At 65.0% G+C, this 54310-nt stretch carries 59 protein-coding genes (2 of these 59 only partly in view); 26 read left to right on the forward strand and 33 right to left on the reverse strand.

The genetic code is table 11. From position 1 onward, the window contains the following. From JQ627_RS10800 to JQ627_RS10825, 6 genes are all read left to right on the forward strand, one after another. On the forward strand, positions 1-256 hold the final stretch of the coding sequence (locus tag JQ627_RS10800) for a 3'(2'),5'-bisphosphate nucleotidase CysQ (RefSeq protein ID WP_212484208.1). The gene continues 563 nt to the left of window position 1, outside the view; the window shows 256 of its 819 coding nt (coding positions 564-819); its start codon lies beyond the left edge, outside the window; the stop codon is at positions 254-256. A gap of 60 nt (positions 257-316) precedes the next feature. Beyond that, a complete protein-coding gene (locus tag JQ627_RS10805; protein WP_014491932.1) occupies positions 317-559 on the forward strand; it encodes a DUF4170 domain-containing protein in 243 nt (80 codons plus the stop codon). Further along, complete coding sequence (locus tag JQ627_RS10810) at positions 556-1269, forward strand: lysophospholipid acyltransferase family protein (protein WP_212484209.1); 714 nt, start codon at positions 556-558, stop codon at positions 1267-1269. The genes JQ627_RS10805 and JQ627_RS10810 overlap by 4 nt, the downstream gene beginning before the upstream one ends. After that, positions 1232-2566, forward strand: coding sequence for a 3-deoxy-D-manno-octulosonic acid transferase (locus JQ627_RS10815; protein ID WP_212484210.1), 1335 nt, complete (start codon positions 1232-1234; stop codon positions 2564-2566). Before JQ627_RS10810 ends, JQ627_RS10815 begins: the two co-directional genes overlap by 38 nt. After that, positions 2559-3575 (forward strand): tetraacyldisaccharide 4'-kinase, encoded by a 1017-nt coding sequence (lpxK, locus tag JQ627_RS10820; RefSeq protein ID WP_212484211.1) that lies wholly within the window; start codon positions 2559-2561, stop codon positions 3573-3575. Before JQ627_RS10815 ends, lpxK begins: the two co-directional genes overlap by 8 nt. Before the next feature lie 287 nt (positions 3576-3862). Next, positions 3863-4198 carry a GYD domain-containing protein gene (locus JQ627_RS10825; protein ID WP_011090245.1) on the forward strand — a complete coding sequence of 112 codons (336 nt, stop codon included), beginning with the start codon at positions 3863-3865 and terminating at the stop codon, positions 4196-4198. A 347-nt stretch (positions 4199-4545) separates the two neighbouring features. Here JQ627_RS10825 and JQ627_RS10830 read toward each other — a convergent pair whose 3' ends face one another. After that, a complete protein-coding gene (locus JQ627_RS10830) occupies positions 4546-4773 on the reverse strand; it encodes a hypothetical protein (RefSeq protein ID WP_312015755.1) in 228 nt (75 codons plus the stop codon). A 476-nt stretch (positions 4774-5249) separates the two neighbouring features. Between JQ627_RS10830 and JQ627_RS10835 the strand changes: the two genes are divergently transcribed. Beyond that, the gene (locus JQ627_RS10835) at positions 5250-5564 is read left to right on the forward strand and encodes a hypothetical protein (RefSeq protein WP_212484212.1); all 315 of its coding nucleotides are present in this window, start codon (positions 5250-5252) and stop codon (positions 5562-5564) included. A gap of 16 nt (positions 5565-5580) precedes the next feature. On the opposite strand, the gene JQ627_RS10840 is transcribed toward JQ627_RS10835, so the two are convergent. Next, complete coding sequence (locus JQ627_RS10840) at positions 5581-5808, reverse strand: DUF2093 domain-containing protein (protein WP_014491939.1); 228 nt, start codon at positions 5806-5808, stop codon at positions 5581-5583. A 176-nt stretch (positions 5809-5984) separates the two neighbouring features. Between JQ627_RS10840 and JQ627_RS10845 the strand changes: the two genes are divergently transcribed. Together JQ627_RS10845 and JQ627_RS10850 are read left to right on the forward strand one after the other, a co-directional pair. Beyond that, a complete protein-coding gene (locus JQ627_RS10845; protein ID WP_212484213.1) occupies positions 5985-6809 on the forward strand; it encodes a dienelactone hydrolase family protein in 825 nt (274 codons plus the stop codon). Positions 6810-7032: 223 nt separating this feature from the next. Next, on the forward strand, positions 7033-7182 hold the full coding sequence (locus tag JQ627_RS10850; protein WP_212484214.1) for a hypothetical protein: 150 nt from the start codon (positions 7033-7035) through the stop codon (positions 7180-7182). Between the two features lie 148 nt (positions 7183-7330). Here the strand turns inward: JQ627_RS10850 and xseA are convergent, their stop codons facing one another. Then, positions 7331-8953: an exodeoxyribonuclease VII large subunit gene (gene xseA, locus JQ627_RS10855; protein ID WP_212484215.1), complete on the reverse strand. Its 1623-nt coding sequence runs from the start codon at positions 8951-8953 to the stop codon at positions 7331-7333. Between the two features lie 138 nt (positions 8954-9091). On the opposite strand from xseA, the gene JQ627_RS10860 reads away from it, so the two are divergent. The 5 genes from JQ627_RS10860 to JQ627_RS10880 all read left to right on the forward strand — a co-directional run bounded on the left by JQ627_RS10860 (position 9092) and on the right by JQ627_RS10880 (position 13592). Then, on the forward strand, positions 9092-10102 hold the full coding sequence (locus JQ627_RS10860) for an alpha/beta hydrolase (protein WP_212484216.1): 1011 nt from the start codon (positions 9092-9094) through the stop codon (positions 10100-10102). Further along, the gene (locus JQ627_RS10865; protein WP_212484217.1) at positions 10099-10650 is read left to right on the forward strand and encodes a hypothetical protein; all 552 of its coding nucleotides are present in this window, start codon (positions 10099-10101) and stop codon (positions 10648-10650) included. Before JQ627_RS10860 ends, JQ627_RS10865 begins: the two co-directional genes overlap by 4 nt. Before the next feature lie 2 nt (positions 10651-10652). Beyond that, a complete protein-coding gene (locus tag JQ627_RS10870; protein ID WP_212484218.1) occupies positions 10653-10952 on the forward strand; it encodes a transcriptional regulator in 300 nt (99 codons plus the stop codon). A gap of 283 nt (positions 10953-11235) precedes the next feature. Further along, positions 11236-12519, forward strand: a complete 1284-nt coding sequence (purD, locus tag JQ627_RS10875; protein WP_212484219.1) for a phosphoribosylamine--glycine ligase — start codon at positions 11236-11238, stop codon at positions 12517-12519. 167 nt (positions 12520-12686) lie between these two features. Then, positions 12687-13592, forward strand: a complete 906-nt coding sequence (locus JQ627_RS10880) for an alpha/beta fold hydrolase (protein WP_212484220.1) — start codon at positions 12687-12689, stop codon at positions 13590-13592. Here JQ627_RS10880 and JQ627_RS10885 read toward each other — a convergent pair. Next, positions 13589-14047, reverse strand: a complete 459-nt coding sequence (locus JQ627_RS10885; RefSeq protein WP_212484469.1) for a nucleoside deaminase — start codon at positions 14045-14047, stop codon at positions 13589-13591. The two genes, JQ627_RS10880 and JQ627_RS10885, sit on opposite strands and share 4 nt — an antisense overlap. A gap of 118 nt (positions 14048-14165) precedes the next feature. Here JQ627_RS10885 and JQ627_RS10890 point away from each other — a divergent pair, with 118 nt between their 5' ends. Both JQ627_RS10890 and rsmD read left to right on the forward strand, forming a co-directional pair. Continuing rightward, a complete protein-coding gene (locus tag JQ627_RS10890) occupies positions 14166-16232 on the forward strand; it encodes a pseudouridine synthase (protein ID WP_212484221.1) in 2067 nt (688 codons plus the stop codon). Positions 16233-16372: 140 nt separating this feature from the next. After that, the gene (gene rsmD, locus JQ627_RS10895; protein WP_212484222.1) at positions 16373-16927 is read left to right on the forward strand and encodes a 16S rRNA (guanine(966)-N(2))-methyltransferase RsmD; all 555 of its coding nucleotides are present in this window, start codon (positions 16373-16375) and stop codon (positions 16925-16927) included. Between the two features lie 103 nt (positions 16928-17030). On the opposite strand, the gene mutL is transcribed toward rsmD, so the two are convergent. Further along, complete coding sequence (gene mutL / locus JQ627_RS10900) at positions 17031-18842, reverse strand: DNA mismatch repair endonuclease MutL (RefSeq protein WP_212484223.1); 1812 nt, start codon at positions 18840-18842, stop codon at positions 17031-17033. 241 nt (positions 18843-19083) lie between these two features. Here mutL and JQ627_RS10905 point away from each other — a divergent pair, with 241 nt between their 5' ends. Next, on the forward strand, positions 19084-19401 hold the full coding sequence (locus JQ627_RS10905; protein ID WP_212484224.1) for a ribbon-helix-helix domain-containing protein: 318 nt from the start codon (positions 19084-19086) through the stop codon (positions 19399-19401). Positions 19402-19637: 236 nt separating this feature from the next. On the opposite strand, the gene JQ627_RS10910 is transcribed toward JQ627_RS10905, so the two are convergent. The 4 genes from JQ627_RS10910 to JQ627_RS10925 are packed head-to-tail and all read right to left on the reverse strand — an operon-like array spanning position 19638 to position 22613. Further along, positions 19638-21206 carry a GMC family oxidoreductase gene (locus JQ627_RS10910; protein WP_212484225.1) on the reverse strand — a complete coding sequence of 523 codons (1569 nt, stop codon included), beginning with the start codon at positions 21204-21206 and terminating at the stop codon, positions 19638-19640. A 30-nt stretch (positions 21207-21236) separates the two neighbouring features. After that, positions 21237-21785, reverse strand: a complete 549-nt coding sequence (locus JQ627_RS10915; protein ID WP_212484226.1) for a gluconate 2-dehydrogenase subunit 3 family protein — start codon at positions 21783-21785, stop codon at positions 21237-21239. 45 nt (positions 21786-21830) lie between these two features. Then, positions 21831-22226 carry a VOC family protein gene (locus JQ627_RS10920; RefSeq protein WP_212484227.1) on the reverse strand — a complete coding sequence of 132 codons (396 nt, stop codon included), beginning with the start codon at positions 22224-22226 and terminating at the stop codon, positions 21831-21833. Continuing rightward, the gene (locus tag JQ627_RS10925; protein ID WP_212484228.1) at positions 22227-22613 is read right to left on the reverse strand and encodes a cytochrome c family protein; all 387 of its coding nucleotides are present in this window, start codon (positions 22611-22613) and stop codon (positions 22227-22229) included. A 303-nt stretch (positions 22614-22916) separates the two neighbouring features. On the opposite strand from JQ627_RS10925, the gene JQ627_RS10930 reads away from it, so the two are divergent. Then, positions 22917-23222 carry a hypothetical protein gene (locus JQ627_RS10930; RefSeq protein WP_212484229.1) on the forward strand — a complete coding sequence of 102 codons (306 nt, stop codon included), beginning with the start codon at positions 22917-22919 and terminating at the stop codon, positions 23220-23222. 63 nt (positions 23223-23285) lie between these two features. On the opposite strand, the gene arfB is transcribed toward JQ627_RS10930, so the two are convergent. From arfB to JQ627_RS10965, 7 genes are all read right to left on the reverse strand, one after another. Further along, complete coding sequence (arfB, locus tag JQ627_RS10935; RefSeq protein WP_212484230.1) at positions 23286-23705, reverse strand: alternative ribosome rescue aminoacyl-tRNA hydrolase ArfB; 420 nt, start codon at positions 23703-23705, stop codon at positions 23286-23288. A 127-nt stretch (positions 23706-23832) separates the two neighbouring features. Continuing rightward, entirely contained in the window at positions 23833-25200 is a 1368-nt protein-coding gene (locus JQ627_RS10940) for a pitrilysin family protein (RefSeq protein WP_212484231.1), read from the reverse strand. Beyond that, positions 25197-26591, reverse strand: coding sequence for a M16 family metallopeptidase (locus JQ627_RS10945; protein WP_409363805.1), 1395 nt, complete (start codon positions 26589-26591; stop codon positions 25197-25199). Before JQ627_RS10945 ends, JQ627_RS10940 begins: the two co-directional genes overlap by 4 nt. A 205-nt stretch (positions 26592-26796) precedes the next feature. Then, entirely contained in the window at positions 26797-27519 is a 723-nt protein-coding gene (locus JQ627_RS10950; RefSeq protein WP_212484470.1) for a hypothetical protein, read from the reverse strand. A 105-nt stretch (positions 27520-27624) separates the two neighbouring features. Further along, positions 27625-28119, reverse strand: a complete 495-nt coding sequence (lspA, locus tag JQ627_RS10955; protein WP_212484233.1) for a signal peptidase II — start codon at positions 28117-28119, stop codon at positions 27625-27627. A 9-nt stretch (positions 28120-28128) separates the two neighbouring features. Then, positions 28129-31128 (reverse strand): isoleucine--tRNA ligase, encoded by a 3000-nt coding sequence (gene ileS / locus JQ627_RS10960; RefSeq protein ID WP_212484234.1) that lies wholly within the window; start codon positions 31126-31128, stop codon positions 28129-28131. Between the two features lie 203 nt (positions 31129-31331). Beyond that, positions 31332-32303 (reverse strand): bifunctional riboflavin kinase/FAD synthetase, encoded by a 972-nt coding sequence (locus tag JQ627_RS10965; protein WP_212484235.1) that lies wholly within the window; start codon positions 32301-32303, stop codon positions 31332-31334. 229 nt (positions 32304-32532) lie between these two features. On the opposite strand from JQ627_RS10965, the gene JQ627_RS10970 reads away from it, so the two are divergent. Further along, positions 32533-32928, forward strand: coding sequence for a response regulator (locus JQ627_RS10970; protein ID WP_007596883.1), 396 nt, complete (start codon positions 32533-32535; stop codon positions 32926-32928). Between the two features lie 215 nt (positions 32929-33143). Here the strand turns inward: JQ627_RS10970 and JQ627_RS10975 are convergent, their stop codons facing one another. The 3 genes from JQ627_RS10975 to JQ627_RS10985 form a co-directional block, all read right to left on the reverse strand. After that, the gene (locus JQ627_RS10975) at positions 33144-33998 is read right to left on the reverse strand and encodes a TIGR01459 family HAD-type hydrolase (RefSeq protein ID WP_212484236.1); all 855 of its coding nucleotides are present in this window, start codon (positions 33996-33998) and stop codon (positions 33144-33146) included. A 15-nt stretch (positions 33999-34013) separates the two neighbouring features. Further along, positions 34014-35489 (reverse strand): EAL domain-containing protein, encoded by a 1476-nt coding sequence (locus JQ627_RS10980; RefSeq protein ID WP_212484237.1) that lies wholly within the window; start codon positions 35487-35489, stop codon positions 34014-34016. A 142-nt stretch (positions 35490-35631) separates the two neighbouring features. After that, positions 35632-37194 carry a winged helix-turn-helix domain-containing protein gene (locus JQ627_RS10985; protein ID WP_212484238.1) on the reverse strand — a complete coding sequence of 521 codons (1563 nt, stop codon included), beginning with the start codon at positions 37192-37194 and terminating at the stop codon, positions 35632-35634. A gap of 123 nt (positions 37195-37317) precedes the next feature. Here JQ627_RS10985 and JQ627_RS10990 point away from each other — a divergent pair, with 123 nt between their 5' ends. Next, positions 37318-38151 carry a class I SAM-dependent methyltransferase gene (locus JQ627_RS10990; protein WP_212484239.1) on the forward strand — a complete coding sequence of 278 codons (834 nt, stop codon included), beginning with the start codon at positions 37318-37320 and terminating at the stop codon, positions 38149-38151. Between the two features lie 45 nt (positions 38152-38196). Here the strand turns inward: JQ627_RS10990 and JQ627_RS10995 are convergent, their stop codons facing one another. From JQ627_RS10995 to uvrC, 7 genes are all read right to left on the reverse strand, one after another. Continuing rightward, entirely contained in the window at positions 38197-39327 is a 1131-nt protein-coding gene (locus JQ627_RS10995; protein WP_212484240.1) for a YihY/virulence factor BrkB family protein, read from the reverse strand. Between the two features lies 1 nt (position 39328). Next, positions 39329-39916 carry a phage holin family protein gene (locus tag JQ627_RS11000; protein ID WP_212484241.1) on the reverse strand — a complete coding sequence of 196 codons (588 nt, stop codon included), beginning with the start codon at positions 39914-39916 and terminating at the stop codon, positions 39329-39331. Between the two features lie 90 nt (positions 39917-40006). Then, positions 40007-40987, reverse strand: a complete 981-nt coding sequence (prmB, locus tag JQ627_RS11005) for a 50S ribosomal protein L3 N(5)-glutamine methyltransferase (protein WP_212484242.1) — start codon at positions 40985-40987, stop codon at positions 40007-40009. Continuing rightward, positions 40987-41469 carry a molybdenum cofactor biosynthesis protein MoaE gene (locus JQ627_RS11010; protein WP_212484243.1) on the reverse strand — a complete coding sequence of 161 codons (483 nt, stop codon included), beginning with the start codon at positions 41467-41469 and terminating at the stop codon, positions 40987-40989. Before JQ627_RS11010 ends, prmB begins: the two co-directional genes overlap by 1 nt. Positions 41470-41472: 3 nt before the next feature. Next, positions 41473-41724: a molybdopterin converting factor subunit 1 gene (gene moaD / locus JQ627_RS11015; protein WP_212484244.1), complete on the reverse strand. Its 252-nt coding sequence runs from the start codon at positions 41722-41724 to the stop codon at positions 41473-41475. After that, complete coding sequence (gene pgsA, locus JQ627_RS11020) at positions 41721-42338, reverse strand: CDP-diacylglycerol--glycerol-3-phosphate 3-phosphatidyltransferase (protein WP_212484245.1); 618 nt, start codon at positions 42336-42338, stop codon at positions 41721-41723. Before pgsA ends, moaD begins: the two co-directional genes overlap by 4 nt. Before the next feature lie 96 nt (positions 42339-42434). Beyond that, entirely contained in the window at positions 42435-44498 is a 2064-nt protein-coding gene (gene uvrC, locus JQ627_RS11025) for an excinuclease ABC subunit UvrC (RefSeq protein WP_212484246.1), read from the reverse strand. Positions 44499-44747: 249 nt separating this feature from the next. Between uvrC and JQ627_RS11030 the strand changes: the two genes are divergently transcribed. Next, complete coding sequence (locus JQ627_RS11030; protein ID WP_014491976.1) at positions 44748-45371, forward strand: outer membrane protein; 624 nt, start codon at positions 44748-44750, stop codon at positions 45369-45371. 85 nt (positions 45372-45456) lie between these two features. On the opposite strand, the gene JQ627_RS11035 is transcribed toward JQ627_RS11030, so the two are convergent. From JQ627_RS11035 to JQ627_RS11050, 4 genes are all read right to left on the reverse strand, one after another. Continuing rightward, positions 45457-45672 (reverse strand): cold-shock protein, encoded by a 216-nt coding sequence (locus JQ627_RS11035; protein WP_008544396.1) that lies wholly within the window; start codon positions 45670-45672, stop codon positions 45457-45459. A gap of 250 nt (positions 45673-45922) precedes the next feature. Beyond that, complete coding sequence (locus tag JQ627_RS11040) at positions 45923-46783, reverse strand: 23S rRNA (adenine(2030)-N(6))-methyltransferase RlmJ (RefSeq protein WP_212484247.1); 861 nt, start codon at positions 46781-46783, stop codon at positions 45923-45925. Positions 46784-46871: 88 nt separating this feature from the next. Next, complete coding sequence (locus tag JQ627_RS11045; protein WP_212484248.1) at positions 46872-47585, reverse strand: ribonuclease T2 family protein; 714 nt, start codon at positions 47583-47585, stop codon at positions 46872-46874. A gap of 131 nt (positions 47586-47716) precedes the next feature. Next, positions 47717-48178: a hypothetical protein gene (locus JQ627_RS11050; RefSeq protein WP_212484249.1), complete on the reverse strand. Its 462-nt coding sequence runs from the start codon at positions 48176-48178 to the stop codon at positions 47717-47719. Between the two features lie 182 nt (positions 48179-48360). Here JQ627_RS11050 and JQ627_RS11055 point away from each other — a divergent pair, with 182 nt between their 5' ends. After that, positions 48361-48666 carry a hypothetical protein gene (locus JQ627_RS11055; protein ID WP_212484250.1) on the forward strand — a complete coding sequence of 102 codons (306 nt, stop codon included), beginning with the start codon at positions 48361-48363 and terminating at the stop codon, positions 48664-48666. 43 nt (positions 48667-48709) lie between these two features. Beyond that, positions 48710-49240: a DUF3617 family protein gene (locus tag JQ627_RS11060; protein ID WP_212484251.1), complete on the forward strand. Its 531-nt coding sequence runs from the start codon at positions 48710-48712 to the stop codon at positions 49238-49240. 61 nt (positions 49241-49301) lie between these two features. Here JQ627_RS11060 and JQ627_RS11065 read toward each other — a convergent pair whose 3' ends face one another. From JQ627_RS11065 to JQ627_RS11075, 3 genes are read right to left on the reverse strand one after another with little or no spacing between them, the layout of a single operon-like run. Further along, the gene (locus JQ627_RS11065) at positions 49302-50690 is read right to left on the reverse strand and encodes an ATP-binding protein (protein ID WP_212484252.1); all 1389 of its coding nucleotides are present in this window, start codon (positions 50688-50690) and stop codon (positions 49302-49304) included. A gap of 18 nt (positions 50691-50708) precedes the next feature. Next, positions 50709-51440 carry a response regulator gene (locus JQ627_RS11070; RefSeq protein ID WP_212484253.1) on the reverse strand — a complete coding sequence of 244 codons (732 nt, stop codon included), beginning with the start codon at positions 51438-51440 and terminating at the stop codon, positions 50709-50711. Next, complete coding sequence (locus tag JQ627_RS11075) at positions 51437-51979, reverse strand: MarR family winged helix-turn-helix transcriptional regulator (RefSeq protein ID WP_212484254.1); 543 nt, start codon at positions 51977-51979, stop codon at positions 51437-51439. The genes JQ627_RS11070 and JQ627_RS11075 overlap by 4 nt, the downstream gene beginning before the upstream one ends. A gap of 337 nt (positions 51980-52316) precedes the next feature. Here JQ627_RS11075 and JQ627_RS11080 point away from each other — a divergent pair, with 337 nt between their 5' ends. The 3 genes from JQ627_RS11080 to hisS all read left to right on the forward strand — a co-directional run. Continuing rightward, positions 52317-53399, forward strand: a complete 1083-nt coding sequence (locus JQ627_RS11080) for a branched-chain amino acid aminotransferase (protein ID WP_212484255.1) — start codon at positions 52317-52319, stop codon at positions 53397-53399. A gap of 139 nt (positions 53400-53538) precedes the next feature. Continuing rightward, positions 53539-54063, forward strand: a complete 525-nt coding sequence (locus JQ627_RS11085) for a YegJ family protein (RefSeq protein WP_212484256.1) — start codon at positions 53539-53541, stop codon at positions 54061-54063. 97 nt (positions 54064-54160) lie between these two features. Further along, positions 54161-54310, forward strand: partial view of a histidine--tRNA ligase gene (gene hisS, locus JQ627_RS11090; RefSeq protein WP_212484257.1) — the beginning only. Its footprint extends 1371 nt past the window's final position; the window shows 150 of its 1521 coding nt (coding positions 1-150); the start codon lies at positions 54161-54163; its stop codon lies beyond the right edge, outside the window.

Below are 54310 nucleotides of genomic sequence, written 5' to 3' on the forward strand. Positions count from 1 at the left end.
CGGTTCGCTCGCGCTGCGCCTGTGCCGGGTCGCCGATGGCATGCTGGATGCGGCTTTTGCGGGGGGCAACAGCCATGATTGGGACCTTGCCGCGGCCGATTTGATCGTGCAGGAAGCGGATGGTAGGATGAGCGACCTCTCCGGAGATCCCATCCTCTATAACCGCCGGGAAGTCACGCACGGGGTGCTGGTGGCAGCGGGTCGCGATCGTCATGCGGGCATCGTCGCGCATTTTCGAAATCGTCCCTTGCCCTGAGTGCGTCCGCCGTGCTTCTCGAACACTGCTTTGCCGGGCAGCCCGTTAGGAACAGAACCCATGCCAGATAGTGCCCCGCAACAATTGCTGCATCTCGTCATCGGCGGCGAACTGCTCGATCTCGAGCACAACACCTTCAAGAACCTCGACGACGTCGAGATCGTCGGCCTCTACCCGAACTATGCGTCCGCTCACGTCGCCTGGCGCGCCAAGGCGCAGAGCACGGTCGACAACGCGCAGATGCGCTATTTCATCGTCCATCTCCATCGGCTGCTCGACCCGAATCAAGAACCGGCGCGTTGAAAAAACTGCTTCGCAATACGCTGCGAAGCAGCTGGCTTCAGCGTGCCGTCGGGGTTCTGGCGGCCGAATATCTGCGTCTGGTCTGGCGGACCAACAAATTCACGTTTGATCCGCCAGATGTCTATGAGATCGTCGAGCCGCAGATTCCCGCGATCTTCGCCTTCTGGCACGGCCAGCATTTTCTCACGCCCTTCATCAAGAAAAAGGAGTCCTACCGGGCTAAGGTCCTGATCTCGCGGCATCGCGACGGCGAGTTCAACGCAATCGCCGTCGAGCGGCTCGGCATCGGCCTGATCCGTGGTTCCGGGGACCACGGCGGTGCCTTCCACCGCAAGGGCGGGGTGGGGGCGTTCAGGGAAATGGTGCACACGCTCCAGGACGGTTGTAATGTCGCGCTGACCGCCGATGTCCCCAAGCGCTCGCGCGTGGCCGGGCTCGGCATCATCATGCTGGCACGGGAATCGGGGCGGCCGATCATGCCTTTCGCGATGGCGACCAGCCGCTTCATCCGGCTCAAGAACTGGGATCGCACCACCATCAACCTGCCGTTTGGGCGGGGCGCATTGGTCGGCATCAAGGAAATCCACGTGCCGCCGGATGCCGACGCCGCCACCATGGAAGCGCTGCGGCTGGAGCTGGAAGAGACCTTGAACGAGGCGACCCGCCGCGCCTATGCGCAACTCGGCCGTCCGGGGCCCCAAGATGGCTAATTCGCTGCCGATAACGCTGCGGATGTACCGGCGCCTGGCGTCGGGCCTGGTGCCGCTTGCGCCGGCGCTGATCAAGCGGCGGCTGAAGCAGGGCAAGGAGGATCCCGCCCGCGTCGGCGAGCGGCGGGGCCTGTCCCGGGACGTGCGTCCGCACGGCCCCCTGGTCTGGATTCATGGCGCCAGCGTCGGCGAGGTGCTCGCCGCAGCGGCGCTGATCGAGCGCCTGCGCGACCTCAATCTGCGCATCCTGCTCACCTCCGGCACCGTCACCTCCGCCGCCGTCGTCGCAAAGCGCTTTCCGCCCGACGTCATCCATCAATACGTGCCGTATGATTCCCCGCGCTATGTCGCGCGCTTCCTCGATCACTGGAAGCCGTCGCTGGCGCTGTTCATCGAATCCGATTTGTGGCCGAACCTGATCCTGGCGGGCGCAACGCGCCGGGTGCCGATGGTCCTGATCAACGGGCGGATGTCGCCGCGCTCCTTCCCGCGCTGGCGGCGGATGTACGGCACCATCTCGGCGCTGCTGTCGCGGTTCGACATCTGCCTTGCGCAATCGAAGACCGATGCCGAGCGCTTCTCCGCGCTCGGCGGCCGCGACGTCGTCACGACAGGCAATCTCAAGCTCGACGTGTTGGCGCCGCCGGCCGATCCCGCCAAACTCGAACGGCTGATGGCGATGACGCGCGGCCGCCCGATCATCGTCGCGGCCTCGACCCATCCGGGCGAGGACGAGATGCTGGTCGCGGCGCATCGCAGCCTCGTCGGTTTCTTTCCGCAGCTTCTGACGGTGATCGTGCCGCGGCATCCGGATCGCGGCGCCTCGATCGCGGGCTTGATCACGGCGTCGGGCCTGAAGTCGGCGTTGCGCTCGCACGGGGAATTGCCGACGGCCGCGACCGACGTCTATGTCGCCGACACCATGGGCGAGCTCGGCCTGTTCTACCGCCTCTCGCCGGTCGTGTTCATGGGCGGATCGCTGATCCGCCATGGCGGCCAGAATCCGATCGAGGCGATCAAGCTCGGTGCCGCGATCGTCCATGGTCCGCACGTCTTCAATTTCGCCGACGTCTACGAGGCGCTCGACAGCAGCGGCGGTGCGCGCCAGACCGACACGCAGGAGGCTCTGGTCAAGCAGCTCGGCCAGTTGCTGGCCGATCCCACGTTGCGCGACAAGATGCAGCGCGCAGGTTCTGGCGTGGTCGAGGATCTCGGCGGTGCGCTCAATCGTACCATGACCGCGCTCGAGCCCTATTTGTTGCAGCTGCGGATCGAGATGGGGGCCGCCAATGCGTGAGCCGGCCTTCTGGTACCGGCCGCGTTCCTTCAAGTCTCATGCGTTACGGCCGTTGGGCTTGCTCTATGGCGCGATCACCGAACGGCGCATGCTGCGCAAGGGCTTTGACGCCGGCATCCCCGTGATCTGCGTCGGCAACTACCATGTCGGCGGCGCCGGCAAGACGCCGACCGTGCTCGCGTTGACGAAGCTGTTGCGCGAGCTCGGCGAGACGCCGGTGGTGCTCAGCCGCGGCTATGGCGGACGCCTCAAGGGGCCGGTGATGGTCGACCGCGAGCGCCACACCGCTTCCGACATCGGCGACGAGCCGCTGATGATGGTGCGCGACGTTCCTGTTACGGTCGCGCACGATCGCCTCGAAGGCGTCGCGCTCGCGAAGTCGCAGGGCGCGACCGTGATCCTGATGGACGACGGCTTTCAGAACCCGCGCCTGCTGAAGGACGCCTCCCTGATCGTGATCGACAGCGAGCGCGGCCTCGGCAACGGCAAGGTGTTTCCGGCCGGTCCCTTGCGCGCGCCGCTGAAGGCGCAGCTCGCGCGCACCGATGCGCTGGTGCTGATCGGCAATGGCCATGCCGCCGACGATGTCGCGGCGGAGCTTGCGAAGCGTAACAAGCCGGAGCTGCGCGCGCGCCTGAAGCCGGATGCGGCCTCGGTCGCGCAGCTCTTCGGCAAACGAGTCCTTGCGTTCGCCGGCATCGGCGATCCCGAGCGTTTCTTCCGCAGCTTGCGCGCCTGCGGTATCGAGGTCGCGCGCACGCGCCCCTTCGCCGATCACCACATGTTTTCGCAGGACGAGATCGCCGCGCTCGCAGCCGAGGCACAGCGCGAGCAACTCACGCTGGTGACGACGGAAAAGGATCTTGCGCGCCTGCGCGGCCGCGAGGGCGCGCCCGACGGCATTGTGCCGTTCGCGGTGCAGCTCGAATTCGATGATCCGGCAGCGCTCCGGCAATTGATCAGCGATCATCTCTACAAGGCGCGCGAGCGGCGGTTCAGCAGGCGATGATCTCGCTGGCTGGGCAAAGCGACTCCGCCGTAGCCGAACACCGCGCGCGATATGCGACAATAGATCGGGGCGACATGTCGCGGCGGATGAATTGTCTTCCGCACGTTCGGGAGTTGATGTAGCCTTGCATGAGAGCCGTCACCGGGACGTGCCGAACTCCCGGCAATCATCGGCGGCGTTTATGCCCACGGCGGGCAACGTACCTTCATCATTTCAGATGCGAGACCGTTACGATCAGTTCGGAACGGCAGGAGAGTTATTGCCAAAAGCTCAGAGGAGAACATGCCATGCATTTTTGCCTCACTGGACAATACACACCACGCGCTCTCAACGCCATTTTGGAAAATCCCACGACCAATCGCCAGGAGGCGGCGAGAAAACTGATCGAAGCGGCCGGGGGCAAGCTGATTTCGATGTACAGCGTTGCGGCCGACGGCCCAGGCGTTTTGGTGATTTTCGATGTGCCTGATCCGAGCGCGGCTCCGGCCATTTCCGGTCTGACCGTCACGGCGGGTACCCTGCAGAACGTGAAGCTGACCAGGTTGTTCACGCAGGACGAGATCAAGCAGGTCCGCCAGAACGCGGCGAAACTGCGTTCTTCGTATACCCCGCCCGGAGGCTGACATCCGGATCCGAAGCGAAGCCGCCGCAGTCGTATCAAGCGGCGGCAACGCTCACGTCACAGCAAGAATCAATTCTGCAAACCGACGTGAGGCCAAGGCCTTCCGGCGACCATTGATGGACGATGCGGTACGCCGCGTGCTGCGTCCGGCGCCATGGGGCCGACTGAACGATTCAGCGGTCAGTCCACTCACCAGGCTCCAACGGCCATCATTCCGATGATGGTCAGGCACGAGACGCAGGTCACCATGACAGTATAGCATTCAGGTGTATTCATCGCTTGCTCCCAAACTGCCGCCAATTGCTTGGTCACTGCTACGCGGGAGAGTCCGCCGGTCTCGGAGCCGCTTCAATGCGACAAGCCGTGACCGGTCTTGCGTTGTGCGTCCGTCCTCTCATCGTCACCCTGATCCGCAAGATGATGATGCGCTTCGGGAGCTTCAGAGCGTTGAGCTGTGATCAGAAGCTGTTTCCGCATTTCAGCGAGACGGGCGCGGCAATATTCACGATAGAGCATGTCTAGTATGGTGGGCATGATCACCCCCATCCTTTGACTTTCGATTTGCAAATATTCCACCGCGAATTTTCGAGGTGATCGTAGCCCGTCAGATGGCTCTTCGATATGAGCCCGTTCACAGACTGCGCCAATTCCAAAGCTCGATGGCCGTTTGGTTGACTTGATTGTCTGCGCGATAAAGGAGCAGGGCCAATTACCTAACATGCAGTTTAGCAGCCCTCTGTTTCACCAGAACTTCGTCGAACAACTTAAGGGCGCCGAATCGCAGCAAGGAATCCAACCACAGCGCGAAATGACTCACCAGGGAGTGCAAGCGCTATTCGATGCAACGCGGATCGGCACCACGGAGATCATTTCGGCTGTGAGACGCACAGTTCAGGTGCGCGCGAACATCGTCGCCATCCCCATGCCGCGCGAAAAGCTGTATCGCTCGTACTGCGTCGGCAGGCCCCGCTGTGCCCATCCTGCAGCAGCCTGCCATTCAGGCGACATTCATCGCAACGCGCCTATCGGTTCCAGTCGATCAGGAGAATCCGATGAAACTGCCATCCGCAGCCGTCGCTGCCAGCCTTGTGTGTCTGGTCATTGCGCCCGTGTTTGCGCAGCCGACGCCGCCGGCGGGGCCCGCTGCTCCAATCAGCACGGTGCCAGTTCCTGCGACCAAGCGCGTCACATGTCTTGCAACGACGCAAAGCCTGAAGGGCCAGGACAAGCGCGATCAGATGCAGCTGTGCATGGCGCAGGCGCGGGTGGATTGCCTGAAGCAGGCCATCGATCAGAAGGTTGTCGGCGAGCCCAGGAAGAGTTTTATCAGGACCTGTGTGGGCGGCGATGGCACGGAACAGCAATAGTCGCGTGCCGGTGGCCTCACGGCTGCGGCTTCAGCGCGCCAGGAAAATGCCGCTGCAACACGGCGGCAGGGGTGGCGTAGGCCTCTTGCAGGTCCACGCTCCAGTACTTCAACTCGTCGAGCGGGATGCGCGTGTCGGTGATCGCGCAGCGCACGAAGGTCCCCGGCGAGATCACGCGGAAGTCGCCATCGAGATATTGCACCTGCGCTTCGCCATGGCCCGAGGGGCCGAACTTGTTCAGCACGGTCGAAAGTCTCCGTGGAAGGCCTCTCCGTGGAAAACCCTGGAGGGCACGATGTGTTGGACCGGATGTAGCATAGATAGGGTGGCTTGTCCGCCCGGTAAACCCACCGGTTTGTGATGTTTTGGCGCCGTTTCCGCGTGATAGTGCTTGGACGAAGGATCCAACGGCAGAGTCCGATGCGCCTTCGACTGACTACCCTGTTCCTGATGCTCCTGATGTCGGCCGCGCACGCCGCGCCGGCGCCGCAGCAGATCGACATTCCGCTGTCGTCCGGAATCCTGCATGCGCAGCTCTACAAGCCCGAAGGCGAGGGGCCGTTTCCGACCGTGATCGCGCTGCACGGCTGCGGCGGCCTTGGCAATCATTCCGAACCGGTACTGCCGCGCTATCGCGACTGGGCGCTGCAATTGCTGAGATCAGGCAACGCCGTGTTGCTGCCGGACAGCTACGGCTCGCGCGAGCTCGGGCCGCAATGCCGCGTCAAGGAGAGCCACATCAAGGCGCGCCGCGAGCGCGTTGCCGACATCGCGGCATCGCGCGCCTGGCTGATGAAGCAGAGTTGGGTGGCGCGCGATCGTGTCAGCCTGATCGGCTGGGCAAACGGCGCCAGCGCGCTGCTCTGGGCCGTGCGCCCGCAGAGCGCAGCGCGCGATCTGGGCCCGGATTTTCGCGCCGCGATTGCGTTCTATCCGGACTGCCGGATCTCCGCCGGCCTCGGCTGGAGCGCGCGGGTGCCGACCCTGGTGTTGATCGGCGCCAATGACGACGTCTCGTCGCCGCCGGCCTGCCGCCAGATGGTCGACGGCGCCCGCGGCCGCAGCGCGCTTACGCGCATCGTGGTCTATCCCGACGCCTATCACGATTTCGACCGCGCCAATACGCCGCTGCACGCTGCTGCCGGTACCATCGACGCTGGCGCGCCCGAGCACGGCCATCTCGGCACAGACGCCGAGGCACGCGCGGAGTCGCAGCGGGAAGTCGCGGAGTGGCTGGCGCGGTAGCGATGGTCTCGTCGCCCGGCGGAGCGGACTTGTCCCGCCGTAGCTCGCTAGAGCGAAGGCGGAAGCGGGGCCGCCCGAGGAACAAATTTGGCGGACAGCCCCGCATCGACCACCGCCCTGCACGGATAATGGCCGACCGTGAATCTACGTATCGCGTGTCGCTGTGGTTTCAGCACGTGGCGGCGCCATCATTCGACCATGATGTCGATTAAACGCAGTCCTCATGCGCAACCGCTTCGTCCTCTTCTCATCCGCACTGATCGTCTTCACCGTCGCGATCTTCCTGTTCGAAGCCCACGCCGGCGCGCCGCAACGCGCGGCGGAACATTGCGGCTTCTGGACCACGATCGACGCGGGATTGTCCTGCCGATAGGCCGCCGCATACTCCGTCATTGCGAGCGCAGCGAAGCAATCCAGAATCCTTTCCGTTGAGGGACTCTGGATTGCTTCGTTCGCAAGAGCTCCTCGCAATGACGAGGATGAGAGTGCTCGCCATGGCGACTCCAAGCCGCCCTCGCGCCTCAGAACAGATTGCCCTGATCCACCGGCTTCGCCACGCGCTTCGCCGCGGGCTTTGCGTCCTGTGCGGCCGGCTTTGCTTGCGACGGCGCACGCTTTGGCGTCGGCGCCGCACGATCCGCATCCGCGGTCGCACCCACGCGTCCATCTGCAAACTCGATCTCGACGCGTGCGCCGGGGCCGATTGCGTCCGCCGAATGCAGGGGATGGCCGGCTTCATCCCGCACCAAGGCGAAGCCGCGCGCGAGCACGCCGCGATACGACAAAGCGGAGAGCAGCTTGCCGCTGTTCTCGACGCGGGCATCCAGCCGCTGCAACAGCGTGACAAGCGCGCGGCCCGCACGCTCGGCCAGACGATGCGTGCGCTCGCGCTGGCGGAGAATCGCGTTGCGCTGTGCCTGCGCGTTGGAGAGTTTTGAGGCGCGCAAGCGCACCTCGAGTCCGGCAAAGCGGTCGCGCCGTCGCCGCAGCAGCGAGCGCGCGGACAGGCCGAGCCGCTCGCCGCTTACGGTGAGGCGGTGATCGGCCTGCGATATCTGCCCGTGCAGCACCCGCAGCGTCAGCTTGGCGCTGGCGGCGGTAAACCTGCGGAAATGCGCGTGCGTGTTGGCCTTGAGGCAGCGGGGCAGTGACGCGCCCGCCGAATCCAGCCGCTGCCGCGGGATCGCGAGCAGGTCGCCGGCTGCCGGCAGCGCGCGCGTGGCGGCACGCAATTCGCTGCGGCGGCTCTCCTGGGCGCGCTGCCAATAGGCGCGGGTGCGGCGGCCGAGATCGGCGACCTCGACGAACAAGTCGCTGCGCACCGGCACCGCCATCTCGGCTGCCGCCGTCGGCGTCGGCGCGCGCTTGTCGGCGACGAAGTCGATCAGCGTGATGTCGGTCTCATGTCCCACCGCCGAGATCAGCGGGATCATGCTCTCGGCCGCAGCCCGCACCACGATCTCCTCGTTGAACGACCAGAGGTCCTCCAGCGAGCCGCCGCCGCGCGCGACGATCAGCACGTCGGGCCGCGGAATCTTGCCGCCCTCGGGTAGCGCGTTGAAGCCGCGGATCGCGGCCGCGACCTGCTCGGCCGAGCCTTCGCCCTGCACCTTGACCGGCCACACCAGCACGCGGCGGGGAAAGCGGTCTTCCAGCCGGTGCAGGATGTCGCGCATGACGGCGCCGGTTGGTGAGGTCACGACGCCGATCACCTCGGGCAGCCAGGGCAAGAGCTGCTTGCGGGCCTCGTCAAACAGGCCTTCGGCGGCGAGCTTCTTCTTGCGTTCCTCCATCAGCGCCATCAACGCGCCGATGCCGGCGGGCTCCAGCGCCTCGATCACGATCTGGTACTTGGATGAGCCCGGATAGGTCGTGAGCTTGCCCGTGGCGATGACCTCGAGCCCTTCCTGGGGCTTGAAGCGCATGCGCCCGTGCACGCCCTTCCAGATCACCGCCTCGATCTTGGCGCTCTCGTCCTTGAGCGCGAAATAGCAATGGCCGGAGGAGTGGGCGCCGCGGAAACCAGAGATCTCGCCGCGGACGCGGACATGGCCAAAGGCGTCCTCGACCGTCCGCTTCAGGGACTGTGAGAGCTCGGAGACGGTGAATTCGGGGGCGTTGAGCAGTGGTTCCGCAGGCGGCATAGGCAAACGATTCGGCATTTTGGGGTCGGACCCGACGTTAAGGATTTTCGCCGCGCGGCGCCAATCCGGGGATTGATCTAAAGAGTACTCTGCAATATAGAGTTCTCTATTGAAGGGCGATTTAACGGAGTTTGCGTCATGGCGGTGCGATTGCTGCGAGGTGCTCTGAACGTGCTGAAATGGGGGCTATGCGCGGTCGGCGCGGTCGCGCTGCTGCTCACCGCCCTGATCGCGACGCCGCTGGAGCGGCCTGCCGAGATGCGCTCTGTCTCGGACTCCGCCAAGGGGATCGACTGGTCCACCCTCCCGCCGCTGGAGCGCTTCCAGGCTCGCGACGGCACCTGGCTCGGCTTCCGCCACTACGCGCCGAAGGGAATGGCCACCGACCGCGGCGCCATCTTCATCCATGGCTCCTCGGCCTCCTCCGCCACGGTCAATCACGCGCTGACGGCGGCGCTGGCCACGCGCGGCGTCGAGACCTGGGCGCTGGACATGCGCGGGCACGGCGCCTCGGGCACGCGCGGCGACATCGGCTATGTCGGTCAGCTCGAGGATGATCTCGTCGACTTCGTCGCTCATGTCCGTAAGGCCGCGCCCGATTTGCCCTTGACCTTGATCGGCCATTCCGCCGGCGCCGGCTTCTCGCTGCGTATCGCCGCGACGCCCATCATTCAGGACCTGTTCGTCCGCACTGTCCTGATCGCGCCCTATCTCGGCTACGACGCGCCGACCAACAAGCCGCATTCCGGCGGCTGGGCCAATGCCGACCTGCCGCGCCTTTTCGCTCTCGCCGCGCTGCGCAAGCTCGGCATCGACTGCTGTTCGCAGCTCCCGGTGCTCGCCTTCGCGGTGCCGCCGAACTCCGAGCGGATCCTGGTGCCGACCTATTCCGATCGCCTCATGCGCAACTTTGCGACGCGCGGCTATCGCCTCGATCTGCCGGCCGTGACGCATCCGCTGACGATCTTCGGCGGCGCTGAGGACGAGATGATGATCTCGGGCAAATATGCCGAGGCCGTGCAGGCGACAAAACCGTCGGTCGACGTCAAGGTGCTCGACGGCATCAACCACATGGGCATGGTCACCAATCCGAAGGCGGTCTCGGCGATCGCCGAGGACGTGGCAACCCGCGGGAGCGGGCAGTCATGATCGACAGCAAGCAAGCCACGGACGCGCTGGCGGACATCAACGATACCGTCCGCCGCGTGCGGCAGTCGCAGATCTACCAGGTCTCAAGTCTCGTCATGTTGATGTGGGGCGTGCTCGTCTTCGCCGGCAACATCTCCAGCTGGCTCTGGCCGCGCTATGGGCTCTCTTTCTGGATCGGCGTCTACGTCCTCGCGACCGCCGGGCTCTTCGCCATCAATGCCTATAACTATGCGCGATCCCGCATCCGTACGTTCGACCGCCGCTATCTGCTGACGTTCCTGTTCATCGTTGCCTTCGGCATCTTCTGCTGCGTCTTCGGCCAATTCACGCCGCGCCAGCAGACGACGTTCTGGCCGGTCTACATCATGCTGTTCTACATGTTGGCGGGCGTGTGGTTCGGCACGGCCTTCATCGTGATCGGCGCCTCGATCATCGCGCTGACGCTGATCGGATATGTCTACATTCCCGGCATGCCGTTCCTGCTGTGGATGGCGGTCGTCAACGGCGGCGGGCTGTTCGTCGGTGGCCTCTGGATGCGGCGGAGCTAGACATGGCCGAGCTCGACGACATCATCCATCAACCGCTGCGCCTGAAGATCATGGCGGCGCTGAACGCGCTCCCGGCGGCGGCGGGCCTCGAATTCGCCCGGCTGAAGAAGCTGACCGGCGCCACCGACGGCAATCTCGGCGCGCATATCGAGACCCTGGCCAAGGCGGGGTACGTCTCGGTGGACAAGGCGTTTGTCGGCAAGAAGCCGCAAACCACGGTCACCGCGACCGCAACCGGCCGCGGCGCCTTCGCGCGGCACGTGGCAACGTTGCAGGAGATCATTGCGGGGAAGCAGGGCTAGCGCTGCGATGCCGATTATTGCGCCCTCTCCCCTTGCGGGAGAGGGCAGCGAGGACGGTAGACGCAGCCTCACTAGGGTGAGGGGTTCACTCCTCATCAAAAAGTCTTTCCGCGGGTGGAGACCCCTCATCCGGCGCTTCGCGCCACCTTCTCCCACAAGGGGAGAAGGGAAACAGCGAAGCGCGCGCGCCCCGGAATGACGGGGAGGGTGGGGCAACACCCCTTGAGACGCGCCGCGATTCGTGCGACCTCGCGTCCAGCAAACCCCTTTTTTCGAGCCCTCGATGCACATTCTCCTGCTCGGTTCCGGCGGCCGCGAACATGCCCTGGCGTGGAAGATCGCAGCCTCCCCCCTGGTGACCAAATTCTGGTGCGCGCCCGGTAATGCCGGTATCGCGCGCGAGGCGGAGTGCGTGGCGCTCGACGTCGCCGACCATGCGGCCGTGATCGATTTCTGCAAAAAGAATGCAGTCGGGCTCGTGGTGGTCGGTCCGGAGACGCCGCTTGCCGCCGGCATCGTCGACGACCTCACCGCCGCCGGCATCAAGGCGTTCGGGCCGAACAAGATCCCTGCCCAGCTCGAAAGCTCCAAGGGGTTCACCAAGGCGCTCTGCACGGAATTCGGCATTCCGACCGGCGCCTACAAGCGCTTCACCAACGCCAAGGACGCCAGCGATTACGTCCAGAGCCAGGGTGCGCCGATCGTGGTCAAGGCCGACGGCCTTGCCGCCGGCAAGGGCGTCGTGGTCGCCAAGACCGTGCGCGAGGCCGAGGACGCCATCGCCATGATGTTCGAGGGCGCCTTTGGCGAGGCCGGCGCCGAGGTCGTGATCGAGGAATTTCTGCCGGGCCGCGAGATCAGCTTCTTCGCGCTGTGCGACGGCGAGACCGCCATTCCTCTCGCTTCCGCGCAGGACCACAAGCGCGTGTTCGACCACGACGTCGGCCCGAACACCGGCGGCATGGGCGCCTATTCGCCGACGCCTTTGGTCACGCCCGCGATCCACGACGCGATCATGGCCAAGATCATCCTGCCGACGGTTGCCGGCATGAAGCAGCGTGGCACGCCGTTCCGCGGCATCCTTTACGCCGGGATTATGCTGACGACGCAGGGACCAAAACTGTTCGAGTTCAACGTGCGCTTCGGCGATCCCGAGTGCCAGGTGCTGATGCTGCGCATGATGTCCGACATCGTGCCGGCGTTCATCGCCGCCTGCGACGGGGAGTTGAAGCATTTCGATCTGCGCTGGTATCCGGAATCCGCGCTCACGGTGGTGATGGCGGCGAAGGGCTATCCCGGCGACTATCAGAAGGGTACGCGCATCGAGGGCCTCGATGACGCCTCAGAGGTCGAGACCGTCGAGATCTTCCACGCGGGCACGGTTGAGAAGGACGGCGCGATCCTCGCCAACGGCGGCCGCGTGGTCAATGTCTGTGCGCTCGGCAAGACCGTGACGGAGGCGCAGGCGCGCGCCTATCAGGCTGTCGACCGCATCAACTGGCCGGAAGGCTTCTGCCGCCGGGACATCGGCTGGCAGGCGGTGGAAGCCGAGAAGGCCAAGGGCTGACGGCGTTTTTTCCGGTCGCCGGGCAAAGCAAGCGGCGTCACGGCTCCGCCACATCGAGATTCCAAAAATGCGCAATCGGTTGTTGGGCTTAGCGTCCCTCGCCGATGGCGCCGTGCTACTGTGCATGGGGTTGTTTTCGACATTTTTGTTCTGAGGTGATGGAACCCATGTCCGATCTCGCCGATCTCTATCCCGGCTTCGCTTCCGAATGGATCAACACCTCCTTGGGCCGCATCTTCGCCCGCGTCGGCGGCAAGGGGCCGCCGCTGCTGCTGCTGCACGGCTTCTCCGAGACCAACGTGATGTGGCACCGCGTGGCGCCGCAATTGGCCGACAAGTTCACGCTGATCATCGCCGATCTGCCGGGCTATGGCTGGTCCGACATGCCCGGGAGCGACGCGCTGCACACCCCCTACAGCAAGCGCGCGATGGCAAAAGCTATGGTTGAGGCGATGGAGCAACTCGGCCACGTGCATTTCGCGCTCGCCGGCCACGACCGCGGCGGCCGCGTCTCCTATCGCCTCGCGCTCGACCATCCCGGCCGGCTGTCGAAGCTCGCCGTGCTCGATATCCTGCCGACCTATAATTACTGGGAGCGGATGAACCGCGCCTACGCGCTGAAGATCTACCACTGGACTTTTCTGGCGCAGCCCGCGCCGCTGCCGGAAACGCTGATCTCGGGCAATGGCGAGTTCTTCCTGCGCTTCAAGATGGCCAGCCAGACCAAGTCGAAGACGCTCGACGCCATCGACGAGCGCGCGCTCGAACACTACATCGCGCCGTTCCGCGATCCCGCCCGCGTGCATGCGATGTGCGAGGACTACCGCGCCGGGGCCTATTTCGATTACGACCTCGACAAGACCGATTTCGAAGCCGGCAAGAAGATCACCGTCCCGATGCTCGCACTATGGGGCAATGCCGGCATCGCCCAGGCCGCCGCAACGCCGCTCGACACTTGGAAGCAGTGGGCGACGAACGTGGACGGCATGCCGGTGGATTCCGGCCACTTCCTCACCGAGGAAAACCCCGACGTCACCGCAAAGGCGCTGCGCGAGTTCTTCCTCGCGCCTTAGCGCCGCTCCCGAAAGAACTCCCTGAGCAGTCGCGCCGCCTCGCTCTCGCCGACCCCGGAATAGACGTCCGGCGCGTGATGGCAGGTCGGCGAGGCAAAAAATCGCACGCCAGACTCGACCGCGCCGCCCTTGGGATCGGCGGCGCCGTAATAGAGCCGCCGGACCCTTGCAAAGGAGATGGCGCCCGCACACATGGTGCAGGGCTCGAGCGTCACGTAGAGGTCGCAGTCCACCAGGCGCTCGCTGCCGATCTTTTTGGCCGCCTCGCGCAGCGCAATGATCTCGGCATGGGCCGTCGGGTCGTGATCGGTCAGCGTCCGGTTCGCCGCGGTGGCGATGACCTCGTAATTCCGGACCACCACGCACCCGATCGGAACTTCGCCCGATTTTCCGGCGTTTTCGGCCGTCTTGAGCGCCAAATCCATGAAAGAAGGGGCTTTCATGCCTCGTATCATTGCCAGAAACCTGCTAGTAGCTCCGCCTTCAGCAAGAGTGAATACCGGTTTTGCCTGAGCGTGCGGCTCGGAACGAGCGCGCACAATGCTCTCGCGCCACCCCTGAGTGAGATTATTCATGCCTCGCGACAGCGACAAAGACAACGATTCCCGCGGCCGGCGTGACCGCGGCCCGGCCAAGGGCCCATCCAAGGGCCGTTCCGGCAAGGCGCGCGGCCCCGAGAAGAAATTCGCCAAGCGCGGCTTCGAGGGCAAGGGTGATCGCGACAGCCGCCCGGCCCGTGGCGACCGTGACAGCCGCCCGGCCCGTGGCGACCGTGAGAGCCGTCCGTTCCGTCGCCGCGAGGAGGGCGATGCCCCGCGCCGCGATTTCAGCGACCGTCCGAAATTCAAGCGCGACGATCGCGGCGGTGAGGGGCGCGGCGAGCGCAGCTTCAAGCCGCGTGGCGACCGTCCGTTTTCCGATCGCTCTTCGCGCGACGGCGAGAAGCGCTCGTTCAAGCCGCGCGGTGATCGCCCGTCCCATGGCCGCGACGATCGTCCGCCGCGCAGTCGGGACCGCGACGACTCCCGTCCGGCCGGCCGGACCGGCGACAAGAAGTTCGGCGACAAGCGGCCCTATTCGCCGCGCGGCGACCGGCCGGAACGCAAGTTCGACGGCGAACGAAAATTTTCGCGGGGAGGGGATCGCGGGCCGCGCGAGGATCGTGGCGAGCGCAGCTTCAAGCCGCGTGGCGACCGCCCGAATTTCGATCGCGGTGATCGCGCGCCGCGTGGCGAGCGCCCCGAACGCAAATTCGAGGACCGGAAGTTTTCGCGAGGCGGACCGGATCGCGGGCCGCGCAAGGATTTTGGCGGTCGCGATCGCGGTGAGGACAAGCCCTGGCAGAAGCGCGACGATCGTCGCGATGGTGGCCGCGGTGAGGACCGTCCGCGCTTTTCGCGCTCGCGCGACGACCGTGCATCGGGCGATCGTCCGTTCCGCGACCGGCCGAAATTCGATCGGCCGCGCGAGCGCTCCGAGGGCCGCTCCGACTGGCACGAGCATCCGCGCAGTGAAGGTCGTTTTGGCGACCGTCCGCGCCGCGACAACGAGGACGACAGCAGGATCTTCGAGAAGCGCCCCGCTTTCGGCGGCCGCGGCGCCTATCGGGACCGAGATCGGGATTTCGAGGGCCGCCCGCGCCGGGACGAAGCACCGAAGCCGAAGAAGGCCGGCGAGCGCATCGCCAAGGTGCTGTCGCGTGCGGGCCTTGCCTCGCGCCGCGACGCCGAGGAGATGGTCACGCAGGGGCGCGTCGCCGTCAACGGCCGCGTCATCAATTCGCCCGCGCTCGACATCACCAAGAACGATGTCGTCACCGTCGACGGCAAGCCGTTGCCGGAGCGTGAGCGCACGCGGCTGTTTCTCTATCACAAGCCGCGCGGGTTGATGACGACGCATGACGATCCCGAGGGGCGTCCGACCGTGTTCGACAATCTGCCTGAAGGCCTGCCGCGCCTGATCTCGATCGGCCGGCTCGACTTCAACACCGAAGGCCTGCTGCTGCTCACCAATGACGGCGGGCTCGCGCGCACGCTCGAATTGCCCGACACCGGCTGGCTGCGCCGCTACCGCGTCCGCGCCCATGGCGACGTCACGCAGGCGCAGCTCGACGAGCTCAAGAACGGCATCGAGGTCGAGGGCGTCAAATACGGTCCGATCGAGGCGACGCTGGAGCGCGACCAGGGCGCCAATGTCTGGCTGGTGTTCGCGATCCGCGAAGGCAAGAACCGCGAGGTGCGCAACGTCTGCGCCCATCTCGGGCTCGAAGTGAACCGGCTGATCCGCGTGTCCTACGGTCCGTTCCAGCTCGGCGAGGTCCCCGAAGGCCAGGTCGAGGAGATCAGGTCGCGCGTGCTGCGCGAGCAGCTCGGCGACAAGGTGATCGAGAAGTCGGGCGCGCAGTTCGACGTGCCCTCGAAATCGACTTCGCGCGTCGACGACCCGCCGAGCGAGAAGAAGCCCGCCAGCAAGCGTGCCGTGATCAACGATCGCAAGGGCCGCCGCGTGCTGGTGCAGCGGACCGGCAGCGAGGAAGCGCGCGAGCGCAACGAGGAAGAGGCCAACGGCTACGGCCCGCCGCGCCGCCCCAAGCGCGGCTATCACGGCAAGCGCGACCTGACGCCGCGGGACGGCGAGTAAGGCCAATGGTTGATACGACGCTGACGCGCCGCCACAGGTCGTCATGGCCGGGCTTGACCCGGCCATCCACGTCTTGCTTGCGTCTACGGTTGAAGAACGTGGATGCCCGGGGCAAGCCCGGGCATGACGGAGACATCTAGATGCGCGTCGTCGGCGGTCGATTGAAGGGGCGCAATCTGGCCTCACCGTCCTCGCGCGACATCCGCCCGACGGCGGACCGGCTGCGCGAGTCCGTGTTCAACATTCTCGTGCACGCTTACGATGATCCAATCGAGGATGCGCGCGTGCTCGATCTGTTCGCAGGCACCGGCGCGCTCGGCATCGAGGCGTCCTCGCGCGGCGCCAAGTTCACGCTGTTCGTCGACAACGGCGCTGAGGCGCGGGCGCTGCTACGCAACAATGTCGAGACGCTCGGCCTCGGCGGCGTCACGAAAGTCTATCGCCGCGATGCCACTGATCTCGGGCCCGCGCATCCGGTCGAGCCGTTCTCGCTGGTGTTCCTCGACCCGCCCTACGGCAATGGCTTTGCCGAGAAGGCGCTCGCGAGCTTGCGCGATGGCGGCTGGCTCACACCGGGCGCACTGCTCGTGGTGGAAGAGGCGAAGGCCGCGCAATTCGTGACGCCGGAAGGGTACGAGGAATTGGAGCGGCGGGCTTATGACGACACGGAGTTCGTGTTTTTGAAGAGACCGTAGCTTCGCTGCCGTAGGGTGGGCAAAGCGAAGCGTGCCCACCACCTATGGTAATCATGGAAAGATGGTGGGCACGGCGCTGCGCGCCTTTACCCACCCTACGAAATCATCGCCGTCCGAACAGCTTCTCCACATCGCTCAGCTTCAGCTCGACATAGGTCGGCCGGCCGTGATTGCACTGGCCGGAGTTCGGGGTGTCCTCCATCTCGCGGAGCAGGGCGTTCATCTCTTCCGGCCGCAGCCGGCGGCCGGCACGCACCGAGCCATGACAGGCCATGGTGGCGGCGACGTGCATCAGGCGGCGCTCCAGCGGCAGCGCCTCGTCCCACTCGGCCATATGCTCGGAGAGATCGCGGAGCAGCCGGCCTGCATTGGTCTTGCCGAGCAGCGACGGCGTCTCGCGCACCGCGACTGCGCCGGGGCCGAAGGACTCGATCGCCAGCCCAAATGAGGCAAGCTCCTCGCTGCGCTCCAGCAGCCGCTCCACCGTGGCCTCGTCCATCTCGACGATCTCGGGGATCAGCAGGATCTGCCGTTGCACGCCGTTGGCGGCGAGCGAGGCCTTCAGCCGCTCATAGACGATGCGCTCATGCGCGGCGTGCTGGTCGACGATGATCAGGCCGTCGCGGGTCTGCGAGACGATGTAGGTCTCGTGGATCTGCGTGCGCGCCGCGCCGAGCGGGCGGTCGACGAGATCGCTGACAGGCTGTGCCTCGATCCGCACGTCCGCACTGGGCGCGCCGACATCGAATGCCGCCTGTGCGCGCTCGGCGAAGACGGGCGCGGCGGAGCCTTCGAACGACGGCATCGGTGCGACCGGGGCGGATGGCGAGGCGCGCCAGTCCCAGCTCGCAGGCCGCGGCGTGAACGCCGGCCGGAACGAGGACAACGCGCTCTCGCCGCTGTTGGCGGCGGTGCGGCGGCCTTCGCGCGCGAGGGCTTCCTTCAGCCCGTGCACGATCAGCGCGCGCACGAGGCCGGCATTGCGGAAGCGCACCTCGGTCTTGGCCGGATGCACGTTGGCATCGACCTCGCGCGGATCCAGCGTGACGAACAGCGCCAGCACCGGATGGCGGTCGCGCGGCAGATAATCGGCATAGGCCCCGCGCACCGCGCCGAGGATCAGCTTGTCGCGCACGGGGCGGCCGTTGACGAAGAGATATTGCCCGAGCGCGTTGGCCTTGGTCAGCGCCGGCGCCGCGGCATAGCCGGCGACCACGACGCCCTCGCGCTCGGCATGGACCTCGATGGCGTGGCTGCGGAATTCCGCGCCGAGGATATCGCCGAGACGCGTCAGTCGTCCGGCGGCGCCGGGCAGGGCGGCGGTCCAGGTCACCGGCGCGCGCTCCTCGCCGGCCAGAGTGAAGGCGACGTCGGGCCGCGCCATGGCCAGGCGCCTGACCACCTCGCGGATCGCCTCCGCCTCGGTGCGGTCGGTCTTCAGGAATTTCAGCCGCGCGGGCGTTGCATAGAAGAGGTCGTTGACCTCGACGCGCGTGCCGTGGGCCAGCGCCGCCGGCATGATCTCGGATTTGTCGCCGCCCTCGACTGACAGCGCCCAGGCATGTGGTTCGCTCGCGTGCCGCGTGGTGATGGAGAGACGCGCGACGGAGCCGATCGAGGGTAGCGCCTCGCCGCGGAACCCGAGCGTGCGGATCTGGAGCAGATCCTCGTCATCGAGCTTGGAGGTGGCGTGGCGCTCGACCGCGAGCGCGAGGTCCTTCGCGGTCATGCCGCTGCCGTCGTCGGTGATCCCGATCCGCCGCCGGCCGCCGCCATCGGTGAAGACGTCGATCCGGCTCGCGCCGGCATCGATGGCGTTCTCGACCAGTTCCTTGACCACGCTTGCCGGACGTTCGACCACCTCGCCGGCGGCGATGCGGTTGACGACTTGCTCTGGCAGCTGGCGGACGGGCATGGGGCTTTCGATCTGGATTCGCTGACGGCTCTATTCTAGGCCGTGTTGCGTCAAAAGCATGTGTTGGGCAACAGCCGTGTGGCGGCCTGGGGAAGAGGGATGCCTATCACATTGAAGGGATTGGGCGTTCGAGAAAATTGCGCAACCGGGACGGAGCGGTTGCCCTGCGACGGTCCTGATTGTGGGGGGCCGGACAGCGGTGTAGCATCGTGAAAAAATGGCAACAGGACGGGAGGACGCCATGTGCCATCTCTTCGCGCACCAGCCCCAACGCGACTACGAATCCCAGACCCGCTCGTTGCGGATCGGCGGGCACTGCACCTCGATCCGGCTGGAAATGGCGTTCTGGGACACGCTGGAGGAGATCGCGGCCAAGGAGAACATGAGCGTCGGCAAGTTCCTGACCACGCTCTACAACGAGGTGCTCGACCATCACGGCGAGGTCAACAATTTTGCCTCGCTGCTGCGCTGCTCCTGCCTGATCTATCGTTCCAAGAGCATGGTGACGGTGCCGGAGTTCAAGGCCTCCGTGACGCCGATTCTCGACGCGGCCGAGTAGCTATCCCAACAAAAGTGCGTAGCCCGGATGAAGCGCGGTAATCCGGGATTCAGCTCACTCGCGAGCCCCCCGGATTACGCTTCGCTCCATCCGGGCTACGAGACTACCGAACTCCCTCCGCCGTCATTGCGAGGAGCACTTGCGACGAAGCAATCCAGACCGTCACCGCGGTGGGATGCTGGATTGCTTCGCTTCGCTCGCAATGACGGCGAGAGAACACAGTTTTCTTTGGACCGTCAGATCTCCTTCTTCTGCATCGCACCCGCAATGTAATCCGCCTGCCGGATCGCGAGTGCGACGATGGTCAGCGTCGGGTTGCAGGCCGCGCCGCTGGTGAACTGGCTGCCGTCGGAGACGAACAGGTTCTTGACGTCGTGGCTCTGCCCGAACTTGTTGACCACGCCGTCGCGCGGCTTCTCGCTCATCCTGTTGGTGCCGAGATTATGCGTGCTCGGATAGGGCGGCGTCGGATAGGTCACGGTGGCGCCGACGGCGTCGTAGACCGCCGCACCCTGCTTATAGGCATGCGCGCGCATCGCGACGTCGTTGGGATGATCGTCGAAATGCACGCTCGCGACGGCCTGCCCATGCTTGTCCTTGACGACCGGATCGAGCGTGATGCGGTTGGTCTCCTGCGGCATGTCCTCGCCGACCAGCCACATGCCGGCCATCCTGGGATAACCGTCGAGCGCTGCGGTGAACGGACGTCCCCAGGCGCCGGGATTGAGGAACGCCGCCATGAAGGGCAGGCCGATCGACAGGGTCTCCATCTCGTAGCCGCCGACGAAGCCGCGCTTCGGGTTGTTGACCGACTCGTCGCGGATGATGCCGGCCATGGTGGTGCCGCGATACATGTGCACCGACTTCTCGAACACGGCATAGACGCTGCCGGTCATGTGGCGCATGTAGTTGCGGCCGACCTGACCCGATGAATTGCCGAGGCCATCGGGGAACATGGTCGAAGCACTGTTCAAGAGCAACCGCGGGCTCTCGATCGAGTTGCCGGCCACCGCGACGATGCGCGCCTTCTGGCGCTGCATCGCGCCACTCTCGTCGGCGTAGACGACGCCGGTGACCTTGCCGCCGGCATCGTGCTCGATCTTGACCGCCATGCTGCTCGGCCGGACTTCGAGATTGCCGGTCGCCTCGCCCTTGGGGATTTCGGTGTAAAGCGTCGACCATTTCGCGCCGGATTTGCAGCCCTGGAAGCAGAAGCCGATCTGCTGGCACGATCCACGTCCATCGCGCGGCTGGCTGTTGATTGCCATGTTGCCGGTGTGCACCGTCTTGTAGCCAAGCTTCCTTGCGCCGGCTTCGAGCACCTTGAAGTTGTTGTTGCCTGGAAGTCCGGGAATGCCGTTGGTGCGCGTCACGCCCATCTTGTTCTCGGCCTTGGCGTACCATGGCTCCATCTCGGCAAGCGTGACCGGCCAGTCCAGCAGGTTCGCGCCGGGAATGTTGCCGTAGGTGCTCTTGACCTTGAATTCATGTTCGTCGAAACGCAGTGACGCGCCGGCCCAATGGGTCGTCGAGCCGCCGACCGCCTTGACGATCCAGGCAGGAAGGCCCGAAAAATCCCTAGCGACGCGCCATGTCCCCGACGTGGTGCGGGCATCGGTCCAGGCGAGCTGCGTAAAGCTCTCCCATTCGTCGTTGACGAAGTCCTGATTCTCGATGCGCGGGCCGGCTTCGAGGATGACCACCTTGACGCCCTTCTGCGCGAGCTCGTTGCCCAGCGTTCCGCCGCCGGCACCGGAGCCGACGATCACCACAACGCTGGAGTCGTTCAGATCGAATTTTGCCATATGCGTTCTCCTGAACCGTTGGGGTGCGACTTAGGCTTTGGGCAGCCAGTCGATGTCGGCAAAGCCGCGGTTGATGTAGCCGCCGTGTTCGGCGGAGGAGCCTTCGTAGCCGAACCGCGGCCAGACCTCTTTCTGGTTGTAGAGCGAGACAACGAGGTCGCCGCGCACCTTCTGGAAGAAGTCGCTCTGCTCGATCTCTTTCAGCAGCACGACGCGATCGGCTTCCCATGGCACTTCGGCGTAAGCCAATTTGTGGCGATCGCGCGCGTTCTGATCGAGCCGCGTGATGCCGTCGCTGATCAGCGACTTGACGGCGGGGTCTTTCGCCGCCTTGCCGTCCCACGGCTTGATCGCGGTGATGTAATAGCTGTCGCCGAGGACGTCGTGCGGATAGATGTCGCGCGCAACCTTCAGCAGCGTCTTCATCGTTGCGGGCGAGAGTGTGCTGGCATCATCGGCCCAGGCGTCTTCGATGCTGACGGCGACGCTGGTCGCGACTGCGACGACCGGAACGGCGGTTGCCGCGCCCTTGAGAAAGACGCGGCGGCTGTGCTTGCTTCGACGATCGACTTCTCTCATGGCATTCCTCCGTGGATTTTGTGATTTGGATTTTTCTGATTTGTTTCAGCCGAAACGACCCCCTCGCTGGATCACCTCGATCTTGTAGCCGTCGGGATCGCTGACGAAGAAAAATCGCGCCAGCGTTTTGCCGTCGTGCTTGAAGTCGCGCAGCGGTCCCGGCGCGAGCTTCTCGCGCTCGAAGCGGGCATGTTCGGCATCGAGATCCTCGACCACCACGGCGAGATGGCCGTAGCCGTCGCCGAGCTGGTACGGTTCCTTGCGATCGAAATTCACCGTCAGCTCGACCTCGAAAGGTGAGGAGGGGTGACGCAGATAGATCAGGGCAAAGTCCGAAAACTTCAGATGGTCGGCGACTTCGAGACCGAAGGCGCGCTTGTAGAAGCCGAGCGAGCGTGCCTCGTCGAGCACGCGGATCATGGAATGAACGGGCTTTGCCATTCAGTTCTGCTCCTTCAAATAGACGATGATGGCGGCGCGCGTCTCCGCCTTCGCCTGCCGGTAGACCATGGTCACGCCGGGAATGACGGCTTGCGGATTGGTGAGCCATGCGTCGAGCTTGGTCTCGTCCCAGGCGAAGTCCGCCTTCGACAGCGCCTCTGAGTATCTAAAGCCTTCGACCTTGCCGGCGGAGCGGCCCACGATCTTCACCAGTGGCGGGCCTTGCCGCGCCGGTTCCGACTGGCTTGTCGTGTGGCACACCGCGCATTGCTGCTTGAAAAGCGTGGCGCCATCCGGTGGCTTCGCGGCGGGCAGGGGCATTTGCGCATCGGCAACCCGCACCACCAGCACCATCGCGGTGCACAATCCCAGCACGACTGCGCGCATCGCCAAGAATCCGCCCGTTCACATCAACGTGCGCAAACTCTAGGCGGCGTCAAAGATGCGGTGGTAGTAGCGGGCTGTTTCGCGACGCGCGGAGATATTCGTGGCCGCGTGTGTTCCGCAATGCCTTATATGCGGAGCACAATTCCGCGAAACCGCCGTCAAATCCCTAAACGATCACCACACCATGCGCATTGCATGGCGAGTGCGCCGCTTGAACTCTTTACGCGATGCAATGGTCCGGTGCAGACGAGCGGCGTAGGGAGCCGCCGAGCCGTTCATCGCGAAAAAATCCAGGAGAAATGGATGAAGTTGGTGAAGACCTCGATGATCGCATGCGCTCTGTCGGCTCTCATTGCGACGCCCGTGCTCGCGCAAGGCGCGCCACCCGCCAAGACAGGCGGCACCATGCAAGGCAAACCCATGCAAGGCGGAACGATGGGCAGCGGCGATGAGGAGATGAGTGCTCAGCCGGGTGCGGCGGGCGAGAAGACCGGCATGAAGTCGACCAAAGGCACCAAGGGTACGGTCGGCACCACAGGCAGCGCTGCGCACAAGGGGACCGCCGACGATCCCACGACGGGCGGTGCAGCCCCATCCAAGCGTTACTAGTCTCGCCGGGTCAAACGGCAAAACTCCGGTCGCGTTGCGGCCGGAGTTTTTCGGTTGCGTTTGCTAGTCGTCGAAGCGGCCGCCGCCCCGCCCTGCCTTGATGTCGCTCCGGCGCTTCTTGCCGTCGAGCCGGCGCTGCTTGGAGGCGTAGGTCGGCCGCGTCGCACGTCGTGGCGTCGGCCGTATCATCGCCTCGGTCAGGATCTCGACGAGCCGGTCGATGGCGTCCTGGCGGTTACGTTCCTGGGTGCGGAAGCGCTGGGCGTGGATCACGATCACGCCGTCCTTGGTCATGCGCTGGCCGGCAATGCGGGCGAGCCGGATCGCCGCGTCCTCCGGCAAGGTCAGCTTGCGGGTGTCGAAACGCAGCTGGGCCGAGGTCGAGACCTTGTTGACGTTCTGCCCGCCCGGGCCGGAGGCGCGGACAAAGCCGATCTCGATATCGTCCTCGTCGATGACGAGATCGCGGGATATCCGCAGCATGATGGCACCATTCGTGATGTCCGGACATATCGCGGACGTCTACGTTCGGCAATGGTGCATCGTGGAAACGCAAATGGCCGGGGCGAACCCGGCCATTTCATAAGACGTATGGACGTTACTGCGACCGTCAGTTCGACTTCGTCGCCGGTGCCGCGGCCGGTTGCGCGGCGGCCTGCGGGGCGCGGCCGACGACGACGGTCAGAAGCCCCTGGCCCCAGAGGCGCTTGGCGGCCGCCTTGGCGTCGTCCAGGGTGACGGCGTCGACGATGCCGTTGCGCTTCTCGATATAGTCGATCGGGAGCTTGTCCTGCTGGTATTGCAGCAGCGCCTGCGCGAGCTTCGAGGAGGTGTCCAGCGCCAGCATCTGCGAGCCCTTGAGGTAGGACTTGGCCTCGTCGAGCTCCTTCTGCGTCGGGCCCTCCTCGGCGATGCGGCGCACCTCCTTGTCGATGGCGTCGATGGTGTCGCCGGCGCGGTCGGCACGAGTGCCGGTGTTGCCGATGAAGACCGCCGAATGCTCCATCCAGAGCAGCGATTCGAACACGGAATAAGCCAGCCCGCGCTTCTCGCGCACCTCGCGATAGAGCCGCGAGGACAATCCGCCGCCGCCCAGGATGTGGTTGACGATATAGGCGGCCATGAAGTTCGGATCGCTGCGCTTCACACCGGGCCCGCCGAAGGTGATCACGGTCTGCGGCACGTCGAGCGGCACGAAGGCGCGCTGCGGTGGCTTTGCAGCCTCGACGTCGGCGACCGGCGTGAGGTTGGCCTTTGCGGGCAGGCTGCCGAACGTGTGGTCGAGCAGCTTGCCGAGCGTGGCCGGATCGACGTCGCCGACCACCGCGATCTTCAGCCCGTCCTTCGCAATCACGCGGCCGACATAGTCCTTCATGTCGGCGACCGTGATGGTCGGCACGCTGTCGAGGTTGCCGTTGGTCTGCCGGCCATAGGGATGATCGCCGAAGGCGACCTCCAGGAATTTGCGGCTCGCCAGCGACGACGGATTGGTGGTCTCGCGGCGCAGGGCCGAGATCACCTGTGAGCGGATGCGTTCGACATCGGCGGTGTCGAAATGCGGCGAGGTCAGCGCGCTCCTGAGCAGGTCGAAGGCTTCGTCCTTGTTGTCGCGCAGCATCCGCAGGCTGCCGCGGAACGTATCGCGGGTGGCGCTGAAGGAGAGCTCGATGGCGCGGCGGTCGAGCCGCTCATGGAAGGTCTTGGAGTCGAGATCGCCGGAGCCTTCGTCGAGGAGATCGCCGACCAGGTTGGCGACGCCGGACTTGTCCTTGGGATCCTGCGCCGAGCCGCCGGCAAAGGAATACTCCATGGCAATCAGCGGCACGGTCGCATCCTGTACGAACCAGGCTTCGATGCCACCCGGCGAGGTCAGGTGCTGGATTTTTGCAGCCGCCTGTGAGGGCGAGACCGCAGCCAGCGCGAGTGCCGCGCCGGTGGCAAGGGAGAATGCAACGCGTCGAAGGAAGGGATAGGTCACGAACGCTTCTCCTCGCGCTTGGCGGCACTGGTGTCCTTGATCAGATAGCCCGTCACCGAGCGCTTCTTCTCGAGCCATTTCTGCGCGGCAGTGCGAACCTGCTCGGCGGTGACCGCGCGAATGCGGTCGGGCCAGCTCCTGATGTCCTCGATCGAAAGGCCCGTGGTCAGCGCGCCGCCATACCAGCGCGCCAACACGGCCTGGTTGTCCTGGGCGTAGATCGCTTCCGCAATGAGCTGGGTCTTGACCCGCTCGAGGTCCTCGGCGCGGATCGGGTTCTGTGCGATGTCGGCGATGACGCCGTCGACCACTTGCTCGACATCGGCAAAGCTGACGCCCGGTTTCGGTGAGGCCGAGATCGCGAACTGGGTCGGGTCGAGCGAGATGCTCGAATAGCTGGCGCTGGCGGAGACCGCGAGCGGCTTGTCGACCACGAGGGCGCGGTAGAGATAGGAATTGCTGCCGCTGCCCATCAGCTGTGCCAGCACGTCGAGGGCCGCGCTTTCACCGGCCGCGGCGGTCGTCGCCGACGGTACGAGATAGTAGCGGCGCAGGCTCGGCTGCTCGACGCGCGGGTCGGCCAGGGTGACCGTGCGCGGCGCCGCCGGCTCCGGCTCCTGCGGACGGACGCGGCGCGCCGGGATCGCAGGCTGGGCCGGAATGGAGCCGAAATTCCGCTCGACCAGCGGCCGGATGTCGGCGGCTTCCACGTCGCCGGCAATCACAAGGATCGCGTTGTTCGGCGCGTAGAAGCGGCGGTAGAAGGCGAGCGCATCCTCGCGGTCGAGCTTCTCGATCTCCTGGTGCCAGCCGATGACCGGCCGGCCGTAGGGATGATTGAGATAAAGCGCGGCCATGATCTGCTCGTTGAGCCGCGCGTCCGGATTGTTGGCGACCCGCATGTTGTATTCTTCGAGCACGACGTCGCGCTCGGGCAGCACGTTCTCGTCCTTGAGGATCAGGCCGGTCATGCGGTCGGCCTCGAACTCCATCATGGTCGGCAGCTGCTCTTTCGGCACGCGCTGGTAGTAGTTGGTGTAGTCGACCGAGGTCGAGGCGTTCTCGTTGCCGCCGACGCGGAGCACGGTCTGGGAGAATTCGCCGACCGGATGCTTCGAGGTGCCCTTGAACATCAGATGTTCGAGGAAGTGCGCGAGCCCGGACTTGCCTGGCGTCTCGTCGGCCGAGCCGACCTTGTACCAGATCATCTCCGTGACCACGGGCGTGCGGTGGTCGGGGATCACCACGACCTGCATGCCGTTGCCGAGCGTGAAGCTGGCGGGTGGGGCCGATGTCACCGTGGTCTGGGCGAGCGTGGCGCCGGTTGAGAGGACACTCGTCGAAAGCAGCGCGGCGAGGAGGCAGGCGGCCGATCGGTAAGAGGACATCATAATCCTTATGAAAAGGCCGAGCCCGGATGTCCGGCTCGGAGGCACGGCATGCTACACCGTGCGGCTGAGGCTTCGCGTCACGAAGCAGAGAACTCAACGCGTAGGCAAGTTACTGATTGGCAATTTGCAGACGGTGCCCGGCGTGCATAACCCGCGGGTGCCATGTTGGCGCCTGTCAGGATGTCGCGGTGGGGCAGGAAGGCTGTTATTCCTTTTCCTTGCCCGACATGATGTCGAAATAGGTCCGGCGCGACTTGTCCGGCCCGGCACCGTAGGCGTAGTTCGGCGAGGGGGTCTGGTAGCCCGGCGGCGGCTCGACCAGCGACGAACGCGGCGGTTCGCTGGTGAATTTCTTCTCTTCGGAGCTGTTGCTGCCCCTCATCATATTCCACAGACCACCGGCGTAGCCGAGGTCGGAGGGACTGAGCGACGGGTTGGCGTTGGTGCCCGGCTGGATCGGGTCATTGCTTGTACGGGGGGCTGCGGCGACCTCGCCGGCCTTCATCTCGGCGGGCGTCAGAGGCCGGGCGGCCTGCCAGTTTTCCGTTTCCTTGGTAGCCTTCTTGCGCGCGGCAATGGCTTCCTTGCGGCGCTTCTCCTCGGGGTCCTTGGGCCAGTTCGGTGCATTCTTGGCCTGGGTCGCGGGAGGCGGCAGGTCCAGCTTGGGCGGCACGACCAGCGGGGAGCGCTCGCGGTATTCGATGCCGGGCTTTTCCATGCTCTTGGCACCGATGCCAGACATCAGATTGTCGATGATCTTCTCTTCGAAGGTCATCCCGTCATCATCCTCGTCGTCGTCACCGGCGCGGGCCGCGCCTGCCGACATGACGAGACCGATGCCGAGCGCAACAGCGGACAATTTCAACGCCCGCCAGAACCCCGCTTTGGGGTCTCGAACCATCGAACCGCTGGTCTCGGAGCTGCGCATCACTGTACCTGTTCCATATTGTGGCAGATTGCTGCTCTTTGCCGCTCGCACGCGGCCAATCCTCGCAAACGCAGGGTTCCACCTGCCGGTCCGTATCGGCCGGGATCAGGGCGCTTTTGCGGCGGGTACCCCCAGGAAGGAATCATACAATAGCGCCGCCACCCCAGCAACGATGGCCACGTCCGCGAGGTTAAACACGTACCAATTATAGGTATTTCCACCAATCTCGATGTGGAACAGGGCGAAATCGACCACCGCGCCGTAGGCGAAGCGGTCGATGCCGTTGCCGAGCGCGCCGCCGATGATCAGCCCGAGTGCGACGGTCGCCAGTAGGGTGTGTGAGCGGGCCATCCAGATGGAGAGGGCGACCACGGCGACGGCCTTGACCGCCATCAGCGCGATCTGCGCCGACTGGCTGTCGTTCTGGAGCCAGCCGAAGCTGATGCCGATGTTCCAGGCCAGCACCAGGTCGAAGAACGGCATCACCTTCACCACGCCCTTACGGGCGAGGTCGAACCCGTTCAGCAGCCACAGCTTCGAGGCTTGGTCGGCCACGAGCGTGACGATGGCCGCGAGGATGCCGGCGCGAAGCGGGGTCATGGCCGGGGATCAGACCCCCACCCCCAGCGCCTTCCATTCGCGCAGCGCCTGGGCGTCGCGCGGGGTGACGTCGGGGTATTCAGGGTCTTCACCGACCATGGGCGAGATCTTCCAGGAGCGGGCGCATTTGGTGCCGACCGCCTTCTCGACGATCACCGCGACACCGGGTACCGCATCGAGACGGAACGCGTTCGCCGGCGCCTCGCCCTCACGCACCTCGTAGTTCGAGGTGATGCAGACCTCGGCGAGATCGGTGTCGAACAGCGTCGCCAGCATGTCGCGGTCGGCGACATAGATCACCGGCGAGGCCTCGAGCGACGAGCCGATGTTCTTGGCAGCGCGCTCAACCTCCAGCGCACCCGTGACGACGCGGCGGACGTCGCGGATCGTCTCCCACTTCGCGGCGAGCTTGTCGTCGCGGAGCTTCTCGATGCCTTCGGGAAACAGGGTCAAATGGACGGAAGGCTGCGCGTCCGGCCGGAACATCCGCCAGGCTTCGTCGGTGGTGAAGCTCAGGATCGGCGCGAGCCACTTCAGCAGGGCATCGCACAAGAGGTCGATCGTGGTGAGCGCGGCCTTGCGCGCCTGCGAGGACGGCGGGTCGCAATAGAGCGTGTCCTTGCGGATATCGAAGTAGAACGCCGACAGCTCGGAGTTCATGAAGGCCGAGAGGCTTGCGACCACGGTCTTGTAGTCGAAGGCGGCATAGGCCTCGCGAACGGTTTCGGCATGGCCGGCCAGTTCGTGCAGCATCAACCGCTCGAGCTCGGGCATCTCGGCATAGGCGACCTTCTCGCTCGCCTTGAAGTGATGCAGCGTACCGAGCATCCAGCGGATCGAGTTGCGCAGCTTGCGATAGGTCTCGATGGTGTTCTTCAGGATCTCCGGGCCGATGCGCTGGTCGTCGGCATAGTCGGTGGCGCAGACCCACAGGCGCAGGATGTCCGCGCCCGAATCCTTGATCACCTTCTGCGGCTCGACGGTGTTGCCGAGCGACTTCGACATCTTGCGGCCGTTCTCGTCGAGCGTGAAGCCGTGGGTCAGCACGATGTCGTAGGGCGCGCGGCCACGCGTGCCGGCGCTTTCGAGCAGCGAGGAATGAAACCAGCCGCGATGCTGGTCGCTGCCTTCGAGATACATCACGGTGTCGTTGCCGCCGTCGATCTTGCGGACGATGTTGCCGAGTTGCGGGAAGTTCTGGCGATCCTCGAGCACGAAGGCGTGCGTGGAGCCGGAATCGAACCAGACGTCGCAGATGTCGTCGACCTTCTTCCAGTCCTCGCTTGCGCGGGACCCGAGGAAGCGTTCGCGGGCGCCGTCCATGTACCAGGCGTCGGCGCCTTCCTCCATGAAGGCCTCGGCGATGCGCTGGTTGACGATCTCGTCCTGCAGGATCTCGGCCGAGCCGTCGCTCTTCTCGCGCACGAACACGGCGATCGGCACACCCCAGGCGCGCTGGCGCGAGATCACCCAGTCCGGACGATTGGCGATCATGCCGTTGATGCGGTTCTCGCCCGACGGCGGCACCCATTGCGTGACCGAGATCGCATGCAGCGCGCGGGCGCGCAGCGTGTCGCCCTTCTTCGCGTGGCCCTCCTCGCTGATGTCCTTGTCCATCGCGATGAACCATTGCGGCGTGTTGCGGAAGATCACCGGCTTCTTCGAGCGCCACGAATGCGGATATTGGTGCTTGAGGCGGCCGCGCGCGAGCATCTTGCCGGCCTCGATCAGCGCCTTGATCACTGCCTCGTTGGCATCGCCCTTCTCGCCCTTGTCGTTGAGCACGCGCTTGCCGGTGAAGCCGGGGGCCTGTGCGGTGTAGGCGCCGTTCTCGTCGACGGTGTAGGGGATCGCGGTCGGGATGCCGCGCGCGTCAAGCTCGCGGGTGTTGGCCATCCAGACGTCGAAGTCCTCGCGGCCATGGCTCGGCGCGGTGTGTACAAATCCGGTGCCGGTATCGTCGGTGACATGCTCGCCGGCGAGCAGTGGCACGATGAACTCATAGCCGCCGTCGAACCCACGCAAGGGATGGGCGCATTCGACAGCGTCCAGCGTATCGCCGGGAATGTCGCGCACCTTTTCGTAAGACGTGACGCGCGCCTGCTTGAACACTTCCGCGGCCAGCGCATCGGCCAGGATCAGGAGATCGCCGGTCTTCGCCCAGTTGTCCGCGAGCGCATCCGTGACCTTGTAGAGGCCATAGGCGATCTTCGGCGAGAACGAGATGGCACGGTTGCCCGGCAGCGTCCACGGCGTGGTGGTCCAGATCACGACACTTGCCGAGGCAAGTGCGCCATGCGCCGGTGACGTGACGGGAAACTTCACCCAGACCATGTCGGAGGTGTAGTCCTCGTACTCGACCTCGGCTTCCGCAAGCGCGGTCTTCTCGACCACGCTCCACATCACCGGCTTGGAGCCGCGATACAGCGTGCCGTTGGCCGCGAACTTCATCAACTCGCGGGCGATCTGCGCTTCGGCCGGATAGCTCATCGTCTGATAGGGATGATCCCAGTCGCCGATGATGCCGAGCCGCTTGAATTCCTCGCGCTGCACGTTGATCCAGTGCGTCGCATAGGCGCGGCATTCCTTGCGGAACGCCACCATCGCGGCGGAGTCGCGGAAATCAGGCTTCTGCTTGCCCTTCTTGCGGTAATTCTCCTCCTCGATCTTCCATTCGATCGGCAAACCGTGGCAGTCCCAGCCGGGCACGTAATTGGAGTCGAAACCGAGCATCTGCTGGCTCTTGGTCACGACATCCTTGAGGATCTTGTTCAGCGCGTGCCCGATATGGATGTTGCCGTTGGCGTAGGGCGGGCCGTCATGCAGCACGAATTTGGCGCGGCCCTGGGCTTCCTGGCGCAGCTTGTCGTAGAGGCCGATGTCGTTCCAGTATTTCAGCAGTTCCGGCTCGCGCTGCGGCAGGCCGGCGCGCATCGGAAAATCCGTCTGCGGCAAATAAAGGGTCTTGGAATAGTCGTTGGCGTCGGACTTTTGCGGCTTTTCGGACATGGGGCTGACTGGCTCGGAAGGGCGCGGAAACGGATGGCGACTGGAATCGCGGGGTGAAACGACAAAATCCCGGTCTTGCGCCGAGCCGAAGGCTCAGGCGGAAGCCGGGCCGCTAATCCCTATGATGCGCCGCGCAAACATGGGCACTCCATAGCAGCCGGGCGGGGGAAGCGCAAAAGGTTCGGCGGGGCCGGTTTTCGGCCTCAATCGATCACGCCGAGCCTCGGAAACGCGTCCGGGGCGGCGGCCAGCATGGCGCGGGCGCGGGCGGAATCGTCGTCCATCTGGCGGATCAGGGCCTCAAGGCTGTCGAATTTCAGCTCCTCGCGAATGAAGCCGACGAAGGCGCAGTCGAGCGCTTGTCCGTAGAGGTCGCCCTTGAAGTCGAACAGGAAGATTTCCAGGAGGGGTGCGCCATTATCAAAGGTCGGACGGCGGCCGAAGCTCGCCACCCCGTCCAGCCGCTCGGCACCGCGGCCGACCCGTACCGCATAGATGCCGTGCTTGAGGCCGCAATTGGCATCGAGGCGGATGTTGGCGGTGGGATAGCCGAGGTCGCGGCCGCGCTTCTCGCCGTGGATCACCTCGCCGGTGATGAACCAGGGCGCGCCGAGCATGGCGGATGCTTCGTCGAGCTGGCCCTCCGCGAGTGCGATCCGGATGGCGCTGGAGGAGACCGGCCGCTCGTCGATGTCGACATGGGCCTGCACGTCGACCTCGATGCCGAGCCGGGGGGCCTCGTTCACCAGGAGGCTCGGCGAGCCGACGCGACCCTTGCCGAAATGAAAGTCGTAACCGACCGCAATTCCGCTGACGCCGAGGCGCCCGATCAGGTCATGGTGAATGAAATCTTGCGCGCTGGTCCCGGCTCTCGCCTTGTCGAAGGTCATGACCACGGCGCCGGCAAGCCCGGTGCCGGCCAAAAGCCGCAGCTTGGCCCGCTCGTCCGTCAGGCGGAATTGCGGGGTGTTCGGGCTGAAAAACCGGCGCGGATGCGGCTCGAAGGTCAATGCCAGCGCAGGGCGGCCATGCGCCCGGCCCATTTCCAGGGCCGCTGCGATCACGGCGCGATGGCCGAGATGAACGCCGTCGAAATTGCCCATGGCGACCACGGCGCCCCTCAAAATCGCGGAATCCGGCGTTGTGTCGCGGATAACGGTAAAATGCGGGACCATCAGGGGAATTCTCGAAGCGGCAGGACCTGCGGACCGTGGCTTGACCCGCCGGACGAAGTCAAGCGGCAGGGGGGCAGCCGCATTGAACATGATTTCAGTCCTTCGGAGGCGCCCCCAGTTAACGCGCTGTTTAACGCCTCGGTGCTAGTCCTTGAAATGTGGAACAACGGGGCTGCGGCCCGGCTGGTCCGATCGTAATATTTCCTGGGTTTGCGTTGGGGGAGTCGAGATGGCGGTTGATTTGTCGATGTCGGTTCTGGTGGTTGATGACTACAGCACCATGATCCGTATCATCAGGAATCTCCTGAAGCAGCTTGGCTTCGAGAACATCGATGATGCAAGCGACGGTTCGGCGGCGCTGAACAAGATGCGTGGCAAGAAGTACGGGCTCGTGATCTCCGATTGGAACATGGAGCCGATGACGGGTTACGACCTGCTGCGCGAAGTGCGCGCGGATCCGAACCTCGCCACCACGCCCTTCATCATGATCACCGCGGAATCGAAGACCGAGAACGTGATCGCGGCCAAGAAGGCCGGCGTGAACAACTACATCGTCAAGCCGTTCAACGCGGCGACGCTGAAGACCAAGATCGAAGCGGTCTTCCCGGACATGGCGAGCGCGTAAGCGCCGCCTGACCGCACAGCAGCTCTCGATAGAGATCGTCATGCCCGGGCTTGTCCCGGGCATCCACGTTCTTGGATCCTGCAAATGAAGACGTGGATGGCCGGTGCGTAGGCGAGCGGAAGCGACGCCGTCCTTCGGACGGCTAAGCCCGGCCATGACGGCATTTGGGTCTAAGCAATTGGTCTAAGCCCGCAGCACCTGCGTGGGCTCCACCATCACCACTTCAATTCGCGCATCAGCGCCTTCGGCGGGTGGCCGAACAACTCCATCACCGATTTCGGGTCGAGCTGGTCGAGGCCCTCGAACTCCTCGGCATGGATGCCGCGGGTGACGAACAGGCAGTCGATGCCGAATTCGCGCGCGCCGGTGAGGTCGGTGCGGACGGAATCGCCGATTGCCAGCACCTTCTTCCGGTCGATCATGTGACCCTGGCGTTCGCCGGCGAGCGTCATCGCGCGCTCGTAGATCGGGCGATGCGGCTTGCCGTAGAAGATCACCTCGCCGCCGAGTTCGCGATAGAGTTCCGCGATCGCGCCGGCGCAATAGATCAGCCGGTCGCCGCGTTCCACCACGATATCGGGGTTAGCGCAGACCAGCGTCAGCTTGCGCTCGCGCGCCTTCAGCATCATGCCGCGATAGTCTTCCGCCGTCTCGGTCTCGTCGTCATAGAGGCCGGTGCAGACGATGTAGTCGGCTTCTTCCAGCGGCGCGGTCGTCGCATCGAGGCCGCGATAGATCGAGTTGTCGCGCTCGGGTCCGAGCCAGAACATCTTGCGGCCGGGATGCTCGGCGACATAGAGCCGCGTCAGGTCGCCCGACGAGACGATCGCGTCATAAGTCTCATCCGCGACGCCGAGCTTGCGCAATTGCCGTTGGACGGAGTCGGCCGGGCGCGGGGCATTGGTGATCAGGATCACCGTACCGCCACGGCTGCGATAGGTGTGCAGCGCCTCGCAGGCCTCGGGGAAGGATTCCAGGCCGTTGTGGACCACGCCCCAGATGTCGCTGAGCACAACGTCAACGCCGCCCACGAGCTCGCGCAGGCTTTCGGCAAAATGCAGTGTGGTCATGATGCGTGCGGCCGATCAGATGCGGCGCGCGAGCGCCGCGTTGCCGGTGGTGCGCTGTGGCGGAGGCGCGAGCGACGTTGCGCCTGGGCTGGGGGAAGCGGAGCCATTGGATCCCTGAATGTCCTGCGCCTGGTTCGGCGAGATCCCGCCGGTAGCAGATGCGCCATCCGGCCGCAATGGCCGGGGCGGCGCGAACAGGAACCCCTGGCCGAACCGCACGTCATAATCGAGCAGGTCCACCACTGCGCGCTCGCCCTCGATCCGTTCGGCGATCAGGTCGATGCCGAAGCGGCCGAGCAGGTCGGAGAGGTCGGAAGGGTGGATGTCCGAGGTCGAGGCCTGCCTGGGGTCGAGCAGGAGGGACGCCGGCACCTTGATGAAGCGCACGCCGCGATCGGCGAGCTCGCGCGGTTCGATCCTGAGGTCCGTGACATGGTCGATCGAGAAGCGGAAACCGCGCTGGGCGAGCGCGGCGAGATTCTCGGTCTCGGCCGGGCCGAGATTGCGGAAGGTCGATTGCTTGAACTCCAGCACCAGCGATGGCGCCAGCGCCCGGTTGGCCTCGAGGAAGTCGAGGCACTGCGCGAAGCTCGTGGAATTGCCGAGCGTGGAGGCCGCGACGTTGCAGAACACGCCGACATCCTTGTTGCGCACCATCAGGCGCCGCAGCACCTGCACACAGCGCAGCATCACCATGTTGTCGATGCGTCCGATCAGGCCCGAGGCTTCGGCGATGCTGATGAATTCCTCGGCGGCGATCAGCTGGTCGCGCTCGTCGCGCAGGCGCGTCACGGCTTCGTAGAACCGCACCTTGCGCTGCGGCAGCGTCACCATCGGCTGGAGGAAGATGTCGATACGGTTCTCGTCGATGGCGTTGCGAAGGGTCGCCAGTAACTGGGTCTGGTTGCGGCCGTTTGCCGTCTGAACCGGAACGGCGGCCTGGGTCTGGATCGCCGGTGTTGGCCGCGGCGGCGGTGCGGGCAGCGGGGGAGCGGCGGCCGGCCGTTCCTCGAAGCGCGCAGTCAGGTCGAGCGGCGGCTCCGGCTCTATCCGGGCGACCGGAGCGGGGGAGGAGGTCGGCGCGGCCCCGGCCAGGAGGTCTTCATGGGCTGACACGGTGGTGGCGAGCTGCCTGACCAGCCCGCCGAGCTCGTTGATCTCGCCGACCACTGACTGGATGCGGTCGGAGTTGGTCGAATTGGCCGAGGCGATGCGCCCCTCCATCGCCGCGAGCCGGCGGCCGAACTCGGCGACCTGGCGGGCGAGGTCGGCGGTGCCGCGCGAGAGGTCGGCGATCTGGCCGCCGACGTCACTGCGGTCGCGCAGCCGCATCGAGACCGCGTTGTAGAGGATCAGGAAGGTCAGCGCGGTCAGCGCCACGATGGCGGACTCGGTTCCGCTGATGCCGGCGACCGAGTAGAGGACAAGCCCGAGCGAGGCCGCGACCAGAACCATGCAGATGGCGATGAAGATCGTCGAAATGCGAATCATGCCGCGCGTTACGCCTCAAAGAGCTGACAGCCTCACCCGGGAAAACACGGGTCAGTGTGCGAACCCGTCACGCCTCATGCTCCCCCAAGCGGGGCGACCTTAACATCATTGTTGATTCGAGGGGATAGCGGCTGCTTGCGGTTCACGTGAGTCCGGCCCGGCGAAAGCCTTCGAGGTAGTGCTCGCGGTCGGTGGCGAGCTTGATCGGCATGAATTCGGCGATCCAGGCCAGCGACACGTTCGGCTGGGTGCGCTGGAGTTCCTTGAGAGCCGCGCGGGCGATCTCGGTCTGCCCGGCCATGCCGGCGGCCGCGGTCAGTACCCGATGCCCGCCGACGAAGTCGCTGCGCTGACGCAGGGACTCCTGTGCCAGCCGGATGGCTTCCTCGTAGTCACGACCGAGGTAGCGGGCAAAGGCGGCGATGCCGAAATAGACCGGCGCATAGGGGTCGCGCGGGCTGAGGCGGATGGCCCGCCGTGCGGCCTCATCGGCATCCCGCCAGCGGCCGCAATAGCCGAGCGCCAGTCCATAATAGCCCTGCGCAAGCGCGAAGTTGGGATTGAGGCGGAGCGCCGTCTCGAACTCGGCGAGCGAATCCTCGAACCGCCGCGCGAACAGATTGACGTGGCCGAGCGCATTATGCGCCCAGGCATCCTCGTCGTCGGCCCGGATGGCGGCGCGCGCCGCGCGCTCGGCGACCGGTATCGCATTGGCCATGTCCATCCAGCCCATATGCGCCGTGAACATGTAGCTGGTACCGAGCAGGCCGAGCGCCTTGCCGTAATTCGGGTCGAGCGCGATGGCCTTCTCGAGCAGGGCTTGAGCGGCGACGTGATCCTGCCGCGTCACACGCCAATAATGCGAGAGCGCGCGCATCAGCAGATCCCAGGCGTCCATGCTGTCGGGCGGCTTGCGCTGGGCGCGAAAGCTTTCCGCGGCGTAGAGCTGCGGCTCGATCGCAGCGACGATCGCTTCGGTGATCTCGTCCTGCACGGCGAAGACGTCGGCGAGCTCGCGATCATAGCGTTCGGCCCAGACATGGCTGCCGGTGGCGACGTCGTTGAGCTGCGCGGTGATGCGGACGCGATCGCCGTCCTTGCGGACGCTGCCCTCGACGACATAGCGCACGCCGAGTTCTTCCGCGACCTGCCGCAGATGGACCGTGCGGCCCTTGTAGATGAAGGAGGAGTTGCGCGCGATCACGAAGAACCAGCGCAGCTTCGACAGCGCGGTGATGATGTCCTCGCTGATGCCGTCGGAGAAATAATCCTGCTCGGCCTCGCCGCTCAAATTTATGAAGGGCAGCACCGCGATGGCGGGACGGTCGGGGAGCGGCAATCCAGCCAGCGCCGAAGCGGCCGGCTTGCCTGGCGCAGCGTGCGTGGCTGCCGGCGAAAGTTCTGTGACCTCGCCGACGAACCGCAGGCCTTTGCGCGCGATGGTGCGGATCAGCCTCTGCTCCTCGCCATTGTCGTTGACCGCGCGCCTTGCGGCATTGATCCGGCTGGTCAGCGTCGATTCCGAGACGACACGGCCGTTCCAGATCGCGTCGATCAAATTGTCTCGCGTCACCACGCGCTCGCGGTTGCGGACGAGATAGAGAAGGAGATCGAACACCTGAGGTTCGAGCGCCAGAAATGTCTCCGCACGCCGCAATTCACGACGCTCGGGGTCGAGCAGGAAATCCTCGAACTGGAACGTCACAATTCCTCCTCGGCTCCCGTCCGGAAATCAAGGCGGTCTCAGCGTAAAATAACGCCGCTCTCAAGGCCAGCGATGCGCATGCGCCCTATCGTCCCGGCGTTTTCAACCGCAGGAGAATTGCCCATGTCGACATCAGCCGCACTCAAGCCAGCCGCACCCGATCTCGCCGCCGTCAAGCAGCGCCAGCACGGCGCCTGGTCGTCCGGCGACTATGCCGTCGTCGGCACCACCTTGCAGATCGTCGGCGAGCAGCTCTGTGAGGCACTCGACATACGCGCCGGCAGCAAGGTGCTGGACGTCGCCGCCGGCAACGGCAATGCGACGCTGGCTGCGGCACGGCGCTGGTGTGACGTCACATCCACCGATTACGTGCCGGCGCTGCTCAAGCGCGGGCAGGAGCGGGCGGCCGCGGATCATCTGGCGGTCGAATTCCGCGAGGCAGACGCCGAAGCGCTGCCGTTTGCCGACGCGAGCTACGACGTCGTGGTCTCGACCTTCGGTGTGATGTTCACGCCCGACCAGGACAAGGCGGCTTCTGAATTGGCGCGGGTCTGCAAATCCGGCGGCAAGATCGGCCTCGCCAACTGGACGCCGCAGGGCTTTATCGGCCAGCTCTTCAAGACCATCGGCAAGCATTTGCCGCCGCCGGCCGGCGTGAAGTCGCCGGCGCTCTGGGGCACGCAGGCGCGGCTCGAGGAGATGTTCGGAAGCCAAGCCTCTGAGATCGTGGCCGAGCCGCGCATGTTCGTGTTCCGCTACCGCTCGCCGGACCACTGGCTCGAAATCTTCAAGACCTTCTACGGGCCGACGCTGAAGGCGTTCGCCGCGCTCGACGAGAGCGGCCAGGCCGCACTGAAGCGTGATCTCCTGGCGCTGCTCGGCGAGTTCAACCACGCCGATGACGGCACGATCGTCGTGCACAGCGAATATCTGGAAGCGGTGATCACAAAGCGCTGAGTGCCCGCGAGATGCGGTCAGGCCTGTTCGGCCTGACCGTCGTCGTCAGGACGGCGCAGCGGCGCCGACCGTGTCGGCCGAGACGGCGTCGCGACTGCCGAGCGGCTTGGGCCGCCCGGTGGTCGTGTCATGCAAGGTTTGACGTTCGATCTCCGAGTTCAGCTCGGCGCCGAACATGATGACGATGGCCGACATCCACATCCACGTCATCAGGCCGATCGCAGCCCCAAGCGAGCCGTAGGTCGCGTTGTAATTGGCGAAGGCGGAGAGATACCAGGACAGTAGCGACGAGCCGGCGATCCAGAGCACTGCGGCCGTCACCGCGCCGAGGCTCAGCCATTGCCAGCGCGGCGCGTCGCGGCTGGGTGCGAAGCGGTACAGCATGGCGAGCGCCCCGAGCAGGATGACGAGCAGCAGCGGCCATCGCGCGAGCGCGACGATCAGCTTGCTCTCGGGCGCAATGCCGAGATGATCGAGGGCGAGCGGGAAGGCGACCACGGCGCCCACCATCAACAAGAGTGCGACGATGCCACCGACCGTGAAGGTCAGGGAGATCAGGTTCAGCTTGATGAAGCTGCGCTTCTCGCGCTCCTCATAGGCGACGTTGAGGGCGTCGAAGATGGATTTGACGCCGGCATTGGCGCTCCAGATCGCGAGCCCGAGACCGAACAGGAAGGCGGCGCCCAGTGCCGTATTGCCGTTCGAGACCACGCGCGCGACCTGGTCCTCGACGATCTGGAAGGTGCCCGCGGGCAGCATCATCGCGAGCGTCTGAAGATTTGAGCTGATTGTCGAGGGATCGGCGAATAGTCCGTAGGACGAGACGAGTGCGGTCACGGCGGGAAAGATCGCGAGCAGCCCGAAGAAGACGACGCCGCCGGCGGTCGCAAGCAGGCGGTCCTCGTCGATGCGCTGATAGGTGCGCCAGAAGATATCCTTCCAACCGGCCCAAGGGATTGCGAAGGGGCTTTTCGAGCGCCGGCCGTGACCGGGCTGCATGGCTGCGCCGGCCGGGCTCGTTTCCGGTGAACTTGCTTCATTCTTGCGATGGTCTTGCGGAGGCCCCGACCGGATGAGGCCGGACTCCTGAAAGTAGCGTTCCGCGGACAGCACGAAGACGGCCGTGGCGGCGACCAGCAACCAGCTGTCGAACTGCTCGGTGTGCCGCACACGCATTTCAGGCGTCCAATCCGTGGCCGTGCCGCCGCCGGCGCGCGGCCGTGAAGCCCAGCAGCCCGACGGCTGCGAGCATCAGGCCAAGTTGCACGGGCCGGTTGGTCCGGGGCGACAGGGCGTTGCCGCCACGGCCACGTTCGCCCGGTGCGAGCGGCACCAGCGGAATCGTCGTTGCGACCTCTTTCACCGCCTGCTTGACCGTTCCGCGCGGGATCCGCGGGGTGGCGATGGCAACGCGCATACGGCTGGCAAGCGGCACGATCGGCTTGTCGCGACGCTTCAGTTGGGCCAGAGCCACGCCGGCGCAGGATACGGCCAGCACCAGGAGCACGGCCGCGACCGCACCAAAGCCCCAGAATTGTCCGTAGGAGATCGCGACCCAACGATAAAGGGCCATCAGGCCGACAAAGAAGGTGGCGATCAGGAACAGCCCGGCCGCTGCGAACAATCCTGCCGCGACCGCATAGGACGTCATGCGTCCCGTGGCCTGGCTGGTGCGGTCGCGCATGTACGATCGCGCGGCGCGCTTGAGGTGGTTGATCTTGAGCGCCATGCCGGCGCGCAGCAATTCACCCGATGGCGCGAGCATGCGGACATCCTCCGAGAACGAAAAATTCGTCGGGGGATGAACGTGGCGGAATTTGACTTGTTCCGGGCGGCGCGTAGATGCCGTGACGGATCAGCCGAGATCGGCGGCGGCGATCCAGAACACCTCGCCCTCGGACTCTTCGGTGTCGAGCCAGAGTAGCGGCAGTTCCGGAAAGGCCTCGTCGACCAGTTCGCGGCCGCGCCCGATCTCGCAGATCAGCCCGCCATCGGGGGTCAGGTGGTCGGGCGCATCGCGCAGGATCCGGCGCACCACGTCGAGACCGTCGGCGCCGCCGTCGAAGGCGAGCTTCGGCTCGGCGCGGCACTCCGGCGGCAGCGCGGCCATGCCTTCGGCGTCGACGTAAGGCGGGTTGGTGATGATCAGGTCGTATTTTTCGTCGCCGAGCGGTGCGAACAAGTCGCCGCGGTGGAGCGTGATCCGCTCGTCGAGCCCGTGCTCGCCGACATTGCGCGCGGCAACTTCGAGCGCGCCCTTGGAGACATCGACGGCGTCGATCGTCGCATTCGGGAACTGATGCGCGGCGAGGATCGCGAGACACCCCGATCCCGTGCAGAGATCGAGCACGTGCTCGACGGCCGTGGGATCATCGATCAGGGACCCCACTTCGCCGTCGCCACCGAAATGCGAATCCAGCAGCTCGCCGATGAAGGAGCGCGGAACGATGACGCGCTCGTCGACATAGAACGGCAGGCCGCGCATGTAGATCTTGTTGACGAGATAGGCGGCCGGTTTGCGCGTGGTGACGCGCTTATGGATCAGGTCGAGGATGGTCTTGCCCTCCGCCGTCGTGACGCAGGCATGGGCAAAGATCTCGAACTGGTCGGGATGCAGGTGCAGGGACTCGCAAACCAGGAAGACGGCTTCCGCGACCGGATCGGTCGTGCCATGCGCAAAGGCGAGTTTTGCCTCAGCGAAGCGGCTCACCGCATAACGCACGAAATCGATCAGCGTGAGCAGCTCGCCGCGGCCGACTTTTGCGAGCTTCGGTGCGGCTTTCGCGAGTTTTGGGGCGGCGCGGCCGCGCGTCGTCTTTTTCGATGCTCTTGCCATCAGGATTTGGTCCAGCGTGCGGTGGCTTCATCGTCGCGGGCATGGGCTTCGACCCAGCCGGTGCCGGTCGCGCTCTCTTCCTTCTTCCAGAACGGCGCGTTGGTCTTGAGATAGTCCATCAGGAACTCGGCGGCCTGGAACGCCGCCTGGCGGTGCTGCGAAGCCGTCAGCACCAGCACGATGTTCTGGCCGGGCACGAACCGGCCGACGCGGTGAATGACCGTGACGCCGTTCAGCGGCCAGCGCGAAACGGCCTCGTCAGCATGGCGCTTGATCTCGTCCTCGGCCATCCCCGGATAATGCTCGAGCGTGAGCGCGGCAACCTTCGAACTGTCCTCGTCCGCCCGGCAGATGCCCGAAAAGCTCACGACCGCGCCGATGTCGGTCCGGCTTTTGGTCAGGATCGCGATCTCGCGCGCGATGTCGAAATCGTCTTCCTGGATGCGGATGGTGACGGGGCAGGTGGCGACGGGGGAGGTCATGGCCTAGCCGCCGGTCATCGGCGGGAAGAACGCGATCTCGCGGGCGCCCGTGATCACGGCGTCCGATTTGACGTGGGCATGATCGATCGCGGTGCGGATCACCTTCGGCTTCTCGAAGGCGTAGGCATACGCCTCGCTCTGGCCGGACAGCCAGGCGATCAGCTCCTCTACGGTGCGCACGGTCGCCGGCGGCTCGATGGTCTCCTCGGCCTTGCCGACGCGCTCGCGCACCCAGGCGAAGTACTTCACCTTCATCCCTCATCCTCCTTGATGAGGTGATGGATGCCGGCGCGGAAATAATCGTAGCCGGTGTACATGGTGAGGATCGCCGAGGCCCAGAGCAGCGCCAGTCCGATCATCGAGACCACGGGCACCACCTCGTCGCCGGCCGGGCCAGCGAGCAGGAAGCCGATGGCGATGAGCTGAACGGTCGTCTTCCATTTCGCAAGCTTTGTCACGGGAACGCTCACCCGCAACGCCGCGAGATATTCGCGCAGGCCCGAGACCAGGATCTCGCGGCACAGGATCACGATGGCGGCCCACAGCGACCAGCCATGGATGATGCCGTCGGCGGCCAGCATCAGCAGGCAGGATGCGACCAGCAGCTTGTCGGCGATCGGATCGAGCATCCGGCCGAACGCCGATTGCTGATTCCAGATCCGCGCGTAATAGCCGTCGAGGTAATCGGTCACTGCTGCCGCGATGAAGATGGCGACCGCGACCCAGCGCAGCCACAGCGGACCGTCCATGATCGACTGTGCATAGATGCACCCGACCACGACCGGGATCGCGGCGATCCGGCCATAGGTCAGGATGTTCGGGAGGGACATCGCGCGGCTGGTCGTCCCTCGTGTCGTGGCGATGTTCATCCGTCCTACCAATACCGCTCGTGCCCTAAGGTCAACCGTCCCGCTCCCCAAATGGGGTGCAGCATGCGACGACCATATGACCGCGGCCCCCTTAGTTCACCCCGGCTGGGGATGGAAATAGTCGAAAATCCTGCGGGCGCTCTCGGCGCTCACCCCCGGAACCTTGCCGAGATCGGCAATCGAGGCCCGTTCGATCTCCTTCAGGGTTCCGAAATGATGCAGCAAGGCACGTTTGCGTGACGGGCCGATGCCCGGAATCTCCTGCAAACCCGCCTCGCGGATGTCCTTCTTGCGCAGCTTGCGGTGCGAGCCGATGACGAAGCGGTGGGCCTCATCGCGCAGGCGCTGGATGAAATAAAGCACGGGGTCGCGCGGCTCGAGCTTGATCGCCTCGCGCTCCGGCATGAACAGGGTTTCGCGGCCGGCATCCCGGTCCGGTCCCTTGGCAACCGACATCAGCGACACCTGGGTCAGGCCGAGATTGGTAAAGATCTCCCTGACGGCGTTGAGCTGGCCGCGACCGCCGTCGATGATCACGAGGTCGGGCCATTGCGGGAAGTCGTCGTCCTTGGTCTTGCCAGCGGCGTCCTCGGGCGGATTGATCAGGCGCTTGAAGCGGCGCTCCAGCACCTCGCGCATCATCCCGTAATCGTCGCCCGGCGTGAGGCCTTCCGACTTGATGTTGAACTTGCGGTACTGGTTCTTCACGAAGCCATCGGGGCCGGCGACGATCATGGCGCCGACGGCGTTGGTGCCCTGGATGTGGCTGTTGTCGTAGACCTCGATGCGCTTGGGCGAATGCGGCAGGCTCAGCGTCGTGGCCATGGCGTCGAGCAGGCGGCTCTGGGTCGCGGTGTCCGCGAGCTTGCGGCCCAGCGCCTCGCGCGCATTGGTCAGCGCGTGGGTGACGAGCTCCTTCTTCTCGCCGCGCTTGGGCGCCGTGACCTCGATCTTGTGGCCGGCCTTGATCGACAGCGCATTGGCGAGCAGCTCGCTCTCCTCGATCTCGTGCGAGAGCAGGATGTTCTTCGGCGGCGGCTTGTCGTCGTAGAACTGGGCGAGGAAGGAGCCGAGCACTTCTTCCGGCGTAAAGGTCTTCTCCGCGCGCGGGAAATAGGCGCGGTTGCCCCAGTTCTGGCCGGTGCGGAAGAAGAACACTTCGACGCAGGAGAATCCGCCCTCCTGGTGGATGGCGAACACGTCGGCTTCTTCCACCGTGCGCGGATTGATGCCCTGCTGCGACTGGATCGCCGACAACGCGGCGAGGCGGTCGCGGTAGAGCGCCGCCCTCTCGAATTCGAGCTCGCCGGAGGCCTTTTCCATCTCGCCGGCGAGCTCCTGCTTCACCGCCTGGCTCTTGCCGGAGAGGAAGTCGGTCGCCTCGCGCACGAGCGTCGTATAGCCGGGGAAGTCGATCTCGCGGGTACAGGGGCCGGCGCAGCGGCGGATCTGGTAGAGCAGGCAGGGCCGCGAGCGGCTCTCGAAGAAGGAATCGGTGCAGGAGCGAATCAGGAACGCGCGCTGCAAGGCGGTGATGGTGCGATTGACCGCGCCGGCGGAAGCGAACGGGCCGAAATAGCGCCCGGGCCGGGTCTGCGCACCACGGTGCTTCAGGATCTGCGGCGCCCAATGGTCGCCGGTGATCAGGATGTAGGGAAACGACTTGTCGTCGCGCAGCTGCACATTGAAGCGCGGCCGGAGCTGCTTGATGAGGTTGGCTTCCAGCAGCAGCGCTTCGGTCTCGGTGTTGGTCGAGACGATCTCCACGGTCACCGTGGCTGCGATCATGCGCAGGATGCGCGCCGGTTGCGGCGCGCTCTGGCGCGCATAGTTCGACAGGCGCTTTTTGACGTTCTTGGCCTTGCCGACATAGAGCACGTCGGCATTCGCACTGAGCATGCGGTAGACGCCGGGCGAGGTGGGGGCGAGCCGGACCGCGCGCTCGATCGCCTCATGGCCGGTCGCCAGCGGCTCTTCGCCGACCGCACCGCTCTCCTCCAGGATGTCAGGCAGCAGCGCATCGTCCTCGTCCTCGCCAGTGGTGGTGGCGGGATCGAGGTCCGGCGGCGTCAGGCTCTCCGGCGGGGCGTCTGCCGTTGCGCCGCGCGGCGGTTTGCGCGCGCGTGCGTCGTCCGGATTGTCGGTGGAATCGTGAACCATGGTGCGAATTTAGGCGCTGGGGATGCCGATTTGAAGTTCCGGCGATGCGGCACGCACAGGATGGCGGCGCGGTTCCCGGTAACGCTTGCTTAAGCCTGTTAAGAGCGCGGTAACCCGGCTTAACAGCCCTTTAACTTAAAACTCTTGATAAATCTTACGCGAAAAAGAGGAGGTTCCGTAACCATGCGATTTTGCCTCGCGCGGCGGCGCAGGCATCGCGGGCGGCGGCAGTTGCGTTGGAGAGTACCGATGAGGGGGTTCGTTGTAGGCGCAGCCGTGTTGGTTGCAGCCGGCTGGACAGCTTCGGCAGAGGCCGCCGATCTCAATTACGGGCAGGGTGCGCCCTACACCGTCAATCAGCCGCTCAATGCCTATAGCTGGGCCGGTCCGTATCTCGGTGCCAATCTCGGCTATGAGTGGGGCTCGGTGAGTAACTCGCCAGTCAAGCCCTCCGGTTTCGTCGGCGGTGTGCAGGCCGGCTACAATTTCCAGAACGGTCCATGGGTGTTCGGCGTCGAGGGCGATATCCAGGCCGCCGGCGCTGATGACACCTTCGCGCCGTGGAAGTTCTCGAATCCCTGGTTCGGCACGCTGCGCGGCCGTGCGGGCTATGCCTTCAGCAACGTGCTGTTCTACGGCACCGCCGGCCTCGCCTTCGGCGAGCTGCGCGCGCAGACATTCGGCTGGACTGAGTCGCACACCACCGCTGGCTGGACCATCGGTGCCGGCGCGGAAGTCGGCTTCGCGCCGAACTGGAGCGCCAAGCTCGAATATCTCTACATCGATCTGTCGACGAGCCAGTTCGCAATTACCGGCGTGTCAAACGGGTATAGCGCCAGCGTTGTGCGCGCAGGCGTGAACTATCACTTCTGATAGCTGAAGAAGAAAATACCGGACACATCCTCCCGGCCGCTCGCGGCCGGGATTTTTTTGCGCCAGGTGTTCGCTCGAAAACGCTCTAGGAGAGGATGACCAAATTAACCGCCTTCGGTCCCTTCCCCTTCTTGTCCGGCTCGACTTCAAAAGTAATGCGCTGTCCTTCGGCGAGGTCTTTCAGTCCCGCCCGCTCCACAGCAGTAATGTGCACGAAGACGTCGCGGCCGCCGTCGTCGGGCTTGATGAAACCGTAGCCGCGCTCACCGTTAAAAAACTTGACCGTTCCCGTCATGGCCATCGGGAAACTCCCCCTCATTGCTCCTCCGTCGCGACGCAGACTCACGTCACGACATGACCGGGCCTTACGAAGCCCGGGAGCTGGCCATCCTTGGGCGGACCTTTCGGTCCGATCGGATCTTTCTTAGGCCTTCACTCCGCCGCAACCATTCGCGGAAGCGGAACGTAAAGCCAGTCACGGAAACAGCATAATACGGTTCTTTGCAGATTGACTACCGCCCCTGCATATTTTTCCCAAGAATGCCGGGGTGTTACGGCCGCGGCACCTCTAATCGGAATCTGGCAGCTCCGCCCTGTCCGAGCGGCATTTCCAGCTCGGGCAGGATCGTCTTGAGCTCACCGTGCAGCGTGTACGGCGGATTGACGATCAACAATCCGGTGGAGGTGAGGGCGGCACCATCAAGCTGCGGCGCGACACTGAATTCGAGGCGCAGACATTTTCCTGGTGGTTTTGCTGCGGCTGCGAGCCGCGCCACTGATTGCGCCAGTGTGTCGGTGGTGCGCCGGTTCTTGGCCGGATACCAGATTACATAGATACCGGTCGGCCATTTCGCGAAAGCCGCCGAGAAGGCGTCGCCGAGCTTTTCGAACTCGTCTTTCGCCTCGAACGGCGGATCGATCAGCACGAGTCCGCGCCGCTCCTTCGGCGGCACGAAGGCCGGCAGCGCCATCCAGCCGTCGAGATCGACCACGCGTGCCTGTTCGTCGCGGCGCAGCACGCTGATCAACGCCTTGCGTGCCTTCGGCTCGAGCTCGCAGGCGACGAGGCGATCCTGCGGCCGCATCAGCCCCCGCGCGATCAACGGCGAGCCTGGATAGGCCTTGAGCCCGCCCTTCGGATTGTAGGCGCGAACGATATCGAGATAGGGCTTGGTCAGCGCCACGCTCTCGTTCGAGAGGCGAGACTGCATCAGCCGCGCGATGCCGGTCAGCCATTCGCCGCTGCGGCGCGCCTCGTCGCTTTCGAGATCGTAGAGGCCGGCGCCCGCATGGGTGTCGATAACGCGGAACGCTCCCGGCTTGTCCTGGAGGTAGGTCATGATGCGCGCAAGCACGATGTGCTTGATGACATCGGCAAAGTTTCCGGCGTGGAAGGCGTGGCGGTAGTTCATGGTGGAGAGTTACGACATCGCGCGATGAAAGTAACTGCGGTCATTCCGGGTTCACGCTTCGCGCGCCCCGGAATGACGGCGACCCAGTCTACCCACCCCTGATCGGCGGCATCGTCACCTGGTCGCGGCGGCAGGCGCGACGCTCGATCTCCTCGCAGGCCCGGAATTGCAGGTCCTTGCTGAGGCAGATGCGGACCTCGGAGAGCCGGGTCCGGTTGCAGGTGACCGAGATGGCCGCGTTGCTCAGGCCCGCATTGGCCTTGATGAAGGCTTCCTCCACCTCGCCCGGCGCCACGGTCTTGGCCTGCGACAGTTCGAGATATTCCGCGGGAATCTTGATCGCGGCGCGCGCCTTTCGGATCGTCTCGAAATAATTGCGGCTGTCGAGCCCGGAGCAGGTGCCGTGCTTGTCCCATTCGTTGAAGATCAGCCCCGGCGCCGGCATCAGGTCGAGCATCGAAGAGACGATGTTGCGGTTCAGGCGCGGCGACGGCCGCTGGCAATATTCGGGGAAGCCATTCTCGTATTGCGGCCACAGCCCGTGCACCACGAACGCGTAGGGCCGCCCGCTGCACTGCATCTGCGAGCGACGGCCGCCGCGGTCGCGCTCGGACGCCTCCTCGCAGAACGAGGGCGACCAGGACAGCGACAGCACATAGAAATCGAATTCGCCGGGCGCGTTCTGCCGTTTGTCCTGGGCCTTCGCGCCGCCCGGCAGCGCGACCAGTCCGGCGGCAAGAACCAGTGGAAGGGTCAGGGAGATCACGAGACCGGAGAACGAATGCAATCTAAAATGAAACATGGCGACGCCCTCAACTAGACTGTGCAATCAGCCTAGCAGGTAACAAGAACATTTCAAGAACAAAATTCGAGCGGCAGCCGGCCAGCCGCCTGATCAGCCCGATTCAGGGCCTTTCGATCAAGGCTTTACGATCAGGGCCTGGCGGCGCGGCAGGCCGGATTGTAGGCCCAGTTGCGGTCCAGCCCGACCACACACCATTCGACACCATTGCCGTAACCCGCGAAGCCGCCATCCTCGATGATCGAGAAATGCACCTTGCGCACCTTGCCGTCATTGAGCATGGCATCGCCGGTGCAATAGCGGCGCGGAATGTTGTCGGACTGCCAGGGCCGGAACGCGATCTCGCGAACGCCGGCGAAGCCGGTGATCTTCAACGAGGAATTCCAGAACGAGCTTTCCTTCTCCCAGAACTGGGTGGCGATCGTCGGCAACGCCTTGTCGCAATCGGCGACGGCGCCGTCATAGCGCGGCCCGCTCAGCCAGAAGTTCAGCTCCAGCGGATTGGCGGCCCTGGCCTCACCGAGCGACAGCGCCCCGAACATGAGGCCGAGCACGGCGGCAAAGCGGAGCGATTTCAGGGAGAGGGCGCGCATGGGCAATCCGGACAGCTGGGTCTTGGAAGGTTGGACGGTGCCGCGAAGGCGGGGGGAGGTCAAGTGCAGCGCGGCAACACTTGGCCAAGAGTTGACCCTCACGTCGCAGCCGGCAGGGCATCAGTTCTTTTCATGGGCATCCCGGCACCGTAAACTGGCGCCAACCAATTGGAGTAACGGGAATGCGAATCATTGCGGCCGCAGGCCTTCTCGCCGGCCTGGTTGTCTCGGGCATGATGGCCAGCCAGCCGGCACGCGCGGACATGCTTCCGGTGCCGCCGTTCAAGGGCAACGACACCGGCGGCATCATCGCCTATTCGCTGGCGACGCAAGCCGACGCGCGTCAGGTCGCGGTCGACCACTGCGCGCGGTACGGCAAGGTCGTGAAATTCCTCGCGGTGCAGGCCTATGAGGGCGGCTACATCTCGTTCTCATGCCGCTGGGTGCCCTATGGCGCCGCCGATCAGCCGATCCGCACGCTCTACTGAGGCGCCGTCGTAGCGCTGCATCTCTCAGCCGGGAGCTCTCCACATGACGCGCAAACTCGCTTTGCTCGGCTCGGCCCTTTGTCTCGTCCTGGCGGCAGGCAGCGCCAGTGCCGATGACCTGCCGGTGCGCAAGGCCGGCCTTTGGGAGATGAAGATGGTCAGGACCGGCACGCCCGTGCCCGAGATGACCATGCAGCACTGCACCGACGAGACCGTCGACAAGGAGATGAGCAACAACATCTCCCCGATGGCAAAGCAGATCTGCGCCAAGCAGGACATCAAGAAGACCGCGACCGGCTATGTCAGCGATTCCGAGTGCAACGTCGCCGGCATCAGCACGACTTCGCACGCCGAGATCACGGGCGATTTCAACTCGGCCTATACGGTGAAGACCACGTCGCACGCACAGGGCGGCGCGGCCGGCGCCGCAGGCCGCGACACGACGATGCAGCTCGAAGCCAAATGGCTCGGGGCCTGCAAGCCCGACCAGAAGCCCGGCGACATCGTGATGCCCGGCGGCTTCAAGATGAACGTGCGCGACATGGACAAGCTGAAGGCGTTGTTGCCGAAGTAGGTGAGATCGTAGCCCGGATGACCTTTCCCTCTCTCCTTGCAAGGGGAGAAGGGAAGAGCTGCTACACCGGAATCCGCACGCTCGCCCTCAGTCCGCCCATCGGGCTGTCGCCGAGGGTGATGTCGCCGCCATGCGAGCGCGCGATGTCGCGGGCGATGGCGAGGCCAAGGCCCGTGCCGCCTTCGTCCTGGTTGCGGGCATTGTCCAGCCGCAGGAACGGCTTGAATACTTCTTCGCGCAAATGCGCGGGAATGCCGGGGCCGTCGTCATCGACCGTCACGGTCAAATAACGGTGATCGCGCTGGCCGGTGATGGCGATCGCCTTGCCGTAGCGCGCCGCGTTGGTGACGAGGTTGGCGAGGCAGCGCTTGAACGAGGCCGGCTTCACGGTGACCACGGGCAGGCCGTGGAACGCAACGGTCGCGGTGTGGCCGTGGCGTTCGGCGTCGCTGCGCAGCTCCTCGAGCGCCTGCGCCATGTCGGTCGGCTGCGATTGCTCGCCGGAATCGCCGCGGGCAAACGCAAGGTAGTCCTCCAGCATCATCGACATCTCGTCGACGTCCTTGCGCATGCCCTCGAGCTCCGGGTTGTCGCCAATCAGCGCCAGCTCGAGCTTGAACCGGGTCAGGATGGTGCGCAGATCGTGGCTGACGCCGGCGAGCATCGCGGTGCGCTGCTCCATCGTGCGCTCGATGCGTGACTTCATTTCGAGGAAGGCGACCGCCGCGCGCCGTACCTCGCGCGCGCCGCGCGGCCTGAAGTTCGGCGCCTCGCGGCCCTTGCCGAAACTTTCGGCGGCGTCTGCCAGCCGCAGGATCGGTCTGATCTGGTTGCGCAGGAATAGCACCGCGACGATCAGGAGGATCGAGGACGTGCCGACCATCCAGAACAGGAAGATCTCCGAGTTCGAGGCATAGGCGGCACTGCGCTGCGCGAACACGCGCATCACGGCGTCGTCGAGCTGGATGCGGATCTCGACGACGTTGGAGCGGCCGACCGTATCGATCCAGAACGAGCGCCCGATCTGGCGGCCGAGCTGCACCGACAGCGTCTGGTCGAGCAGCGAGAAGAACGGCTTTGGTCCCGGCGGCGGCATGTCGCCAGCCGGCAGGAAATCGACGACGAGGCCGAGCCGCTGCTGGGCGATGCGGCGGACCTGGTCGCGGTCCTTGTCCTGCGGATAGCCCTTGTAGACGTCGATCAGCGCGGCGATGTCTTGCACCACCGCGGCCGACAGGCGGCGCGTCACCGTGTTCCAGTGCCGCTCCATGAACACGAAGGCGACGACCGACTGGAGGATCACCATCGGCACGATCATGATGAGGAGCGCGCGGGCGTAGAGGCCGGTCGGCATCCAGCCTTTGAACGCGTTGCCCATCCAGCCATTGGCGGCGGAGACGCGGCCGGCGGCGCTTTTCAACAGCGTCAGGCCGGTATCGATCGTGCTCATCGGTCGCGCTTCACTGATTTATGGCGAGGCCACCAGGCGGTAGCCGATGCCGCGCACCGCCTGGAGGAACAGCGGATTGGCGGGATCGGTCTCGATCTTGCGCCTGAGGCGGTTGATCTGCACGTCGACGGCGCGCTCGTTGACACTGCCATTGCCGGTGAGCGCGCTGCGCGGCACGGTCTCGCCCGGTGTTTCCGAGAGAACCCGCAACATCTCGCGTTCGCGGTCGGTGAGGTGAATGACCTCCTCGCCCTGGCGCAGTTCGCCGCGATCGAGATGGTAGATGTAAGGGCCGAACGCGATCTTCTCCACTGTGGCGGCCTGCGGCGGCGGCGCCGCGCGCTTGAGGATATTGTTGATGCGCAGCGCAAGCTCGCGCGGCTCGAACGGTTTTGCCACGTAGTCGTCGGCGCCGATTTGCAGGCCTTCGATGCGCGCTTCGGCTTCATGCCGCGCCGTCAGCATCACGATCGGCACCGAAGAGGAGGTCCGGATGAAGCGGGCGAGATCGAAGCCGGTCTCGCCCGGCATCATGACGTCGAGGATCAGCAGGTCGAAATGCAGGCCCAGGAGCTTCGAGCGCGCATCGCCGGCGCTCGCCGCGGTGGTGACGCGATAGCCTTCGCTGGCGAGAAATCGCGACAACAGATCGCGGATGCGGCGGTCGTCGTCGACGAGCAGAAGATGCGGCGCATCGTCGGCCGGTTCTACCGGCGGGCGGGCGAGCGTGGCAGCGAACGGCACGTTCACTCCTTTCCGTCTTGATTGACGTTGGCGAAGATCGTCTCTAGCACCTTGTCCGGATCGTCGCGGTCGATCATCGCGCGCAGGAAGCGCTTGACGGTCTCGGCATCCTGCGGCGCCATCTCGGCGAGCGCCTTGGTGATCCGCGTGGTCTGGAGCCCGGCGAGCTTCTGCACCAGCGCCTCGCCCTTCGGCGTCGCGTAGAGCAGGCGCTGGCGGCGGTCGTTGTCGCCGGTCTTCTGCACGATATAGCCCTCGTCCAGGAGCTGCTTGAGCACGCGGCCGAGCGACTGTTTTGTGATGCGCAGGACGTCGAGGAGATCGGCGACCTTGAGACCGGGATAGCGGTAGACGAAATGCATGACCCGGTGGTGGGCTCGGCCGAAGCCGAAGGCCTCCAGCTCCTGGTCGGGATCGCCGACGAAATCACGATAGGCGAAGAACAGCAGTTCAATGATATCCCAGCGCAAATTGCCTCCATCGCCTGCGGCCGGCCGCAGCTCGGCAGCGTCTTGAGAGGGAGTCGCGAAATTTATGTCAGGCATATTGACGTATCTTGGGTTCAATGTTACAAAACGATCAGCCCGCACGAAATTTTAGATCGTTCTGCGTCGGGTGGCAGTTTCAAGAGCGGCCGGAGAGAGCCGGACAGGCGGCAACGGCCGAAGCAGATCTACCGTGCAATTGTCGAGCGGCATTTCGGCAAAACATACTGGACTTCCGTCTTCCGCAAAAGCATGTCCTCGGCGACATGCTGGCCACGGAAACCGGCCGTAACAAGGCTGGCGGCGGTCCAGCCAGAAAGCTAATCAAGCCAGCCGGGCCTAAACAGGGCAGGCGGGCGCCAGAACAGCGCCGCTACCGGCAGCGGGAGGCAAGGACATGAGCATGAAATTCGACATCCAGCCCGCATCCAATCCGACATCCGAGAAGGACCGCGTCGCCAAGCTGGTGGATCCCGGCTTCGGACGGGTCTTCACCGATCACATGGCGATCGTCCGCTACAACCAGGCCAAGGGCGGCTGGTACGAAGCACGCGTCGAGGCGCGCGCCAACTTCCAGCTCGATCCGGCCGGCGCCGTCCTGCACTACGCGCAGGAAATCTTCGAAGGCCTCAAGGCCTACAAGCGCGACGATGGCGGCGTGAACCTGTTCCGCCCCGACGCCAATGCACGGCGCTTCAAGGACTCCGCCGACCGCATGGCGATGGCACAGCTCCCCGAAGACGTCTTCATCGAAGCCGTCGAGCAGGTCGTGCGCATCGACCGCGCCTGGATGCCGGGCGGCGAGGGCAGCCTTTATCTGCGCCCCTTCATGATCGCGAGCGAGACCTTCCTCGGCGTCAAGCCGTCGTCCGAGTACATCTTCGCGGTGATCGCTTCGCCGGTCGGCTCCTACTTCAAGGGCGGACCCGCCCCGGTCTCGATCTGGGTGTCGGAGAACTACACGCGCGCGGCGATCGGCGGCACCGGCGCGGTCAAGTGCGGCGGCAATTATGCCGCGAGCCTGCGCGCCCAGGCCGAAGCGATCCAGCACGGCTGCGATCAGGTCGTCTTCCTCGACGCGGTCGAGCGCCGCTACATCGAGGAGCTCGGCGGGATGAACGTCTTCTTCGTGTTCGACGACGGCTCGCTCTCGACGCCGCCGCTCGGCACGATCCTGCCGGGCATCACCCGCGACTCCATCATCGCGCTCGCGAAGGATGCCGGCAAGACGGTGCGCGAAGAGCCGTACTCGCTCGACCAGTGGCGCAAGGATGCGGCGAGCGGCAAGCTCAAGGAAGCGTTCGCCTGCGGCACCGCGGCCGTGATCTCGCCGATCGGCAAGGTGCGCTCGGTGAGCGGCGATTTCGACATCAGCGGTGGCGCCGCCGGTCCCGTCGCGATGGGCCTGCGCAAGCAACTCGTCGACATCCAGTACGGTCGCAACAACGATCCGCACAACTGGATCCGCAAGGTGCTTTGATACGACATTGATAGCGTTTCCCCTCTTCCTTGAGGGAGAGGGGAAACACGCAACGTTTGTGGCTTATTGCGCTATGAACGTGCTGCTGCCGACACGCGACAAAGCCAGGAGACATCGAAGCATCCTGGACATCGCGATCATGGCAACACAACTTTCCCAACCCCTGAAATGGGTCGTTCTCGCCGCAATCACCGGCGTCAGCGTTTTCAGCATCCTGACCATCGGCCCCGCGCCCGAGGTCGCAGCGCAAGACCGCTCGCCGATCGTCGAGGTGCGCACCACCGATCCCGAGATGAACACCGCGATCGCGCGCGCCCGCGGCACGCTTCCCACCTTCTGGGCCTCCTATGAATCGCAAAAGCCGTCGGAGGCAGGGCACTCCCTGAAAGTGCGCTTTTCGACCCGCCGGGGCGGCGAGCACATCTGGATCGCCGAGGTGAAGAAGCTGCCCAACGGCACCTATTCCGGCTTCTTCGCCAACGAGCCGCGCGATCTGCCTGGCAAGCGGGCAGGCGACGAGGTCAAGTTCAGCGAAGCCGACATTTCGGACTGGATGTTCATGCGCAGCGGCAAGATCGTCGGCGGCGAGACCATCAAGCCGACGCTGAAATCGCTGCCGAAGGCGGATGCCGATGCCCTGAGGGCCCGGATGGAGCAGCCTTAAGGGGGCGCGGTCGGTCTCTCTTCCCCTCTCCCCGCAAGCGGGGCGAGGTGAAGCGAACTCCGGTTGCCGCATCCCGCGTCGGCTGGTAAACGCCCGCATGGCCGAGAAACCCAAAAAACCCCAGAAACTGAAGGCGCGCCTGCCGCGCGGGCTCGAGGATCGCGATCCCGCGGCGATCCGGGCGACGCGCGAGATGGTCGAGAAGATCCGCGCCGTCTACGAGCTCTACGGGTTCGAGCCCGTCGAG

Origin of the sequence: Bradyrhizobium liaoningense, from assembly GCF_018130785.1 — a bacterium.
Lineage (GTDB): Bacteria > Pseudomonadota > Alphaproteobacteria > Rhizobiales > Xanthobacteraceae > Bradyrhizobium > Bradyrhizobium liaoningense_A.

Excerpts from the sequence above, each read along its gene's own strand:
- JQ627_RS11075 (WP_212484254.1), bottom strand. The coding sequence starts at position 51,979 with ATGCCTGACATAAATTTCGCGACTCCCTCTCAAGACGCTGCCGAGCTG.
- JQ627_RS10990 (WP_212484239.1), top strand. The coding sequence starts at position 37,318 with ATGTCGACATCAGCCGCACTCAAGCCAGCCGCACCCGATCTCGCCGCC.
- JQ627_RS10915 (WP_212484226.1), bottom strand. The coding sequence starts at position 21,785 with ATGAGAGAAGTCGATCGTCGAAGCAAGCACAGCCGCCGCGTCTTTCTC.
- JQ627_RS10885 (WP_212484469.1), bottom strand. The coding sequence starts at position 14,047 with ATGATACGAGGCATGAAAGCCCCTTCTTTCATGGATTTGGCGCTCAAG.
- JQ627_RS11050 (WP_212484249.1), bottom strand. The coding sequence starts at position 48,178 with ATGCGCGCCCTCTCCCTGAAATCGCTCCGCTTTGCCGCCGTGCTCGGC.
- JQ627_RS10980 (WP_212484237.1), bottom strand. The coding sequence starts at position 35,489 with ATGATTCGCATTTCGACGATCTTCATCGCCATCTGCATGGTTCTGGTC.
- JQ627_RS10850 (WP_212484214.1), top strand. The coding sequence starts at position 7,033 with ATGCGCAACCGCTTCGTCCTCTTCTCATCCGCACTGATCGTCTTCACC.
- lspA (WP_212484233.1), bottom strand. The coding sequence starts at position 28,119 with ATGACCCCGCTTCGCGCCGGCATCCTCGCGGCCATCGTCACGCTCGTG.
- JQ627_RS10870 (WP_212484218.1), top strand. The coding sequence starts at position 10,653 with ATGGCCGAGCTCGACGACATCATCCATCAACCGCTGCGCCTGAAGATC.
- JQ627_RS10835 (WP_212484212.1), top strand. The coding sequence starts at position 5,250 with ATGAAACTGCCATCCGCAGCCGTCGCTGCCAGCCTTGTGTGTCTGGTC.
- xseA (WP_212484215.1), bottom strand. The coding sequence starts at position 8,953 with ATGCCGCCTGCGGAACCACTGCTCAACGCCCCCGAATTCACCGTCTCC.
- JQ627_RS11040 (WP_212484247.1), bottom strand. The coding sequence starts at position 46,783 with ATGAACTACCGCCACGCCTTCCACGCCGGAAACTTTGCCGATGTCATC.
- mutL (WP_212484223.1), bottom strand. The coding sequence starts at position 18,842 with ATGCCCGTCCGCCAGCTGCCAGAGCAAGTCGTCAACCGCATCGCCGCC.
- JQ627_RS10930 (WP_212484229.1), top strand. The coding sequence starts at position 22,917 with ATGAAGTTGGTGAAGACCTCGATGATCGCATGCGCTCTGTCGGCTCTC.
- JQ627_RS10815 (WP_212484210.1), top strand. The coding sequence starts at position 1,232 with ATGCGCAACTCGGCCGTCCGGGGCCCCAAGATGGCTAATTCGCTGCCG.
- JQ627_RS11010 (WP_212484243.1), bottom strand. The coding sequence starts at position 41,469 with ATGACCTCCCCCGTCGCCACCTGCCCCGTCACCATCCGCATCCAGGAA.
- prmB (WP_212484242.1), bottom strand. The coding sequence starts at position 40,987 with ATGGCAAGAGCATCGAAAAAGACGACGCGCGGCCGCGCCGCCCCAAAA.
- JQ627_RS11085 (WP_212484256.1), top strand. The coding sequence starts at position 53,539 with ATGGCAACACAACTTTCCCAACCCCTGAAATGGGTCGTTCTCGCCGCA.
- JQ627_RS11055 (WP_212484250.1), top strand. The coding sequence starts at position 48,361 with ATGCGAATCATTGCGGCCGCAGGCCTTCTCGCCGGCCTGGTTGTCTCG.
- JQ627_RS10905 (WP_212484224.1), top strand. The coding sequence starts at position 19,084 with ATGTGCCATCTCTTCGCGCACCAGCCCCAACGCGACTACGAATCCCAG.
- JQ627_RS10965 (WP_212484235.1), bottom strand. The coding sequence starts at position 32,303 with ATGGTCCCGCATTTTACCGTTATCCGCGACACAACGCCGGATTCCGCG.
- JQ627_RS11030 (WP_014491976.1), top strand. The coding sequence starts at position 44,748 with ATGAGGGGGTTCGTTGTAGGCGCAGCCGTGTTGGTTGCAGCCGGCTGG.
- lpxK (WP_212484211.1), top strand. The coding sequence starts at position 2,559 with ATGCGTGAGCCGGCCTTCTGGTACCGGCCGCGTTCCTTCAAGTCTCAT.
- JQ627_RS11060 (WP_212484251.1), top strand. The coding sequence starts at position 48,710 with ATGACGCGCAAACTCGCTTTGCTCGGCTCGGCCCTTTGTCTCGTCCTG.
- JQ627_RS10970 (WP_007596883.1), top strand. The coding sequence starts at position 32,533 with ATGGCGGTTGATTTGTCGATGTCGGTTCTGGTGGTTGATGACTACAGC.
- JQ627_RS11000 (WP_212484241.1), bottom strand. The coding sequence starts at position 39,916 with ATGCTCGCGCCATCGGGTGAATTGCTGCGCGCCGGCATGGCGCTCAAG.
- JQ627_RS11065 (WP_212484252.1), bottom strand. The coding sequence starts at position 50,690 with ATGAGCACGATCGATACCGGCCTGACGCTGTTGAAAAGCGCCGCCGGC.
- JQ627_RS11035 (WP_008544396.1), bottom strand. The coding sequence starts at position 45,672 with ATGGCCATGACGGGAACGGTCAAGTTTTTTAACGGTGAGCGCGGCTAC.
- JQ627_RS10845 (WP_212484213.1), top strand. The coding sequence starts at position 5,985 with ATGCGCCTTCGACTGACTACCCTGTTCCTGATGCTCCTGATGTCGGCC.
- JQ627_RS10920 (WP_212484227.1), bottom strand. The coding sequence starts at position 22,226 with ATGGCAAAGCCCGTTCATTCCATGATCCGCGTGCTCGACGAGGCACGC.
- rsmD (WP_212484222.1), top strand. The coding sequence starts at position 16,373 with ATGCGCGTCGTCGGCGGTCGATTGAAGGGGCGCAATCTGGCCTCACCG.
- purD (WP_212484219.1), top strand. The coding sequence starts at position 11,236 with ATGCACATTCTCCTGCTCGGTTCCGGCGGCCGCGAACATGCCCTGGCG.
- JQ627_RS10975 (WP_212484236.1), bottom strand. The coding sequence starts at position 33,998 with ATGACCACACTGCATTTTGCCGAAAGCCTGCGCGAGCTCGTGGGCGGC.
- uvrC (WP_212484246.1), bottom strand. The coding sequence starts at position 44,498 with ATGGTTCACGATTCCACCGACAATCCGGACGACGCACGCGCGCGCAAA.
- JQ627_RS10890 (WP_212484221.1), top strand. The coding sequence starts at position 14,166 with ATGCCTCGCGACAGCGACAAAGACAACGATTCCCGCGGCCGGCGTGAC.
- JQ627_RS10925 (WP_212484228.1), bottom strand. The coding sequence starts at position 22,613 with ATGCGCGCAGTCGTGCTGGGATTGTGCACCGCGATGGTGCTGGTGGTG.
- arfB (WP_212484230.1), bottom strand. The coding sequence starts at position 23,705 with ATGCTGCGGATATCCCGCGATCTCGTCATCGACGAGGACGATATCGAG.
- pgsA (WP_212484245.1), bottom strand. The coding sequence starts at position 42,338 with ATGAACATCGCCACGACACGAGGGACGACCAGCCGCGCGATGTCCCTC.
- JQ627_RS10945 (WP_409363805.1), bottom strand. The coding sequence starts at position 26,591 with ATGATGTCCTCTTACCGATCGGCCGCCTGCCTCCTCGCCGCGCTGCTT.
- JQ627_RS11080 (WP_212484255.1), top strand. The coding sequence starts at position 52,317 with ATGAGCATGAAATTCGACATCCAGCCCGCATCCAATCCGACATCCGAG.
- JQ627_RS10825 (WP_011090245.1), top strand. The coding sequence starts at position 3,863 with ATGCATTTTTGCCTCACTGGACAATACACACCACGCGCTCTCAACGCC.
- JQ627_RS10860 (WP_212484216.1), top strand. The coding sequence starts at position 9,092 with ATGGCGGTGCGATTGCTGCGAGGTGCTCTGAACGTGCTGAAATGGGGG.
- moaD (WP_212484244.1), bottom strand. The coding sequence starts at position 41,724 with ATGAAGGTGAAGTACTTCGCCTGGGTGCGCGAGCGCGTCGGCAAGGCC.
- ileS (WP_212484234.1), bottom strand. The coding sequence starts at position 31,128 with ATGTCCGAAAAGCCGCAAAAGTCCGACGCCAACGACTATTCCAAGACC.
- JQ627_RS10910 (WP_212484225.1), bottom strand. The coding sequence starts at position 21,206 with ATGGCAAAATTCGATCTGAACGACTCCAGCGTTGTGGTGATCGTCGGC.
- JQ627_RS10950 (WP_212484470.1), bottom strand. The coding sequence starts at position 27,519 with ATGCGCAGCTCCGAGACCAGCGGTTCGATGGTTCGAGACCCCAAAGCG.
- JQ627_RS10995 (WP_212484240.1), bottom strand. The coding sequence starts at position 39,327 with ATGCGTGTGCGGCACACCGAGCAGTTCGACAGCTGGTTGCTGGTCGCC.
- JQ627_RS10880 (WP_212484220.1), top strand. The coding sequence starts at position 12,687 with ATGTCCGATCTCGCCGATCTCTATCCCGGCTTCGCTTCCGAATGGATC.
- JQ627_RS10805 (WP_014491932.1), top strand. The coding sequence starts at position 317 with ATGCCAGATAGTGCCCCGCAACAATTGCTGCATCTCGTCATCGGCGGC.
- JQ627_RS10865 (WP_212484217.1), top strand. The coding sequence starts at position 10,099 with ATGATCGACAGCAAGCAAGCCACGGACGCGCTGGCGGACATCAACGAT.
- JQ627_RS11045 (WP_212484248.1), bottom strand. The coding sequence starts at position 47,585 with ATGTTTCATTTTAGATTGCATTCGTTCTCCGGTCTCGTGATCTCCCTG.